The 57,671-nt window shown below is 46.6% G+C and carries 37 protein-coding genes, 2 rRNA genes and 5 pseudogenes (1 of these 44 only partly in view); 16 read left to right on the forward strand and 28 right to left on the reverse strand.

Features of this window, described 5'->3' with window-relative positions; all coding sequences use genetic code 11:
* Positions 1-277 (forward strand): 23S ribosomal RNA (locus ACIDITHRIX25_RS72050) (it extends 2,728 nt beyond the left edge of the window).
* A gap of 56 nt (positions 278-333) precedes the next feature.
* Positions 334-450 (forward strand): 5S ribosomal RNA (gene rrf, locus ACIDITHRIX25_RS72055).
* Between the two features lie 1,604 nt (positions 451-2,054).
* Here the strand turns inward: rrf and ACIDITHRIX25_RS72060 are convergent.
* A complete protein-coding gene (locus ACIDITHRIX25_RS72060; protein WP_201732496.1) occupies positions 2,055-2,540 on the reverse strand; it encodes a MarR family winged helix-turn-helix transcriptional regulator in 486 nt (161 codons plus the stop codon).
* Between the two features lie 178 nt (positions 2,541-2,718).
* On the opposite strand from ACIDITHRIX25_RS72060, the gene ACIDITHRIX25_RS72065 reads away from it, so the two are divergent.
* Positions 2,719-4,467 carry an MFS transporter gene (locus tag ACIDITHRIX25_RS72065; protein ID WP_201732497.1) on the forward strand — a complete coding sequence of 583 codons (1,749 nt, stop codon included), beginning with the start codon at positions 2,719-2,721 and terminating at the stop codon, positions 4,465-4,467.
* 788 nt (positions 4,468-5,255) lie between these two features.
* Here ACIDITHRIX25_RS72065 and ACIDITHRIX25_RS72070 read toward each other — a convergent pair.
* Complete coding sequence (locus tag ACIDITHRIX25_RS72070; protein ID WP_052606987.1) at positions 5,256-5,741, reverse strand: CBS domain-containing protein; 486 nt, start codon at positions 5,739-5,741, stop codon at positions 5,256-5,258.
* A gap of 966 nt (positions 5,742-6,707) precedes the next feature.
* Here ACIDITHRIX25_RS72070 and ACIDITHRIX25_RS72075 point away from each other — a divergent pair.
* From ACIDITHRIX25_RS72075 to ACIDITHRIX25_RS72090, 4 genes are all read left to right on the forward strand, one after another.
* Positions 6,708-7,634, forward strand: coding sequence for an acyl-ACP desaturase (locus ACIDITHRIX25_RS72075; protein WP_283770395.1), 927 nt, complete (start codon positions 6,708-6,710; stop codon positions 7,632-7,634).
* A gap of 720 nt (positions 7,635-8,354) precedes the next feature.
* Complete coding sequence (locus ACIDITHRIX25_RS72080; RefSeq protein WP_052606985.1) at positions 8,355-9,248, forward strand: tyrosine recombinase; 894 nt, start codon at positions 8,355-8,357, stop codon at positions 9,246-9,248.
* A 36-nt stretch (positions 9,249-9,284) separates the two neighbouring features.
* Positions 9,285-9,632 (forward strand): TraR/DksA family transcriptional regulator, encoded by a 348-nt coding sequence (locus ACIDITHRIX25_RS72085; RefSeq protein WP_052606984.1) that lies wholly within the window; start codon positions 9,285-9,287, stop codon positions 9,630-9,632.
* A gap of 87 nt (positions 9,633-9,719) precedes the next feature.
* The gene (locus ACIDITHRIX25_RS72090; RefSeq protein WP_052606983.1) at positions 9,720-10,463 is read left to right on the forward strand and encodes a site-2 protease family protein; all 744 of its coding nucleotides are present in this window, start codon (positions 9,720-9,722) and stop codon (positions 10,461-10,463) included.
* A gap of 377 nt (positions 10,464-10,840) precedes the next feature.
* On the opposite strand, the pseudogene ACIDITHRIX25_RS72095 reads toward ACIDITHRIX25_RS72090, so the two are convergent.
* The 11 genes and pseudogenes from ACIDITHRIX25_RS72095 to ACIDITHRIX25_RS72150 all read right to left on the reverse strand — a co-directional run.
* A pseudogene (locus tag ACIDITHRIX25_RS72095) lies at positions 10,841-11,266 on the reverse strand (ISL3 family transposase); the annotation flags it as partial.
* A gap of 204 nt (positions 11,267-11,470) precedes the next feature.
* Positions 11,471-11,743: a hypothetical protein gene (locus tag ACIDITHRIX25_RS72100; RefSeq protein ID WP_201732500.1), complete on the reverse strand. Its 273-nt coding sequence runs from the start codon at positions 11,741-11,743 to the stop codon at positions 11,471-11,473.
* Positions 11,744-12,199: 456 nt separating this feature from the next.
* Complete coding sequence (locus tag ACIDITHRIX25_RS72105) at positions 12,200-12,463, reverse strand: hypothetical protein (RefSeq protein ID WP_201732501.1); 264 nt, start codon at positions 12,461-12,463, stop codon at positions 12,200-12,202.
* A 448-nt stretch (positions 12,464-12,911) separates the two neighbouring features.
* Positions 12,912-13,289: a hypothetical protein gene (locus ACIDITHRIX25_RS72110; protein ID WP_201731841.1), complete on the reverse strand. Its 378-nt coding sequence runs from the start codon at positions 13,287-13,289 to the stop codon at positions 12,912-12,914.
* A pseudogene (istB, locus tag ACIDITHRIX25_RS000000104160) lies at positions 13,286-14,049 on the reverse strand (IS21-like element helper ATPase IstB). Before istB ends, ACIDITHRIX25_RS72110 begins: the two are co-directional and overlap by 4 nt.
* Positions 14,049-15,206, reverse strand: coding sequence for a Mu transposase domain-containing protein (locus tag ACIDITHRIX25_RS72125; protein ID WP_201731840.1), 1,158 nt, complete (start codon positions 15,204-15,206; stop codon positions 14,049-14,051). The pseudogene istB and the gene ACIDITHRIX25_RS72125 overlap by 1 nt, the downstream one beginning before the upstream one ends.
* Positions 15,133-15,546, reverse strand: a complete 414-nt coding sequence (locus tag ACIDITHRIX25_RS72130; RefSeq protein ID WP_201732502.1) for a hypothetical protein — start codon at positions 15,544-15,546, stop codon at positions 15,133-15,135. Before ACIDITHRIX25_RS72130 ends, ACIDITHRIX25_RS72125 begins: the two co-directional genes overlap by 74 nt.
* 1,089 nt (positions 15,547-16,635) lie before the next feature.
* Positions 16,636-18,801: an IS1634 family transposase gene (locus ACIDITHRIX25_RS72135; RefSeq protein ID WP_201732503.1), complete on the reverse strand. Its 2,166-nt coding sequence runs from the start codon at positions 18,799-18,801 to the stop codon at positions 16,636-16,638.
* Positions 18,759-18,947, reverse strand: a complete 189-nt coding sequence (locus ACIDITHRIX25_RS72140) for an IS1634 family transposase N-terminal domain-related protein (RefSeq protein WP_152625981.1) — start codon at positions 18,945-18,947, stop codon at positions 18,759-18,761. Before ACIDITHRIX25_RS72140 ends, ACIDITHRIX25_RS72135 begins: the two co-directional genes overlap by 43 nt.
* A 605-nt stretch (positions 18,948-19,552) precedes the next feature.
* A pseudogene (locus ACIDITHRIX25_RS72145) lies at positions 19,553-20,763 on the reverse strand (IS4 family transposase).
* An 830-nt stretch (positions 20,764-21,593) separates the two neighbouring features.
* Positions 21,594-22,160 (reverse strand): hypothetical protein, encoded by a 567-nt coding sequence (locus ACIDITHRIX25_RS72150; RefSeq protein WP_052607036.1) that lies wholly within the window; start codon positions 22,158-22,160, stop codon positions 21,594-21,596.
* 1,597 nt (positions 22,161-23,757) lie between these two features.
* On the opposite strand from ACIDITHRIX25_RS72150, the gene ACIDITHRIX25_RS72155 reads away from it, so the two are divergent.
* On the forward strand, positions 23,758-23,973 hold the full coding sequence (locus ACIDITHRIX25_RS72155) for a ferredoxin (RefSeq protein WP_052607038.1): 216 nt from the start codon (positions 23,758-23,760) through the stop codon (positions 23,971-23,973).
* Positions 23,974-23,978: 5 nt separating this feature from the next.
* A complete protein-coding gene (locus tag ACIDITHRIX25_RS72160) occupies positions 23,979-25,178 on the forward strand; it encodes an NAD(P)/FAD-dependent oxidoreductase (protein ID WP_160291914.1) in 1,200 nt (399 codons plus the stop codon).
* A gap of 116 nt (positions 25,179-25,294) precedes the next feature.
* Here ACIDITHRIX25_RS72160 and ACIDITHRIX25_RS72165 read toward each other — a convergent pair whose 3' ends face one another.
* Entirely contained in the window at positions 25,295-26,419 is a 1,125-nt protein-coding gene (locus ACIDITHRIX25_RS72165) for a zinc ribbon domain-containing protein (protein WP_201732504.1), read from the reverse strand.
* Positions 26,420-26,714: 295 nt separating this feature from the next.
* On the opposite strand from ACIDITHRIX25_RS72165, the pseudogene tnpA reads away from it, so the two are divergent.
* Positions 26,715-27,152, forward strand: a pseudogene (gene tnpA, locus ACIDITHRIX25_RS72170) (IS200/IS605 family transposase).
* Positions 27,153-27,518: 366 nt separating this feature from the next.
* Here tnpA and ACIDITHRIX25_RS72175 read toward each other — a convergent pair.
* From ACIDITHRIX25_RS72175 to ACIDITHRIX25_RS72185, 3 genes and pseudogenes are all read right to left on the reverse strand, one after another.
* Positions 27,519-28,746: pseudogene (locus ACIDITHRIX25_RS72175) on the reverse strand (ISAzo13 family transposase).
* Between the two features lie 346 nt (positions 28,747-29,092).
* The gene (locus ACIDITHRIX25_RS72180; RefSeq protein WP_052606626.1) at positions 29,093-30,265 is read right to left on the reverse strand and encodes a MalY/PatB family protein; all 1,173 of its coding nucleotides are present in this window, start codon (positions 30,263-30,265) and stop codon (positions 29,093-29,095) included.
* A gap of 329 nt (positions 30,266-30,594) precedes the next feature.
* The gene (locus tag ACIDITHRIX25_RS72185) at positions 30,595-30,921 is read right to left on the reverse strand and encodes a hypothetical protein (RefSeq protein ID WP_201732506.1); all 327 of its coding nucleotides are present in this window, start codon (positions 30,919-30,921) and stop codon (positions 30,595-30,597) included.
* Between the two features lie 615 nt (positions 30,922-31,536).
* Here ACIDITHRIX25_RS72185 and ACIDITHRIX25_RS72190 point away from each other — a divergent pair.
* Positions 31,537-32,451 (forward strand): hydroxymethylglutaryl-CoA lyase, encoded by a 915-nt coding sequence (locus tag ACIDITHRIX25_RS72190; RefSeq protein ID WP_082058781.1) that lies wholly within the window; start codon positions 31,537-31,539, stop codon positions 32,449-32,451.
* Between the two features lie 286 nt (positions 32,452-32,737).
* On the opposite strand, the gene ACIDITHRIX25_RS72195 is transcribed toward ACIDITHRIX25_RS72190, so the two are convergent.
* Positions 32,738-35,905, reverse strand: a complete 3,168-nt coding sequence (locus ACIDITHRIX25_RS72195; protein ID WP_160291877.1) for an EAL domain-containing protein — start codon at positions 35,903-35,905, stop codon at positions 32,738-32,740.
* A gap of 671 nt (positions 35,906-36,576) precedes the next feature.
* Here ACIDITHRIX25_RS72195 and ACIDITHRIX25_RS72200 point away from each other — a divergent pair.
* Together ACIDITHRIX25_RS72200 and ACIDITHRIX25_RS72205 are read left to right on the forward strand one after the other, a co-directional pair.
* The gene (locus tag ACIDITHRIX25_RS72200) at positions 36,577-37,383 is read left to right on the forward strand and encodes a phosphatase PAP2 family protein (protein ID WP_152626112.1); all 807 of its coding nucleotides are present in this window, start codon (positions 36,577-36,579) and stop codon (positions 37,381-37,383) included.
* A 219-nt stretch (positions 37,384-37,602) separates the two neighbouring features.
* A complete protein-coding gene (locus tag ACIDITHRIX25_RS72205) occupies positions 37,603-37,809 on the forward strand; it encodes a hypothetical protein (protein ID WP_052606620.1) in 207 nt (68 codons plus the stop codon).
* A gap of 461 nt (positions 37,810-38,270) precedes the next feature.
* Here the strand turns inward: ACIDITHRIX25_RS72205 and ACIDITHRIX25_RS72210 are convergent, their stop codons facing one another.
* The 3 genes from ACIDITHRIX25_RS72210 to ACIDITHRIX25_RS72220 all read right to left on the reverse strand — a co-directional run bounded on the left by ACIDITHRIX25_RS72210 (position 38,271) and on the right by ACIDITHRIX25_RS72220 (position 41,986).
* Complete coding sequence (locus tag ACIDITHRIX25_RS72210; RefSeq protein ID WP_152626111.1) at positions 38,271-38,720, reverse strand: hypothetical protein; 450 nt, start codon at positions 38,718-38,720, stop codon at positions 38,271-38,273.
* 234 nt (positions 38,721-38,954) lie between these two features.
* Positions 38,955-39,866: an alpha/beta hydrolase gene (locus tag ACIDITHRIX25_RS72215; RefSeq protein ID WP_052606618.1), complete on the reverse strand. Its 912-nt coding sequence runs from the start codon at positions 39,864-39,866 to the stop codon at positions 38,955-38,957.
* 284 nt (positions 39,867-40,150) lie between these two features.
* A complete protein-coding gene (locus ACIDITHRIX25_RS72220; RefSeq protein WP_201732507.1) occupies positions 40,151-41,986 on the reverse strand; it encodes an APC family permease in 1,836 nt (611 codons plus the stop codon).
* Positions 41,987-43,625: 1,639 nt separating this feature from the next.
* Between ACIDITHRIX25_RS72220 and ACIDITHRIX25_RS72225 the strand changes: the two genes are divergently transcribed.
* Positions 43,626-44,378, forward strand: a complete 753-nt coding sequence (locus tag ACIDITHRIX25_RS72225) for a Type 1 glutamine amidotransferase-like domain-containing protein (RefSeq protein WP_160291876.1) — start codon at positions 43,626-43,628, stop codon at positions 44,376-44,378.
* Between the two features lie 436 nt (positions 44,379-44,814).
* On the opposite strand, the gene ACIDITHRIX25_RS72230 is transcribed toward ACIDITHRIX25_RS72225, so the two are convergent.
* The gene (locus ACIDITHRIX25_RS72230; protein WP_052606616.1) at positions 44,815-45,423 is read right to left on the reverse strand and encodes a DoxX family protein; all 609 of its coding nucleotides are present in this window, start codon (positions 45,421-45,423) and stop codon (positions 44,815-44,817) included.
* Positions 45,424-46,186: 763 nt separating this feature from the next.
* Positions 46,187-48,433, reverse strand: coding sequence for an IS1634 family transposase (locus ACIDITHRIX25_RS72235; RefSeq protein ID WP_201732508.1), 2,247 nt, complete (start codon positions 48,431-48,433; stop codon positions 46,187-46,189).
* A 454-nt stretch (positions 48,434-48,887) separates the two neighbouring features.
* Between ACIDITHRIX25_RS72235 and ACIDITHRIX25_RS72240 the strand changes: the two genes are divergently transcribed.
* The gene (locus ACIDITHRIX25_RS72240; RefSeq protein ID WP_052604237.1) at positions 48,888-49,319 is read left to right on the forward strand and encodes a site-specific integrase; all 432 of its coding nucleotides are present in this window, start codon (positions 48,888-48,890) and stop codon (positions 49,317-49,319) included.
* Between the two features lie 127 nt (positions 49,320-49,446).
* On the opposite strand, the gene ACIDITHRIX25_RS72245 is transcribed toward ACIDITHRIX25_RS72240, so the two are convergent.
* From ACIDITHRIX25_RS72245 to ACIDITHRIX25_RS72255, 3 genes are all read right to left on the reverse strand, one after another.
* On the reverse strand, positions 49,447-49,623 hold the full coding sequence (locus ACIDITHRIX25_RS72245) for a winged helix-turn-helix domain-containing protein (protein ID WP_082058401.1): 177 nt from the start codon (positions 49,621-49,623) through the stop codon (positions 49,447-49,449).
* Between the two features lie 421 nt (positions 49,624-50,044).
* Entirely contained in the window at positions 50,045-50,896 is an 852-nt protein-coding gene (locus ACIDITHRIX25_RS72250; RefSeq protein ID WP_152625805.1) for a hypothetical protein, read from the reverse strand.
* 101 nt (positions 50,897-50,997) lie between these two features.
* On the reverse strand, positions 50,998-54,210 hold the full coding sequence (locus ACIDITHRIX25_RS72255; protein WP_052604235.1) for a DEAD/DEAH box helicase: 3,213 nt from the start codon (positions 54,208-54,210) through the stop codon (positions 50,998-51,000).
* Positions 54,211-55,354: 1,144 nt separating this feature from the next.
* Between ACIDITHRIX25_RS72255 and ACIDITHRIX25_RS72260 the strand changes: the two genes are divergently transcribed.
* Complete coding sequence (locus ACIDITHRIX25_RS72260) at positions 55,355-56,482, forward strand: class D sortase (RefSeq protein WP_201732509.1); 1,128 nt, start codon at positions 55,355-55,357, stop codon at positions 56,480-56,482.
* A 281-nt stretch (positions 56,483-56,763) separates the two neighbouring features.
* Here ACIDITHRIX25_RS72260 and ACIDITHRIX25_RS72265 read toward each other — a convergent pair whose 3' ends face one another.
* Positions 56,764-57,024 (reverse strand): anti-sigma factor family protein, encoded by a 261-nt coding sequence (locus tag ACIDITHRIX25_RS72265; RefSeq protein ID WP_052604233.1) that lies wholly within the window; start codon positions 57,022-57,024, stop codon positions 56,764-56,766.
* On the reverse strand, positions 57,021-57,581 hold the full coding sequence (locus ACIDITHRIX25_RS72270) for a sigma-70 family RNA polymerase sigma factor (RefSeq protein ID WP_201732510.1): 561 nt from the start codon (positions 57,579-57,581) through the stop codon (positions 57,021-57,023). The genes ACIDITHRIX25_RS72265 and ACIDITHRIX25_RS72270 overlap by 4 nt, the downstream gene beginning before the upstream one ends.
* Between the last annotated feature and the right edge of the window lie 90 nt (positions 57,582-57,671).

Genomic DNA, 57,671 nt, shown 5'->3' on the forward strand with positions numbered 1-57,671 from the left:
GCCGCAGGAGACCTGAGGAAGGCTGTCCCTAGTACGAGAGGACCGGGACGGACGTAGCTCTTGTGTGCCAGTTGTCCCGCCAGGGGCATGGCTGGTTAGCAACCTACGGAAGGGATAAGCGCTGAAAGCATATAAGCGCGAAGCTCTTTCCAAGATGAGGTCTCCCACAGGGTTAACCTGGTAAGGCCCGTGGCAGACTACCACGTTGATAGGCCGGAAGTGTAAGTGTGGCAACACATTCAGCTGACCGGTACTAATCGGCCGAGGGCTTGGAGCTAAATATAAAGCTCGTGCTCGCTATAGGTAGCTCGATGATTCGAGCAACCAAGATATTCCGGTGGCCATAGCGGCGGGGAAACACCCGTTCCCATTCCGAACACGGAAGTAAAGACTGCCAGCGCCGATGGTACTTGGGGGGCAACTCCCTGGGAGAGTAGGACGCCGCCGGATATATATTTGATAAATGAGCGAAGCTACATTGGTAGCTTCGCTCATTTTGGTTTAATGCGTTTTTGCAGTGTCACTTTCCGATTTGGCTAGGCGTGTTTCTCCGGTTCGGTTGAATTGCTTTTTGGGTGCATTTAGCGTTTTGGCGGATTTAGCGTGCGGTTTCTCTGTCAAAGGGAACAACGCTGGATAGTCGTTATTGTTTATGGACGAATTGCTTGGTTGGTGAATTGTTTGTTTTTTTGCATTACTAGCCCAGAGGAACCATAAGAGTGCGTCATTATCCACTTGGGTTACATATTTTGGCAGTTTATGGTTGCTATGCAATTGAGCCTTTGGAGCTAGGGTAAATCCCTGCATTTGCGCGATTTCTATCCACTGCTGTCGTTTTTGGGTGCTTTGGCTTGGGAGTGATTTCAGTCCTTTAGGCTTTGGCTTGGCTTTTGGTCACTGTAAGGTTCGATGCTTTCTTTTATCATTGTTCTGTCTTTGCGACTTACTGGATATGCTTTAGTCGTTTAATTTAGATGGTTCGTGTTTTCGACCTTGCTTTTAGTCGAAGCTTTCCGAGATCCATCTCCTGAGGGTGGTCGAGATGATTAGTCACTGTTTTTTCTTTTTCCCAAGGTTGGTGAAGAGGTGCGTTCTTCGGTTGATTCTGTTTATTTTTTGGCGATCAGATTTTAGGATCTTTGGTACTTCGATGGTGGAGGATGGAGAGGTTTGAGGATTGGTTTAGTCCATGTGATTGTTTTACCATTTAAGGATTGGCTAAGTCTGGTTCTATTTTTTAGTTGACCATTTACCTACTATCTCTAATCCTTCTTTTTTCGGAGTACAAAGCCAAAATTGGGTTGGGATACGCCGTGCAGTTGTCTCCTGGGAGATAACTTCGTAATTGAATTTTTATCCGTTTTGGATTTTAATCTCCGTACTTAATGCCGAACACGGCATAGCAAACCCATTCGCAGTCAAAAAATACCACCCGAAAGAGTCGATTTATGAATTGCGCAATTTCTCCTAGAAAGTCGATCGATCCCACGGTGCATAAGCCAGAGAAGCTGGCTCATGCTAGCTTGACTCGGTTGTCCTGGAGGCTAGTTGTTTTAGATTGTCAATATAAACGTAAGTAGGTTTAGTTTTGTGGGTCAATTTGGATTCGCTTAGATGGGTAGGAACTATCCAATTGGCAAGCTCAAACGGAACTCCTAACAACTGAATCTAACCTAAATTCAGAGATCCCTAATTATCTCTGAATTGCTACTGGATCTCTCATGGTGCGTTTTGATAATTGAAAGTTGAGTGGGCCAGTAACCTAAATGTGCTGGGACCATTTTTGGTTTAGCGTTTTCGTCACGATAGATGTGTGGAGGTGGGATTGACCCAATGGTAGGTGCATCTGATAGTGGTTCGTTGCCGCTTAGATCTTTCGTTTGGTTAACGCTAATGCGTCGGCGTTAATTCGATGAGGGGGCGAGATAATCAAGTACCAGAGATAATTTGGCTAGCGATCCTGTATTTCGGATCAAAGGTGAGAATACGGCGCGCTATGGCGGTGTTAGATCGTGCTGATGAGTTTTAACACCACCGTCCCATGTCGGTTAGCTTTACTCAAAAGGACATGAAGGCGAACCTTCGAAATCCTGGATTGTTTTAATTAGTTCAAGCAGTGCTGGAATGGCGGATATGATGGCAGCCTTGGCATCTAGATTGATGTCGTCAAGTCCCCTAACCAAGAGCGACAAGCGGTGGTCTCTAAGAGTGGAGATAGTCTCCTCTCCATATGGAGTTAGACAGAGGGTGCCTACTCTTCGGTCATTATCTGAGGTGGCTCGATTGAGGATGCCCAGTTTCATCAATCGTTTGATTAAGGTGGAGGCTGTATTTGGAGCAATAGAGAGTGCATTGGCCATTACGCCTACTCTCACATTGGGGTGATCATAGACATATCGAAGTAACTCATATTCAGGTGATGAGAAGACGCCATCTGTGTATAACTCTCTTTGGCTTCGACGAAGGGTACGCCGAAGTTGGCCAATGGCCTGTGCTAATTCCACCGCAACTTCGTTAGTGTCACCATTTGCTTCGCTCATCGACTATAGTTTATTCTGTAACAGAAATAAATCTCCTGAAGGTCTCAAAATTCTGCGTTAGGTAATTGGTTTCGTTCGATCGGTCTCGATATCGCTTGTATCTCCTTTTTCGGCGGAGTTAGGGACGCGACAGGTGGGTAGTCAATTGCCCTTCATATGCATTTTGGAAAGGTCGCCAATGGCCGCTTTACTAGCGTCAACTAACGGTAAATCTGTATCGCAGAATGATCGATATAAATGGATTGCTCTCTCCAATACTACTCTAGGCGTATTGATGGCGACGATAGATTCATCGATCACCCTTATTGCGCTTCCAGATATCTTTCGAGGAATCGGCCTCAACCCACTTGGACCGGGTAATAGCTTTTATCTGCTTTGGATGATTCTTGGGTTTTTGATCGTAACAAGCGTCTTGGTGGTGAGTCTTGGCCGTTTGGGTGACATCTACGGTCGAGTTAAGATGTATAACCTGGGCTTTGTTATCTATACGGTTGGCTCTTTGCTATTGACCATAGACCCCTATAAGGGAAGGTCAGGAGCCCTCTTTTTGATCGTTATGCGTTTGGTGCAAGGGTTAGGTTCGGCCTTCTTGGTGGCTAATGCTTCGGCGATTTTGGCCGATGCGTTCCCGGCAAACCAAAGAGGTACGGCTCTTGGAATCAACCAGGTCGCTGGTATTTCGGGTTCCTTTATCGGCTTGATTTTAGGAGGTTTACTAGCTCCTATCGATTGGAGATTGATCTTTCTAATTTCAGTCCCGATTGGACTTTTTGGGACCATTTGGGCATATCTAAAGCTAGAGGAACGGGGTATCAGAAAGCCAGCTAAGATCGACTGGCTTGGCAACGTTACATTCGCTATTGGATTGATATTAATTATGGTTGGTATTACCTACGGCATCCAACCGCACGGTACGAGCGCCACTGGATGGACATCCCCATTGGTTCTTGGAGAATTGATCAGCGGCATTGCATTCTTTGCGATCTTTGGATTTATTGAAACCAAGAGCGCCTATCCAATGTTTCGAATTTCCTTGTTCAAAATTCGGGCCTTTAGCTTTGGTACGATATCTACATTCTTAGTCTCGATTTCTCGCGGCGGCTTAATGTTTATGCTAATTATTTGGTTGCAGGGGATCTGGCTTCCCCTCCATGGTTATAGTTTTTCCGCCACTCCATTGTGGGCGGGAATATATATGCTCCCTCTAACTCTGGGCTTTCTAATTGCGGGGCCCATGTCAGGCTACCTGTCAGACCGATATGGTCCTAGAATCTTCGCAACGATTGGTCCGATCGGAACAGCGTTAGCCTTTGTGGGGTTTCTAGAACTCTCTGTCGACTTCTCGTATTGGACATTCGGCCTTATCTTGTTTGTCTCGGGCCTCTCTCAAGGGGTGTTTGCGGCGCCGAATCGTGCTGCGGTTATGAATAGCCTTCCGGCTGAAAACCGAGGAGTTGGTGGTGCGATGAATTCGACCTTTCAAAACTCTGCGCAGGTGTTTTCTATCGGAATTTTCTTCTCTCTCATGATCGCAGGGCTATCAATCTCTTTGCCTGGTGCGCTAGTTAGTGGATTGGGTTCTCAGGGAGTAGCACACGCTACAGCTGTAACGCTGTCTCATGTGCCTCCTGTTTCCGTGCTCTTTGCCGCACTCTTAGGGTATAATCCGATAGCTAAGCTTCTGGGTCCCCACAATATGTCATTGCTTTCACATCATGCCGCGACCGTTTTGACTGGTCGAACATTCTTCCCGAAGTTAATCTCAGCTCCTTTTGCATCAGGGCTGCGTGAAGCTTTCATCTTTGCTATCGTAGCTTGCATCATAGCTGCCGTTATTTCGGCTGGTCGGGGTCGAGGTGACAACATTGCGCTCAAGTCGGAACTAAATGATGACTGGCCGATTGAGATAAATGTCGAAGGGATCTAAGGGCTCTTGGGAGCTAAAGTAGTTTGTGCTGTTGCCAATAGGAAGATAATTAAAAGAGTCGCCAACTCTAAATGATTGGTCGACGTTACCGAACTTGATTAAGTGCTATTTAGTATCAGTAATTACATCTAGATGGTGCTAGCTTTTGGCTAAAGTGATCTTTTTGTAGGTGTTGTTGTTTAGGCTGGTGGGCTTGGGGTCGTAATGATTGATTTAATAGTTAATTTAATCTCAACTACTTATTGTGATAGTGATAGTTATGTGGATAAGCCAAGAGTTATTGATTGTTCATTTGATTGTAGATTATGGTAAGGTTTTTTTCAAGAGATCTTTTTATAATTAAAGTAAATTTAGCTATTCAAAGTCCATAAGCCTATGGTAAATGGTGCGTAGTTGGTCTTTGATGTCGTTTTTATGCCGATAATCTACCCCCTAGCTAAATTTGGGCCTTGTTCCTATTTCGCAGCAGAGCTATCGACAATGTAAAGCTTTGCTTGAAGATCATACATTGCTATACATTGCTTGAGATTTAGTTCGCGCGATCTTATTAGCGCCATTAGTGTTGATAATTTTATTAACTAAACATAGGGTGTTAGCGGCAGCTATATTATTAGATTAGTTTGCGTACCAGATCTCAAATATGTTAGCCTCAGGCGCTCCTAGCTTTACGCTAAATCAAATGGAATTAGGTCTTGTTTTGGTGACTTATTTAGCTGGTAATTACGCCAACTCTGAAACGACGAGGTGTCGCTTGGGCTTAGACGCATTTGCATTGCCGAATGGGGCCATCATTCACCAAAGAGAAACTTCAAGATGTCAGATCTAGTGACAACGGCTACAACTTTGGGGCCATCGGTAACAGCTAGGGTACGCAACTTGAGATCGTGCATAATTGTCGCTGCGGTCTCTATAGTGTCATTGACCTTTACCGAGGCTGTCTTCGTGGTCTCCATTGCATCGGCGACCTTGGATGCGTATGCGGCGCGGAGCTGCGTCTCGTAATGCTTGACAGCAGGTGGCCACGCGCCAAATTCAGCGAATATCCCAAATACCGTGGGAAGGTGTAGTCGAACACCCTCGACTAATAGATCATCATCGCTAAAGATTCCAATGAGCGCTGCTTTGTCATCAAGTACTGGCAGTACTGAGACGTTGTTTTTGATTAATTTGGCTGCCGCCTCTTGGATTGACTCCTGTGGCTCGACATATATCAGGCTGGTTGACATTATTGAGGAAACTGCGGTATTCGATGGATCACGTTTAGTGGTTGCCATAGCTATGATCTCCTTTTACTTTATCAAGGTCACATTAGATATTGTGGCATTTATATCTACAATCTACTCCTATTCGAGATGATATTCCATTTTCCTTTAGGAATGGCTACCAAAGGTTACTTTAGTGCTAATGATCTCGCATCCCGCAAAATATGATAGCGAGGGTAGGTACTTTTTGAAGATCGCTGGTTCCAATGCTGATTTGGTTATTCACTGCACTCATCGCTTTTGCTTTGCGGCGACAAATGCTTACCGAAGGTGAGGATGACTAGTTTCTTTGGAGATGAACTAAGCAACCGACAGACCATGCCTAAGGAGTTCAATGTCTTGAATCAAAGTAGTCGTATGTGCCCTAAATCATCCAGCCTGCTTCGGTGTCAGTAGGAGATAGATCTGCAGTTTCCTTGGAGGTCCTTCGACTATGGTTTTCAATTTGCTTCATATTAGCTAGTTATGGTTGGGATTCTCTGGCCATGTAGGCAAAGTTTGCTATCGAACCTCTATTGGATACTGGTTTTCAATTGGGATAAATGTTTTGCCTTTGGTCCAATAACGTTGTTATTTGTCCAGTTATATGCGGATAGGCAAGCGTATTTATGGTCGATTACTTTTGACAGACTTATGAGTTTTTAGGGAATAGGTACCTTGGAAGCTGTATCCATTGGTGTGGGATTGTCTGGAACAAGGAGGCGCGCCGAGCTTTTTATGGGTTAGGGGCAATTGTGTGTAAAGATCCTTATTGGCTGGTGGTGAATTATTTATTTCGATGGTCCTCCAAATCGATCCATCGGCAGCGCTAGTCAGTTCGCTATCGGTGGTTTTTTCAATGAAGGGTACGTGGGTTAATTTTCCATCTAACGATATCGGATCATTCCAGCAATTTAATGTAACCCTGGTGTGAATATAATCATAAGACTTTATTGATTAATAGGATTGTAATTCGCCCATGTACGGTAGTTTGGGATAATGAATTTCGAGGGTTTTTTAAAGGAACTTGAGCCGACCGTAGGGTCGCTTATGACAAAGCATCTCGGAATGTCCAAGGAGTGGTTTCCTCATGAATTGGTACCATGGTCTAGAGGTCGTGACTTTGTGGCTGGGGAGGAGTGGGACAGTTCTTCTTCGACCATTAGTCCGGGAACAAGAAGTGCACTCTTTGTCAACTTACTTACAGAGGACAACCTTCCGTATTATTTCAATGCCTTGCTTGCGGCTTTCGGAAGTGATGATAGCTGGGGAGCCTGGGCTCGTCGATGGACAGCCGAGGAGCACCGTCACTCCATCGTAATTCGTGACTATTTGACGGTCACTCGTTTGATTGATCCAATTACCCTGGAACGTAGTCGAATGAACCAAGTGTCGAATGGTATCGTACCGGAACCTGTCTCTCCTGTCGACACAATTGCATACGTTACTCTTCAAGAGCTCGCAACTAGGGTGGCCCACCGAAATACGGGTAAGTTAATCGGAGACGAAGTTGGCTTTGCTATTATGGCTCGCGTTGCTAGCGATGAGAATCTCCATCATCTTTTCTATCGTGACTTGACCCTGGCTGCTCTGGAGCGAAATCCCAGCGAGACGCTTGAGGCGATCGAACGGCAAGTCCGAAGTTTTTCCATGCCTGGAACTGGAATAGATGGGTTTACGGAGCACTCTAAGAATATCGCAAAAGAGGGTATTTACGACTTTAGCCTTCATTACGACCAAATCATAGTTCCAGTTGTCCTTAGGAATTGGCGAATTTGTGAACTGAGCGGCCTTACACCGGAGGCGGATGCTGCTCGGGAGCGACTAATGAAGTTTATCGCCCGCCTTGAGGTGGCAGCTCGACGAACCAGAGCACGCAGAGACGATATTGAGGGTGCGGCTCAATCTAATATGGACCGATCATAGGGCGCTCGTCGACAATATAGACACAGGCCTGGTCTATGTGTCATAACCTGTGATATCACTTTAGATTTAAGGCGATTTGTTGCGAATTCGTTTAATTTGTGGTCGCTTTAGTCCGGAATTAAGAGAAGGTCAGTTATCTCGAGGTCTAAAGCATAAGCGGCGCCCCTTACTACTTGGGTTTTCATATCCTTTGAACTTCCTCGACGATACAATTTACGACCTAGCCCAAGTAGGTTGTGCTTTTGACGCCTTTGTAATGCGATTCTAAACTATGTTCGGGAGGTTTTGCACTTTGGGTGATCACCCACTCGGGACAGGGCTACTTCTGCTTGTGAGGGGAGTTGGTGGTGGTCGTAGCACTCCTAGCTAGTTTGATGGATCCATAAGTACTTATGGATCCATCAAACTAGCTCCAAATAATTAGCGATAAAGAAATAGCTCCAATTGATAGATAGCTTCAGGTTTATCCTTTTTTATCGGTCCAATATTGATTGATCTGGTGTGGTTTTTCCGATCCAAATGCATTGGCTAAAATACATTGTATTGAATGGTTTTTTACCTTGGGCATTAGGGAGTCCTTCGGTTGACTTTATTCGCTAGGCTAGTGACTAAGTATTGTGCACCTAGATTTTTGGGTATTTGATAGCTTTATCTTCTAGTTAAAATTGGATATCAGAAGATTGTGGTTCTATTTTTGTGCTGTAGTTTTGGGGGCCGTCTGTGACGGAATCCACAAGTTATATTGAGGGATATTTGGAGGAGTTGCGCCTTGTCTTTGGGAGGGCTAATGCAACTATAGACGCATATTATCAGGATCTAGGGAATCTGAGTGCGGTTCTAGAAAATCTTGGCTCTAACCTTTTGAGCGCGGACTCTAGAGTAATCGGTATCGCCATTGACCAACTTGGCAGCCGTTTAGCAACCACTTCCTTGGTGAGGCTTATCTCAGTCGCTAGGGGTTTTTATCGGTATCTCCTAAACATCGGAGCGATCAATCTCTCTCCGCTTGAGGGGTTGGAGGTTCCAAAGGCTCCGCTATATTTCCCAGAGGTATTGGAAATCCACGAAGTGGAAGCGCTCCTAGATGTAATTAATCTTGGTACAGATTATGGAGTTCGGGATCGAGCAATGTTGGAACTGGCCTATGGCTCAGGACTTAGGGCTTCAGAGGTAATAGGAGCCAACGTTGATGATCTGGATTTGGAAGAGGCACTTGCTCGAGTTCGCGGCAAGGGAGATAAGTTCCGCATTGTTCCTCTAACTCCCCTTAGCGTGTCCATGTTGAGGAGGTACATCTACGAAGGAGCTCGTTCGAACTTGGAGGGCCATTCTCGCTCCTCGGCTCTCTTTTACTCCTCTAGGTCCAAGCGGATTTCGCGTCAAGCGCTATGGCAGATAGTGAAGAAATATGCACTTTTAGCGGGCATTCGAACTTCGATTCATCCTCACACCCTACGCCATAGCTGCGCGACTCACATGGTAGCAGGAGGAGCCGATATTAGAAGTGTGCAAGAACTACTTGGTCACTCTTCGATTACCACAACTCAGATCTATACCCATATAACTCCAACTAGGTTGCTGGAGGTCTATCGAGCTTCGCATCCGCGAGCGTAGTTTATCTATCGGGGGAAAGATCTCTATAATCTTAGCATGGAAGAAATTAAGGCTGAAAATAAGTCAATCAAGGAGTTTCTAAACCAAGAGCGTGAGATATTGACGGCCAAGGTACAAGAACTTGGCAAAGACGCAACGGTTAATGGTGGCTATGATCCTAACTTTGCCGACTCGTCAGTTGTGATTGCTGAACGGGTTGAGGCCGAGGGACAATTGGCTAATTTAGAGGTTGCCCTTGCCGAGGTGGAGGTTGCACTCACCAAGTTGGATTCGAATAACTATGGCATCTGTGAGAGTTGCCATAGAGAGATTGCCACCGAACGGCTAGAGGCCATCCCTACCACTCGGTATTGCCGTGATTGCGCATCAAACCATAAGGCCTAGCTTCAATTACAAGGGCGAAAGTTGTAGTTACCACAATTCGCATATCATTGATAGGTAACAAATATGTGTAGACGTGGAGCTAATTAGTTGAACCGTAAAGTTCTAATATATGCCGGTATCGCCCTTGTGGCATTTATTGCTCTCTCAAAAGGAATCTTGAATGTCTACTTAGGTATAAATTTTCTTGCGGCGATCATCGCTCTTGTCTTGCACGAGATTTCGCATGGATTGGTGGCTCTTTATTATGGCGATCATACTGCAGCTAAAGCGGGTCGCCTCCGTCTAAACCCACTGGCTCACATTGATCCATTTGGTACATTGATACTACCGGGTATGTTGATGCTTTTAGGGCTTACCCCGATTGGATACGCCAAGCCGGTGCCCGTAAACGCCGCTAATTTGCGCAATCCAAGACGTTCATCCTTGGTGGTCTCTTTAGCGGGCCCAGTTACGAATTTGATTCTCTCGATATTAGCCGGGATCATTCTTAGAATCTTTGTCTTTTCGAACTCCTATGGCAGTACGACTCCGATTCTGGGTGGGTCCATAAATACCACTAGCTTAATTGGCTATTTCTGGGTTTATTTCGGCATAATAAACGCTATTTACTTTATATTCAACATTCTTCCTATACCGCCTCTTGATGGTTCGGCTATTCTTCGTCGCGTTATAGGTGAGTATAAGTTTGCTGCAATTACGGCTAATCTAAAGTTTTTGATACCGATTCTACTTTTGGTAGTCTTTATTTTCCCAGGGGCGCTGAGCTCGATATTTGCGCCAATCGTACGATTATGGCTCGACGTTTTTCTTCCTTCGACCGCTTACCTATGATTTTAGAGCCATATCTCCATTTCGATGGAGGTCGACGATAGCGGGGTTGCAAATTTTGGTGAGTGTGGATTGTTCGATCTTAGATGAAGGCACTAAGGGCCATTTGAACCTCTTGGAACGTAGCGGCCCAACTCTTTGATGGGCGTCAAAGTCGTTTTTTGGTACGTATCTCTTTGCCTTTTCCCTTATAATTGAGTTGGTCGAGTTTTTCCCATTGGCGATCTTAAAAGGGCTCTCCTAAAATAGATGTGGATCAAGCAACCCTTTCGTAGGGGAGCTTGAGATCAATCGGACCGCATGAAAGCATCACCAAAGCAAGTGTTGATTTTGCAGAGTGAAGACCATAGCATCTAGCAATGGCGGATCTAATTTATTGTTTAGACCCTCAAGCCTTCCGTTGGAGACACCCTTTTCAAGCTAGGGGGCTCAATAGCAGCCATAATTCCATCTTTATGGGTTCGAATTGTCTTTGACAATCTGACAAAGCTAGGTATCCGTGATCGTGAAGCACGAGCACACCAGGAATCCAAGAACTCAGCTACTTCGTCATTGGATAATCCACTACCGAATATCCCTCTTAGGGATTCTTTCATCTCTAAGGGCTTTAGAAGTATTGCAGCGGTTGACTTTATTTGACGTAGAGTCTCATTTTGGCGTTGAGTCAAATCACCAGGATTCTTTAGTAATGCCCATCTTGCACTCACAAACCTACGGGCGTAATCTGGAGTAGGAAGTTTTCTCAGTTGGCGCCATAGGTCGCATCTTACCTCCTCCAGGGCCTCAGTGCCCAATTTAACGACATGAAAAGGATCGAGGTTGCGACCTAAGTATCTGGTGTGCGATCAGCGAAAGCTTTAGCAAAAGCTGGTCCCATGTCCATTGTTGCTACTTGTGTGAGAGCTTGGAACGTTGCGAACCAAGCTCACATAAGAACCCATCTAGACTCTTAGCGCTTTTTCCTTCTGCTCCATAGACGATCTTTCCAGTTTCATGATCTGTTACGGGCTCTAAATAACTTGGGTTATGTACTTATGGTGTTTACGATAGGCAATCTCATCTACCTCTATTATTGAGAGCTTCTCTAGTCGCTTTGGATCGATCTCTTTGGCTACTACTCTCTCACAGATCGTACCAACTGTTTTCTGAGCAATCCGGGTGAGCTTCGTAACTGTTGTTTTATCCATCTTTGCGGTTGAGCCGGCAACTAGATGTTCAAAGTCTCTCGTGAAGCGTGTTACTGGCCATTGAGAACTGCAAGTTGGTGGACACGAAGAATGCATACAAGTGGCCATCACTTTTGCACATTTTACCACAGCTCGCGTTTATCTGAGGCCGCTTTTTTTACTATTACAGTAGCTATTTCATTCGGTCCTTCTATGGGCATTTCTTGTCGAGGAGGTGAAATAATGTAACCTTTGGTCGCAAAGGTCTATTAACTACTCCAACTTGCATCCAAGAGCAGTTAATTGTCGATTAGATGAAAGTGCTCTATCGAGGCGCAGTGTGATTTTTAGATAGGGTTGAGATTTCGTTGAGGGCGACTTGGAAAAGATCTCTTTATTATTCTTTTTTATGGGTAGTAGCTACAGGTTGTTGAGCCTGTGGGCGAAGATCGTTGGATTATGCGTAAACGCGAAGCGTTTTCCACATTTCAACTTTCGTTTGCGTAGCAATCGTCCACAACTCAATAACCCCCATTACGTTCCTGGATAGGTGGAGGTTCTAGATTCTAGATTCTAGAGATCTAGCGAGTATTGACGGCACCGCAAGTTACCCAACCCAACCAAGAGGCCCCATCGTGAACCCCAATGGCCCGTTACGCGACGATAGAGCGACGATAGACCATCACCCAACCCAACCAAGAGGCCCCATCGTGAACCCCAATGGCCCGTTGCGCGACGATAGACCATCACCCAACCCAACCAAGAGGCCCCATCGTGAACCCCAATGGCCCGTTGCGCGACGATAGAGCGACGATAGGTTTGCTTGCAATCGAACAAATTGGCCCCATCAGCTCTTGGGCATGAAGTTGACATGGCGAATCAGTTGACATGGCGAATCAATGAGATCGTGGAACATTCGCGACAAGGGTTGGATCCCGTGGGCTTTGTCTATATGGTGACGATTCGCTATCCTTGTTGGTTCTCTTTGGTCAAGAGCTAAGACATATCGTCATTAGTTCTCTAAAGTGTGGGGTCTAAAGCGTGAGATCCATGTGTGGTCATTTGATTCATGAGGAACGGAGATTTCTCCGAGTCTGGTGACAGTAGGGCACCAGCAGCTATCAATCGAGAAACCGAATGGATGTATCAATCGTCCTGATAGTCGCCGATATAGATAGAGCACTACACGGATAGAGTCCTATATAGATAGAGCCCAACCAAGGACTATGTTAGGCCTTGGTTGGGCTCTTATTTGATTATTACTGGGTTTCTAAGAGTGTTATCTCTATATCTCTCCCATGAGTTCGCCTACTGCGAGAGGCTCGTCGCAGTGAGGGCACAGCCCGCCAATGCCAACGCGAGTCATGAAGACTCCACAATCGCTACAGCGTTGTATGCCGAGTTCGTGCACTCCACAAGAAGGACACTCATAGATACTGATATTTCGACGAGGTTTACTTATTCCAACTATGGCATTGCTCACCAATCCTTGATGGCGTCTTCGATAGGCTCTATGTTTACAAGTTGCCGAACAATAGATGCGTCGACCGATTGAGACAAATTGACCTCCACAGATAGGACAGGACTTCTTTAGAGAGGGATCATCTAACGCCTCTCTATCGTTGTGATAGGAGGGATCATCTAACGCTGGTCTCTGGCTCATAGTGGCACCACACCTTTACCCGAAAGAGCTTGGCTAAGGCGAATAGAGTCTCCTTTGGTTTCTATGAGATGGCCATGATGAGCCAGACGATCAACAAGTGCTGCAGCGAGAGATCTAGGCGTGATGATCTCGTCGAAGGACGCTATAGGGTAATTCGAGGTCACAATCATTGAAGTCTTCTCATAACAAGCATCGACCGCCCGATAGAGAGACTCTGATTCCATAGAGTTCATAGGAAGTATTCCTAGGTCGTCAATGACAATCAAATCCATTCTCATCAATTTGAGCATCATCTTCGCCAAGGTGTCAGTGGCCTTAGCTATATCCATATAACGACACAGAGTTTCAGGGGTGTACCAAGCTACCCTGAAACCTGCTTCGATTCCAGCACTTGCAAGTGCCTCCGCCAGAAAGCTCTTACCCGTTCCAGGAGGACCAAGAACCAGTAAGTTCTCTTTAGTCTTACCCACTCCAAGTTGGACAATCCCATAATGGTTCTATTTGGAATCGATGATATGGATGAGTCAAACCCCTCTAGGGTTCGATTGGAGGGGAGATTCGCTGCTATGCGGCGAATCTCTAACGTAGAAGCATTTCTGCCTTTTAGCTCGATTTCCAATAGCAGCCGGATCATCTCCATGGGATCCCATCGCTGTGCTCGGGCCGAAAGAGCTAAATCATAGTAGCTCCGCCTAATATGAGGAAGCCTAAGACGCTTGGTCATAGCTTCGATCTCGTCTTGGATTATATTATCGGCCATTATGACACCGCCGCAAGTTTGGACCAGGCGTCAGTAGATGCACCATAGGGACCCTGTGGTGAGCTAGATGCACCATTAGAACTCTGTGGTTTGGAACTCTGTGGTGAAGTGGCCTTAGTTCCACTACGAGCTGACCTTTTGTGAATTACCAAGAGATCAGCTATTACCGAGTGATTGAAGGCTCCAAGACGAAGTGACTCCTCAATTATTGAAGAGGAGACTTCATTATTGGCGTAGCCCACTAGATCTGCTATCGAGGTTTCAATACCGCTGGCTCCACTATTACAAGCCCTAATGAGCCATTGGCTAGCATCAGGTGTAATTGAAAGAAACTTAGCCTGAGTTTCATTGGTCGGAATCGGCATCCTCACAAGTGGGCCATTGGGATGATCTGGTTCCTTATGAGAATCGTCAATGACATAGCTGAAAGCTTCTCCTCTTGCATGGCGAGCTATTTCGTTAACATATCCACCAGCTTCTTCCTGGGCTACGATGACCACTTCTTCCCCAACGCTGCGAACATAGACTACTTCGCGACGATATTTCGCTGGTACCGAGTAACCACAGTGGTTGAACCTAACGATGGGCATCTTTGGCTCTACCTTGCGCATCACTCCATAAGCACCGAGATAAGGCACTTTAGGAAGGCTATGAAATGTCATAGCCTCAGATTGAAGTACCACTGATGGGATCTTGCCTGAGGTTGAGTGGACAACGGAGTTGATAGAAGTGGTATAGGCGGCACATGCAGCTTCAAGTTCAGCGATGTTCCTGTAGTTTTGAACGAGGTTGGTGTCTTTTGGGCAGATATCTTCTTTTGCCACCCTAACTGCAGCTTCTACTCCACCTTTTGATGCTGGATCATAGACAACGCAAGTTTGGATACTAAAGCCATACGCACTAGCGAAGGAGACCATCTTGGGGTTAATGACAGCCACCCCTGCGATATGCTTCACCGCGGCAGTCTTAGCGTTGTCGGTGAGTACATAAGCCGGAATACCCCCTATGTACCTAAAGCAGTAATCTAAGGCCATAATCACATTGGGCAGTGACTGATCCGGGATCCATTTAACGATCCTCACCTTAGAGAAAGGGAGATAGAAGTGAAAGAGTGTGGTCTTTTTCCCATCGATCACAGGACCATGAAGAAAAGTCATACTGTGCCCATTTCCCCATCTCGGCAATCCAAGGCCAAAAGATTCTTTGCGTAGATTTCCTCCAGGCGACCTTGGCTGTAGCTACAGCTCTTCTAGTGCTTCGAATTGAACCGTTATAACCTAGCGCCACCAGCCTGACATGGATCGCCTTAGCCCGGACCTTAGCCTTAGACTTGTCAACGGCTTCCTCAATTACGCCAGCGAACTTATCGGTGGCCTTAGGACGCCTCTCATATTGACCCTGTCGTATCAGTTGTCCGGCATTTCTTGCTTGAACATACTTCTTTAGGGGTATTAGGAGAACAGCCAACGAACTGCGCTGCTCCGTTATACGATCCAAAAAGATCGTAAGCCTCAATAATTTCCATGGATTCTTTGCTATCCTTCACTTTGGGCCCTTTCTCGGCATTAGGAACTGGATAAATCCATAATGCCCCAAGATAAGGGCCTTCATTCTTCTTTTTTCTCAAAAAGTGATAGCCAGACCGCCTTTGCATGCCCACTCTCGGGTCCAGGAGACCCGAGAGTGGGCCGTCACGCTAGGCGGTCATCCTGTATGCAATTTTCGTGGCTATATTCATTCATGCCAAATGGCCATATTCATGCATTTTCAAATGGCCGTTGACAAAGCGAGATTTACGATACCGGTCACCCAAATGGCACTGACTCAGTGATTACTCCATGATTGGGGCATTTCGGTCTCCGTAGGGCACAAGAGATCCAAGTACGACGTATTCCCATGTCAAGATGTCTCCAGCGAGAGTTGATAAGTTCTGATGTCGTAGCGGTAGTTTGTTTTGAATTTACGGCTTATTCAACAACACGGTGGACATGCGAGCTTGGATCGTGCAAGTTTGACATCTACAACAATTTCATCTCCGTCGGGTAGGCGCGGCCCATTGCTGAGCCGTGCCCCCCCCTAAGAACCCAGTTGGTAACTTTCATCGCACTAGGCTCAAGCCTTATGAAGGCCCCTTTCGGAACCCGGTTTTACAACCTTTACGATGCGGGCTTGCAGCCTCTTGACGTTACTATTGAGTTCCGACCAATCGATCTTTTCCCAATGCGTTTCGTCAGTAGGGCCACACGTGGCGTTAGCCATGTTCGTTTGCCTTCCTAGCCTATGAGGTTCTACGAACCATCTCGTAACTCTGCCTATTTCACAACTGCGACCAAGGAGAAGTCTGCTTGGCTTCGCACCAGGTAATGTCTCAACAGGTAATGTCTCAAGGTGTATCCGTCTCTTTACAAGAGCGTGTTTCGCTTTGCCTCCAATTGAATATTCCACCAATCGGTATTCCCGCATCCCCATCGGCCTTCCTTAGCTTTGGCTTGCCCAATTGCTTGGGCTGGGATACGGGCTGACCCATCTTTCCGAAAATCAACCTATTCTCCCAGCTAGTTGAGTATGTGGTTTTAGGTTGGGACACTACAAATGCGTCGCAATCGTCTTTATCCGTTTAAGGGGATCACTAACTCCTAAGAGACGGTAGATCTCTTTGTGAACCGGCTCAGAAACACCACTAGTGCGGATGTGATAGACGACGCCTTTATCTGATGTAAGAACTATGGTGGCTCGGCGGTGACTGTTGAGTTGCTCTTTAATGGTTGACCATCTTCTCTTATCGTTATTTTGCCTCAAGGTCAGCTCAATAGCACTAAGGAGGTGATAGGCAAGTACTGAGATGAAAAGGTGAGCAGCAGTTCGGCTAGCTAGTTGATGATAGACCGGTCGAAGTCCAAGATCACTCTTGAGGGATCTAAAGGCATCTTCTACTTTAGTGAGAGTCGTATAGATATTCCAGATCTCACCTGCATCTAGCTCGCTATGGCTGGTGTCTATGACGTAGGCTCCTTGGAGATTATCATCTTTGGCTTTAGTGGGTTTTTCTGTAATAGTGAGATTGATTACTTTGTCAAAGCGTCTCTTTTTGATGATCTTGCCATGGTCTTGATGATATTCAAGGGATATCTCGTATTTGGAAGCAATACTTGGGTACTTGGCCTTGATGCGTCCGATACGCTCTGAGACAACTGTGGTCTTAGATATAGAACCCTTTGTGATTGAGGTACTCAACGAAGTGATATCTACTAAGAATCTCTCATTAGCTTGACTAGAGATCGCTGATTCCTTCTTGGATCTCCCCAAAGAACGACACAACACCACGGTTGTGGTGTTGTTGTTGGTGGAAGAGGAGGAGATGGAGGAGGAGATGGAGGTGGAGGTGGCGTTAGTATCAGTGTCGGTGCTGTCGCTGATATTGTTGCCGGTATTCTTGCTGGTGGCACCATTACGGATATAGTCGTCAGTGTCGGTGCTACTGTCGCTCTTGATGATTTTGGTGTCGTTGCTGCTGTCGCTCCTGGTGAAATTGGCGATCTTGCCGTTGCTGCTGCCGTTGCTGCTGCTGCCGTTGCCAATGTCGGTGGTATCGCCGTTACTGCTGTCACTTCTATTGTCGCCGGCATTCTTGCCGGTGGCACCATTACTGTTATAGTCGTCAGTGCCGGTGTCTTCTTCTAGCGTTTGCACTTGTCCTTGTACTTGTGTTTTCACTTGTCCTTGTACTTGTGTTCTCACTCGCCCGTGTGGCTTTTGTGGTTCCACTTGTAGCTTTTTCACCAGTACTGGGGATCCTTGGGCATCGTAGATCTCGGTGAAGCCTTCCATCTCCATGAAATGGCTTCGATAGAGGCTCTTTTTGTTAGCTCTCTCAATTACTACGTAGTTGAGATTGCGCTTAATAAGAAGTTCTAGGTTTGCCTTGGTAGCAATTCCCCTATCCATCACAATGGTAGGAACAACATCCCCAAAGAGAGATCCATCCGATAGAGACTCCAAGGCATCAAGTACGCTAATGAGAGTTCTAGGCTCAGAGGTATTGCCCTCATGTATCTCTGAGTAGATGGGTAGTCCCCTGTGATCAACAAGTAGTGCCAGAGAAACTAATGTGCAATCAAAACGCTTCTCTTTGGAATGTCCATGTTTAGCTAGGGAGTTCCCCTTAGTAGAACCTTCGAAGTAGGTGTTGGTTAGATCAAAGAGAAAGAGCCTGGTATTCGTCCTAAAGAGATCAGAGCTAGCTCTATAGAGTGCTGGCTCTATGACGCCTTTAGCGTCATAGAGCTTATCTGCAATTGCATAGACCTTATCCTTGTGAAACTTAGAGAGATCGATACCACATATCTCAGGTAATGAAGAGTTGGAGTTGATATACGAATACGTCTTTCGATCAGATCCAGGATGAATAAGACGAGCTATTATCGTTGCCTTGGCAATGCCAAGAGATTCACCCGATAGACCTGCACTCTCTAGGATCTTATCGAAGCTAAGAGCTTCATAGAACGAGTTTCCTATGAGTTCTGGACCGATACTTCTACTATTGATAGTCTTAGCACTAGAGAGATCTACCATCTCAAGGTCAGCCTCAGTAGCTCTTGTTTCTTTAGCGGCTGCAACTTCGGAACGAATTGCATACTTAGTGATTGCTAGATCGACGTATCTGGCAATAATAGGATCTGATTCAAAGAGTGAGGTTACTCCAGAGAGTCCTAGGTAATAGCATTGGCAATTGCATTGGCCAGAGCTGGCCACAATGACTTATCCAGGTCCAGTTCGGTCAAGGTCATTACTATACGTTGACGGGGACCTTTTTCACAGCGGTAGGACTCAACGAGTTGGTACTTACTGTAGCTAACGCCGGTCTTTTTATTAACTGTTGGAGTTTCACGGATAAACACAACAAGACAATAGCACCATGTCAGAGCTAATGCAAGTCATAATCAAAACTACTCAAAAATTAGGACACTACATTCGCGACCCAAAAAGACCTAATACCCATCTACCAGGGCATCTATAAATCACACAAGCCGAAAATCGCCCAAAATCCCCTCAAAAGGGACCAATTGGGGCGATTTTTCGGGAAATCTGCGAAAGAAGGGCTGAGAAATGTTCCACTGAAATAACATACGTTGGGGTTAGGGCCTGCCTTTTCACCGGTGGGAGTTATTGTCAGCGCGCATCCAATCTTAAAAGATGCGACCGTCGCAGGTAGCTTTTGGTCCAAGCTCATCAGCAACTTTGGCTTGTTTGTAATAACGATCTTTAACCAGCACTTCACAAATGTTGCTCATACCCAACTAGCCCCAATACCGTTCAGCTAGGTGGTCGGATTGTCGCGCGTGGCGGACCGCTGTGTTGGGGCCAGTCGGCATGATGGGAACGCTTCACTTGCCATTTAGGCATCTTGCGCTTGATTACCCGGGGATTGGATCTTCTGCGGCGAAGTGGATTCAGCCTCCGAAGAAGTGCAGTGATTGCCCACGTCCAGAGATGTGCGTTACCCTCAGGGTCGTGAGGGGGAAAAGGCGCCCTGTTGGGCCAAAGATCGGCGTGCTATACGCAGCGCTGTGATAAAAGATATCCTCTCGGGCTCCTTGTTTGCGTGAGCTGCGGCTTCGTACATCATGGTGCGAATCGCGTAGTGACAGCAAAGGTGTCCCCAGATCTCTTGTTCTACAAGTTCGGGAGACTTGGAACGCAACACCATCCGCGGACCGCGCTGGTGGGTTTTTAGCTCGTCAAAGACAGAGCCGATCTCCCAGCGCTTCGCATAGGCCAGAGCGAGTTCGGTTGCGCTGGCGACCGTCTGATCAAGAATGGTGGTAAGCAAGCGATAGGACTCGGGGTTCTTACGTCCATCGTCGATGCTGTAGTCGATTACCCTCACCACTGCCGGCTGCGCTCTTCGTCCTTGGTTATCCGATGGCCTTACCTCGGCCAACCATGATCCGTCGGCGAGGGTCTCTAAGTAGCGGGGTTTCAGGGAGGATCCCACTCGCCAGGCAAGATCCGCTCCGGAGCAGCCGCCTGGGTCTAGAGGTGAAACCCGTAGAAGCAACTATCGGCAAGTACGAGCATTCCCGGGCTAAGCCGACTGACAAGCTCTCTGGAGAGCTCTATCTCCCCAATGGAATAAGAACCAACGACAGCTTCGAAGACTGCGTGGCTTCCACGCTCGGCAAGAGCCACTATCCGAGCTTGGGGAAAGGCAGCCCGCTCACCTCTGCTCACATGAGCTCGGCCGAAATACTGGGAGTTCTCCTGGGTATCGGCGACCTCGATACAGGTACCATCGATGGCGACTATCCGCCGATTTGCCAAGAAGGCACCCTTGGCATCATTGGGCGCCAGTGGAACAGCTACCTTCGAAAAGAGTTCGCGAAGGGGCTGGGCGCCAAGGCGAGCCTGGGCTTGGAAGATCGCGGACTTCGATGGCGCTTGCCAGGTCTCATCCCATCCGGTCGCCCAAGAAAGACCGTCGGTCAGCTAGGCCATCACCTCTTCATAAGAGCCATCGGAATAAAGCGCCATCCCGATGGCGAAGTAGGCCATAACCCGAGCTGGCAAAGTTCGTTTGCGCTGCTCGGTACGGCCTGCAGCAGCGATCACCTTATCAACGAGATCGGCGGGAAAGACCCGGGTCAATACTCCGACCGATACTAAATCCGACAACCGGCGGTCTGTAACCGGCTTTACCCATCCAGCACGTGGGATAAGCACGTATTACACGCTTGTAACGCTAACTGAACGGTATTGCAGCTAGCCCTCGCCCCTTAGGGCCTTGTTGCTGGCAGTGTCGGCTTCACCTCACGGTTTGGCCTATGAGATTTCCCGCGGGTACTTTTCCGACAGCTCCACACCAGAGAATTACTCCTCTCGCATGTGTCGGTGGGCTTGTCAGCTGAATGACAGGTTCCTCCTTTCGGAACAGTTAAATTCGGTGACTTCATGTCGCACTGAGATAAAAAATCGTTGACAATGACACCTTTAACGTCAAGCAACTGCTTGACTAGAGAGTTAGCGTGCACGGTTAGATCTCCTAAATCTGTGTGTTAGTAACTTCAAATTTAGAGGTCACAAACCGTGCACGTTTCATTCAATGCTTTTAAAGACCCAAAAGTTCTTATCGTACAGGCGTTACTTATCGGTTATGGGGTCTTGGCGACCCACATGAGGGTTAGGAGAGCCCTTAAAAGTTCATCTCTATCGTGCACCTTTTGGATCTCATGATTGGCTTGCAGTGTCATTCAGTGAGTCAAAGCTCTGGGCCAAAGAACTCCGTGAGAGGAAGGGTTAAAGAGCATCCCTGTGTAGGTCAGCCGATTAAGAGCCATCTACGTTTAGGTTGGTGTCGCTTAAGTTGAAGTTGGGAGTTCAAAAGCCCTAGAAGATGCAAGTTGATGGGCTTTTGCAAAGGCGTTATATGGACAGCTTCGATATTCATATAACGTTCAATCACTCTTTATAGTCAGCCAGACCAAGCAAGAAGACTCATTGGTCCGATTTGGGATTATCGCTTGGGTGTGTTGAGTCTACTTGAGCACTTAGATAGCCTGCGATGCTGGGTAGGCACTGGTGGCTCCACCTTGAGCATAGCTGGGTCCACCAAGACCACCGAAGCCAGGGCCACCAGCGGGACGTGGGTTATTGACGAAGTTGGTGATAGCTGTATTTAGATGAGACAGGATCTGAGTGGCTTGAGTAGAGGTTATCTTTCCAGCGGTTACAGCGGAGTTGATATTTGCTGTAGCACTAGTTACCAACTCTGAGATCAAGGTAGATGGAGAGATATTAGCTGCCGTTGCTACTGCGGCTAGGGTCTTTCCAGCTTGCAAGTCTGCTTTGAGAGCAGATGTAGTTGTCTTTAGGTCACTAGCTGCAGTTTTCAAGAGATGATCTCCAGCAACAGCTCTCATAAGACCACCATGGTGTCCACCACTTGGGCTCGTCGTTGTGAATGAAGAGAGAGCCGCAGGTATCGATGTAGATGGGGTTGTGCTCGCAGATGATACCGCTGGGGTTCCAAGTGTTGCACCTGCTAGCCATCCACCGCTTATCGCCAAAACTGTAAGACCACTTGCTATCTTTGCGTTTAGTTTAATTTTTCTCATTTGAACTTCCTCTGAGAACTAATCCCCATTAATTTTTGTCTTTGGCGGTTACGAGATATTATTAGTCACGTAGAGTAATATTAACTTTTTCCGTGAACCCATTAGTGACTTCATTTAAAATCCTACGTGTTTCTATTGTCTTTTCGAGTTGGGGTTCAGAGCTATAATATTCCAGCTATAAGCAGTTATAGTTCCCAGGTCATTGCTTATGCTACAACGGATTATCCATTGAAAAGTGTTATCTTTCGATAGTTCTTATTTTAGTAAGTTATTGGATCCGAGACAGAGTGGTGGCTACATCTAATAAAATATCTCGAGGGTGAATTTGGGCTTTATCTTTAAAAAACGAGAGCAGTTTTGAGCCATCGTTCGAATCGATACAAACTATTCCGTTCCTAAAATCTCGATCATCGACTTGAATATTTCTAGCTCGCTCAATTAGTCACCAACTTATTAGGGGAGTTTTAAGATTGGGATTTATCATTTAAAGATCCCAGATACGAGAATGCGTTGTGTCTATCTTTCAGTCAAACCATAATAAGGATTTATTGGAACTACTTTAGTGACCCATTTTTTTTACTGGAGGTTGTCGTTGGGAGCTTACTTAGGATGATGCATCTGAAAAGGCAGTGGTAGCCTAGGTTACTTAATGCGCAAGTGGGAGTAAGACTGGTTCACTGGAACTTTCTAAGGTGGCACTATTAGCCATCAGATCAATCTATTGGTCTAAGTCGATATTCCTGTGCTTGAGTAGCATGGATTCTAATAAGTCTTCGTGAATTGGAACTGGATAGATTCTCTTGGTTCTATGGACTGGCTGCATAGGAGCGATGAATTATAGGAAAATTCTCATTTATATTTAATCTTAACTGGTTTAATGCCGTCTTTATTTTAGGTAATGATAATTAATTTAATTTGCGAGCGAATTTTGCCAGCCGGGAGCTTCTCTCCTAATTCGCTGACAGATCTTTATGGTGGTTTTGAGGTTTATACAAAATCAATTAGATGCGATTTCTCGAATATGATTAGGGACGTCAATGATGGATGCGATTATTGATCTGAGATGGCTACCGTTATCGGGCGTAAAATTTATGAGTGTTAAGTGTATAAGTCCTTGATAATTATTAGAAGTGCTTATACACGTGCGATCTTTGTGTGAGTCCTCTACGTACAGCAATTACGGGCGATAGCGCGTGGGTGATGGCATTGTGGGTTGCGGTTCAGTCCAAGGTGGTAAAAGTTAGAAATAGCTAGCAAGTAGGAAAGTTGTCCTAAGTGGTGAAGTGCTTAGCCCATCGCCCAAGATGAGGCATTGGCTAAATAAGTCAACCATCTTTTAGGATTGTGGAGCCTTGGTTTCTGGTTTGACGGTATTGCCATTGGGCCATATTGGAAAAGGTGGGTCATTGCCACAAGCCATAGTCCTCAGGAGGCAATTTTGAGCAAATTACTATTGATTTACCAGGTTATGTCGATAATTTTCATAAGAGAAGTTGACGATTCAAAGTCATATGCATCTTGGCACCTTAGTTTTTGAATTAGTTAGAGAAGATTGCCCTTCTTGGGTGGATCTATAAAGATAGGGAGAATAAGAATAATGAAGGTAACAGTCGATCTTGATAAGTGTTCGGATCATGGTCAGTGTGTCTTTGCGGCTCCAGATGTCTTTGCCCTTAATTCGAGAGGCGAATTGACCTTTAGGGACGTCGCGAAAGGTACTTATGTCTCAGGTGAGCTCGATGAGGATCTTCGCGACTCGATCGAAGAGGCGATAGATGTATGCCCAATGCAAGCAATCGAGATAGAGGATTGACGTCATTGGAAAGATCAAGGGTCGTCGTTGTCGGAGCTTCGCTTGCTGGGCTTCGCTCGGTGGATTCAATTTTGCGGGCTGGATATTCGGGTGAGGTGATCTTGATCGGTGACGAAAGGCATCCACCTTACAATCGGCCCCCACTCTCGAAAGAGGCACTTTCATCGTCAGAAGGGTTTGATGCGATCAAACTTCGTTCTTCGACCAAGCCGGATTCATACAAGATGATTTTGGGCGTTGGGGCACGAGCGTTGCAATTAGAGGAAAAGACGGTAATCCTTGAGGATGATACTCTCATAGAGTTTGATGGTCTTGTAGTTGCTACAGGTTTGCGCAGTCGTGCTCTGGCGATTCCAAAACCCAAGAATGGCATATTTTCCCTTCGGAGTTTTGACGATTTGGAAGCTATAAAAGGTGCTTTGATCCGAGCTGGAATGCGAATAGCAATTATTGGTGCAGGATTTATTGGTGCTGAATTGGCTGGTACCCTTACTAATTTGGGCCATATGGTAACTATAGTCGCACCCGAAGAGGTGTTGATGCAAAGGCCGTTGGGCAACGTTTTGGGAGGAGCTATAGGACGTCATCATCGAGAAAGAGGAGTGGAGCTTTGTCTTGGTCGCCTCCCGCTAGAGATCGAGAGTGGATCCGATGGTTTTACCCTTTATTGCGATGACGGTACTATTATTAGGGCGGATCTGGTTATAGAAGCGATCGGTTCGATACCAAATGTGGAATGGATGCAGCAGAATGGCCTTGATTTGGGTAACGGTGTTCTCTGTGATGAGACCTTACGCTTTGGCCATGGTGGAGCGAACTTTGCGGTTGGAGATGTGGCTCGCTTTCCAAATTTAGCTTTCGATGAGGTTCCACGTCGAATCGAACATTGGGGAATTGCGGTGGACTCCGGTCGCTATCTCGGTAAGGCAATGGTAAGCCTTTTGACATCGGGAACCATTCCAACGTCATTTAAACCGATGCCGGCATTTTGGTCCGATCAGTTTGATCTTAGGATTCAGTCTTTTGGAATTCCCGGATTAGTCGTGGACCCTAGTCAAATTCGGATTCTGGAAGGTGATATCGATACCGAAGTAGCAATGGGCTACTTCCAAGAAGAGACCATGGTTGGCGTAGTTTTGATCGGATTGGGACAGAGCCATATGAAATACAGAGACGAAGTTGAGAAGTCTCTAAAGTCACGTTAAGAGGTCGTCAGTGGTAATCTCCGCCAACTTCTTGGAGTAATTAGTGAACCTCCCCGCCCTTACGGACGGGGCTTCTGGCTCCGCCGTTTGGTTGGGGTTACCAAGCATCGCTCCCGTCACGCCACCACGACCAACTGGTCTGGTACCGATGAATCGGTACTGGTGGATGAGTTTGCTAGCTTCGGCTTGCTAATCTGAGTTGCCTCAGACAAGGCCCGGTTCTGGGCACTACTTCGGGCTCTGGCCTTGCGGCACTGCACCTTGGGGTGTGCTTCACGTTGATCAAGTGACCAGCGCTCGACAGCCCGGAGATACGTGACTCGGACTTTTATGTCCGGTCCAATTGGAGTGTATTCCCCGCATAACGCCTTCTGGAGGATATTGATCGCTCCTACAGCGTCTCGATGACAAGTAAAACCACAAATAGGGTTCTTGCATCGGTAGGGCCGACCTGATGGTCGATTGCGTGTCAAGCACGCTGGACAGGTCTTGGTTGAACCTGATTCGTTCAGGAAATCTAGGTCTAATCCGGTCTTGTCTTTGAGGTAGCGTTCCTGTCGACCCCTTGACCACTGGGAGAGTTGTTGACGACCGTGGCGGCCCATGCGCCGCTTGGACTTGGTCTCCTTCTCAATACCCCTCACGTCACCAACTATAACTCTGGCGGTGTTGTGGCTAATGACGTGATTGGCCGCCTTGTTGGAAACCTGATGATCAAAGTCACGAAGCGATAGCTTTGCTTTGGAGTTGATCTTCTTCTTCGCAGTTACCAGCCTTTTATGCTTCTTAGATCCATTCTTGCACTTGCTGATCTTGTGCTGTAGTTGACCGACGGCCTTGTTTCTTTGTCGTTTGATAGCTGGAGCTTCGCGTCCATTGATAATCGTTACGTCTATGGTCTTGTCATCTACCCAAGTAGCTAGCGCCATAGAGTTGATGATTCCTTCGTCGATGGCACTCAAAGCATCACCCACCGAGACTTCTCGGAGAGTCTCATAAGGGATATGCAGACTGAATCGTCTTTTATCTCGATCCCAGCACAGTTGAATCTCACCCCATAGCCCAGGGTCAACCTCTTCGCCAGTTGCAGAATCTAAAACGGTGGGAATAGAAAGATCTATACGCGGACGGCCCCTACCTAGTGACAGGTGGAGTTGACCTTTGGAGATACGCCAGCCAGAGTTCTTCGAGAACGATAGAGGCCGGTAGTTCTTCTTACGCCAAGGAGATCGGATCTTCATACCCTGCATGCGGTTTACCCTAGCTGTGGTTATGGCCTCTGAGAGATCGTGAGCGATTGTCTAAAGTGGTATGGGCGTGTAATGGACGGTCTTGGCGAGGTATCGAGTTGAGAAACCCTTGAATGTCGTACTTATTAGGAGAGCGCTTGGCTTTCCATTCGCCATGGACCCAATTGACCGCTTGGTTCCATAACAATGCTGCCCCATGGCACGAGTCATGGGCTAGACGATAAGAGGCCCCTGTCAGAGTGACGGACACGATAGCTGTTGTATACTCTGCGCTTTTACTAGCCATTTGATAACTAATATAGCATTATCTACTAAGGACTATATTTCACTACATGACGATGATTGGCGCAATGGAAGGCATGTGGTATATCAATTACATGCACACATCGTCTTGGTACCTAAATATCGACGTAATGTCATAACCGAGAGAGTTAGTGACGAGATCAGATCTGCGATTCTTGAGGTGTGTACTCGTTTCGATTCCACCCTTGATGCTTTTGAGACAGACGGCGATCATGCCCACCTACTGATCACCAACGCAGCTACTGATCACCTACCCACCTACTGATCACCTACCCACCTACTGATCACCAACGCAGCTAAAGTTGCCCTGTCGAGACTGGTGATGTCCATGAAGACACTTATCGCCATGAGAGTAAGGGCAAAGAACTGGCCGGAAGTCCGAGAGGCTTTGTGGGGGGAGCACTTTTGGTCGCCCTCCTAGTCGATAGTGTCTTGTGGTGGAGCCCCATTAGAGGAAGTGAAGAAGTACATAGAAAACCAGAAACTCCCAAGAGGTAAATCAGGTAGACCGAGAAAGAATTAGGTCGCTTGACCCCTCCCTCACGGAAACCGATTGCGCTCCCGTTGGTTCAAATGAAGTTGGCGGAGCCAATAGTAGAAAGACGGGTGTGAACCATTTCGAATATCATTTCAGGCGAAGACACCTTACTTCATGGAGGCTTGTAGCGATTTCACAAGGGATTTCCAAAGGGAATCGATACCGCGTGCTTGAACACCACGCTTTATCTGGTAAGCGAATCTTCGAACTCTGCAATTAAACGCAAGGCCCCGTAACGAAATAATCTTGTCAAGGTGATTGGTCCTGCGGAGAGATGGTGTAATTCCTTTCACCATGAAACTCAGCCCGATCGATATTTATCTGACGCAGCTCTTCGTCACTGACCTTTACCCCAAGAGGGTAACTGTTGGCGTCAAGTTCAGCGTTGATTTTGAGTCCGGTCGTTGTTTTCGCGTTAGCAATTGAGTTGATGATTACCTCATGCGAGACAAGAGGTCTTGCTCGCCAGTTCATTGTGATGTATGAGAACATCTTATGTTCAATCTTGTTCCACTTTGAAGTTCCAGGTGGTAGATGACAAAACGAAATTGGTATACCAATTTCGTTTGAGAGCTTTTAAAGTTCCAGTTTCCAAAGGCGAATCCTGCTTTCGTTGCTACCTCCGCCGTCAGCTGTGATCATGACTTTGGTGGTAGCTGGATATGCCAGAGATCCCATCTTCCGCCACCACCGAAGAATAGACTCTGTTGCAAAGCTTGCGGTATCGTGGTCTATCCCGACGCTCACCCAGCCTTTATTGCGACCGATGTCATAGACACCGTAAGGATTGGTCCTGCCAAGGGATGGATCGATAAAATCATTTACCAGGACTTCTTCAGCTTCACCCTTTGGTCTCCATGTTTTACCGCTGTTAGCAAATACACCAGTTAGTTCTTTCTTCTTGGCGTCTACCGATATGACAGGTTCACCTTCATCTAAAAGAGTTTTTGCACAAGACGCTATGAATTCAAACTGTGCATTACGATCAGCGTGTTGGGGACCTTCTAGATTCTTACGATTTGATTGCAGGCTGTAGTTGCGTTCGTGCAATAGGTTGGCCACTATAGAATGGCTTGTCTGGTGGCCCTGAGCCCTGAACTCATCTGCTAGTGGTCTGGTGGCCTTGGTGGTTCATCGAAGCGGCGATTGGGGATCACCGATAGTTGTTGACTCAAGGAGTGGTTCTAGATCGCCTGGCAGCGTATCATCAACTAGAACTGTTCTTTTGCGACCGCCACCTGGTCGTCTAATACGGTCGTCTTGCTTTCCCTTGGAAAGATCCAGCCCCGCAAGCTCCTTGAGTCCTGTATAGATCAGCCGGACGTGAAATATTCGTTGCTCGTGATACTAAAGAGACCCCACCATAACCGAGCACCTGAGCCTCCGCTGCCAAATACAGCCGACGCTGACGTTCGTTCAAGATACCCGAGATCAGTTGGTAACGCTTAGATATTGACGGTTCTTCGCCTACGCCCATACGATAGCGGACAAATTACAAGCATGTAATCATTATTTAATTACAAGTCTCAAGTCGATCTAATGCGACATTTTTAACAATTGCGGAGGGTTCGCCGTCTTTAGAACAGTTTTTGAAGATGACAAAATACGACGAGAGCGTTGTTATGGCAATATGGAGACCCCTTGGATTATCTCTAGCGCATGTGCTTCACTAGATCTATGGCTTTCAGGTGTGACTTCATGTCCAGCTATGAGATCTTCATCACGCTAAATAAGTTGGCCAAAGGAGTTGGCTTATGACACCTAACCTTTACGCTGCCTTCCGTCTCACTTTGGCTAGGGTTGTAGTGGGCTCATCATTTGACTTACTTGGTAATTGCCTCACCAATAGCCTCAAGGGCTCTTAGTAGGTTTTGACTTGAGGTCGCGAAATTTAAACGCGCAAAGGTCGATGACTCTGGTCCGAAATCAGAGCCTGAGCTTAGGGCCACCTTTGCTTTTTGTAGGATGATACTGGCTGGATCATCTCCTAAGCTAGAATTTTCGAAGTTGAGCCAGGCCAGATATGTTCCCTCAGGCATTGAGTAGCCAATGGGTAGATCGTGATGGTTTATAAAATCGCTGATCGTTTGACGATTCTTTTCTAACTGCCCCATAACTTCGTCTTGCCAGGCGTCGCATTCGCGCCAAGCCACTGTGGTTCCAACCATTCCTAAATTAGAGATGGCTCCCCGCATATGAAATGAGATCTTCTCAAAGCGGCTCTTGAGTGCCATAGATGAAAAGCCTGCAACTGCGCATCGCAAGCCAGCAAGGTTGAAGGCTTTCGACGCCGAAGTCAGTGTTATCAATGAGACGTCATAGTCGTCGACAAATTTAGCAATTGGGAGGTGTGAACGCCTAGGGTAGGTGATTTCTCCGTGGATCTCATCTGCCACAATTAATAAATTATGGCGACTAGCGATCTCCAAGGTGGCCCTGATCTCTACTTCAGTCATAACTCGACCGCTTGGATTATGAGGGTTACAAAGCAGGAGAATTTTAGCTTTTGGATCCGAAGCAATTTCGTCTAGCTGTTCGAAGTTGAACTGCATAGTGTCATTGGATTCAACTAGGGGGTTGAAGGCGACTTGGCGATCCAACTCTTTAGTAGCATGCATGAATGGAGGGTAGATGGGACTTTGGATGATTACGCTGTCGCCAGCTTCGCTAAAGAGGGAGATAGCGAAGTAAATCGATTGCACTACGTCAGTGGTGAGCAGTGCTAACGATGGGTCGACCTCGCATGAGAATTGATCGAGGTAACGACCCTGAAATGCCCCAATTGTGTCGTCGTATACCTCTTGTCTGGAATAGCCCAAGCCAAATCCACCAGCCGCCTTTGAGATTGCATCCACTACAGGCTGAGCGGATCCGAAATCCATATCGGCGATCCACATTGGGATAACGTCATCTTCGTATCGATTCCATTTGGTTCCATATGGATTACGTAATAGTTGTAACAACCGCTCTGAGGATGCGTTAAAGGTGTCGGACATGGCGTAGCTTCTCATTCTTTCGATTTGACTTTGTAGTCATAACGATAGATGGACTTCATATCTAGACCTCTTCGGGGTCTGATATTCCATCTAGTTTCTGGCAGAAACAACTCTAGCGTCTGGCCGAAACAACCTTAGCTTATGAACGACACTGTATCTAGCTGGATTCTGGAGGCTTTGGTCGTTTTTTTTGTTAACTATGGCCCAAAGATGATTTGAATGCAGACCAATTGCCAAAATAGTCGATAATATTAAATCTTTCCAGCTCAAATCGGCCAAACTACCAAAATGGAACATGGCGAAAGAGCCATGCACTCATGCCTTAGTATTTAGAGTTCAATCTTAGCTGCCGACTCGTTGTTATCATTTGGCAGAGATGAAATGATATCTGCCAAATTGGTAAACTGAGAGGTGGACTCGTCGATCTCGCTATTTTTTGGATCTAGTAGAAGCCTTGGTAGTTTCGGGGGTTCAGAGAATAAATTATCGCTCTTTGGAGGTGGAATGTCATCCTCACAAGACGCCTTCGGGGAATCTAATTGTCGCGCTGCCCTTCGTCTCTGGCAAGCCAATTTAATTAGAAGGCTAAGGCCGATGATCAGGAGTAAGAGTTCTAAGGCAATCTGAAATCCTATAAATGGTACTACGGCAGTCACGCGGGTCCTCTTCGTCTTTAGAAAATGTGGAGGTACTCCAATTCCATTATTTGATAGAACCTTTAAACAAACAAGTGATTGTTTATAAATTTGCCCCGGTCAAAGCCAGTTCCCTCTTAATCGTCGCTTTTTTGTTTCATTAATTTACATACTAAATCTATATATTACAGAAATGTTAGATTGTATTTTGCAAATTGCTGCAATATTTAAGGGTCAGGGGTGCTACCAGGCTTTGACATAATCGCATGGATTTAAATGGCGGTGTTGCGTGCTAATTTTTACATTTAGACGTTTGGTTTGTATTTCAATGGGTGAAATAGAGTTTGTATTTTGTTTCCCGATTAGATGCAGAGCGACTTACTCTTTATAGTGCCGTGGCTTAGATTTGACTCGACGCTGGCTTCGATATCACTTGTTAGCGCCCCCACTAGGGCTGCTACGCACAGATTGTTGGATTGTGGCTACGGTTGCGTTTTATGGTAAATCACATTGGCCATGGCGCCTGGTGGTGATAGATTAAGAAGTCTTGGTCGATATCTATACACCGGAGTCGTTTCAGGCTCGAGTCGGTAGTTTTGTATTTGATCTTTTGGAATTCTGTTAGAAGGTGGCTTTGTGAGTAGTTTGTTACCAAGAAGCGTTGAGATAGTCGAAGTGTCCCCTCGGGATGGACTGCAGAATGAGGCTGTAAATTTTAATAACAGCGAAAAACTCTTTCTGATCGAGTCCGCCATTGATGCAGGGCTAAACCGCATTGAGGTTGCCAGTTTTGTAAATCCTAAGCGAGTACCTCAGATGGCTGATGGAGACGAGGTTCTTCGCAGTCTCTCCGAGCGTGCCATGCAAGGTGCTATTGGGCTCGTCCTAAATGAGCGCGGTCTCGATCGTGCACTGATGACGAGGGTCCGAGAGATCAATTATGTGGTGGTTGTGACTGAGACTTTCTCGCAGAAAAATCAAGGTATGTCTGTCGCTGAGAACCTCGAGGCGCTTTATAGGATAGCCCCTCGAGCAGCGGCGAATGGACTTTCATTGACGGTTTCTCTCTCGGCGGCTTTTGGATGTCCTTATGAGGGCGAAGTTAGCATCGATAGATTTTCTAGCGTATTGTCGGCCATTGCGGAACTAGAGATTGACGAGGTGGCTATCGCCGATACCATCGGTGTAGCAGTTCCACCGATGGTTGAAGAGCGAGTGGCGCTCGCCAAAGAGTTGCTACCTAGTGACCTAAAGATTAGGTGTCACTTCCATAACACCAGAAATACTGGGTTGGCTAGTGCCTATGCTGCGGTTATAGCGGGTGTGGATGCATTGGATTCATCGCTTGGGGGAATTGGTGGTTGCCCCTTTGCACCTCGAGCAACTGGTAATATCCCGACAGAAGATCTGTGCTTTATGCTTGAGCGTTCCGGAATCTCTACTGGGGTAGACCTTGGAGCTGCTATTGAAATCTCGGAGTGGTTATCACAGAAGATGGGTCGCCCAGTGCCTGCACTACTGGGTCGTGCTGGAATCTTTCCGCCTCAATAGCTATTTCGCAAAGGGTGGAACTCATTGGCGGCGAGTGGGATGCCGTTAGATGATTTTAGGTTGTTGTAGAGGTACCAGAAGGGGCAGCACTTGGTCTTTGGCTTTGCTCGTTGATATCTTACAGGAGAGCTATCTAGTGCTAGTGCCGGGTTCTAGTGCCGGGTTCGTCTAGGTTGGCAGTTTATTTTATCCTGAATGCGTTAAAGCCTATAGGGTTCGTTGGAGTAGGTCATCGACTGGTAGTTAAATCATTTTCATGCCGAGACTTCAAGTTTGCAATGGACTCTTATGGTTTAAGGTCTTTGTGAAAGGTCATGCCACAATCTGAGTATGTATTTTGATCTAGCCACGTCAAGAGATCATTTAGGGGCATTGGATAGCCAAGGAGAAATCCTTGGATCTCATCGCAACCTAGGTTATCTAACGATTTGAGAGTTTCCTTATCTTCCACGCCTTCAGCTACGACTGAAAAAGAGAGTGCGTGACCTAGTTCGATGACGCCCTTTACGATAGAGAAGTCCTTTTCGCTGGTTGTGATATTCTCGATATAGCTTTTATCTATCTTGATAGCCGATGCCGCGACATTTCGGAGATGATTTAGGGATGAGAAGCCCGTTCCAAAGTCGTCAATTGAAAAGCGAAAGTTCTGTTCGGATAGACGCCTAAAGACACGCAGGGCATTGTCAGGATCGGCAAGCGACATCGTCTCGGTGAACTCCAATTCTAGAAAGGGAAAGGGTACGTTTCCTGCGCGCAACATCGTCTCTATTGTCTCAGCGATAGTTTCATCGGTAAAGAGCGATGGAGAGAGGTTTACTGCTATTGGAAGGCAGTATCCAAGTGCGCAAAGGGTTTGGATTTGATATATTGATTTTTCCAGGACCGTCTCGGTCAACGTCCTAATCTGACCGGTTTGCTCTGCCAGCCTGATGAATTGATCTGGTGCAACAAAGCCTCGTACACGGTGTTTCCATCTAGCTAGAGCCTCAAAGCCGGTAATCTTGCTAGTTTTGATGGCCATCTTAGGTTGTAAATAGACTTCAATCTCGCCGTTGTCGATCGCTTCAGTCAAATCAGACAGAAGCATCAAAGTCTCCGTGGTGGGATCGTTTGGCTTTGGTACGTAGAACTTGACACGAACTTGGGAGCTTTTTGCGTCATACATTGCCATGTCAACTTGACTTAGAGTCTTTTTCTGATCGGGAATGGAGCCACAGGGAACAATCGTCGCACCTATGGAAGCTGAAATTAAAAGGCGAACGCTTGAGAACTGCATAGGATAGGTAATGTCATCGAGGATGCCGTCGAGGATTGCCTGAGCATCTTTTTGTAGAGTCTCACGAGCTAGTGAGACGAAGATTCCGAACTCATCTCCCCCAATCCTTGCAATCGTGCAGCCGTCTACCACACATGTCCTAAGTACATCTGCGATCTTAAAGACGACCTTGTCTCCAACTTCATGGCCTAGTGCTTCATTAATCTGTCTGAATCGGTCGACATCTAGTGTTGCGACCAAGAGGCCCCCAGAAGAAGAGTTGTAGTTTTCTTCTAGGGCAATAGCTAATGCTTCCCTGTATGAATCACGATTCCAAAGGCCGGTTAGGCGGTCGAGGCGTGCTTGATTTAAATGGGCATGTTCTAATTCAGTGCGCTGAATCGTAGTGTTCAAGCTAGTCATAACGCCGTTGAGGAATTCCAAATTATCTTGCCGTACGGTAACGTCGTTCCGAGGAACTATTATTATTGCTCCCAGGATCTGATTTCGTCCCATGACCGGCAAGACGGCTACCTCGATGAACTGCTGTGATATCGCGCTAATTTCAAAGCCACCAAGCATTTCAGCCCCCCGTAGCAGGGCGACTTTTACCGCATCTAATGACTGTGCGACAGCGGTATTTCGACGGACATTTACTCGAATGGTAAATGGCTCTGCGTCTTGGTGAGTAGCTCCCACTAATATGCCAGAGTCTTCAAGTATTGGTGCGAAAAGGACGAAACGCGCGCCGCAGGCGTTTTTCAGCACCGCTATTGCCTCATCAATAGCGGATTGACTATCCTGAGCGATCATAAGACGTTGCCCTAGCTCTAATAGAGCTTGGGAGGTGGCAGCCTTTAGGGCTAGACGTGTCTTGGCTTGGAACATCTCTGTCGTATCAATGGCGATCGCCATCAACTGTTCGATGGATCCATCCCGGCCTGATTGTGCCTGGATATGGAGATCGATCTGTGTCTCGTGGATTTGGACAGATCCGTCAAATGACGCTTTGTTTTCCAGTAGGCGAACTACTTCATTTGCACCGTCAGATTGAGACTCCAATGCCAATGTGTTACCTTTGGCTATTTTAAAGAATGAAAATTCAGGGCGCGCTGAGGCCAACCCCCCTGCGTTCATAGTAACAACGCCATCTGAGTCGGTTGCCAACAGTGCTACTGGTGCATTTGCTAATAGCTTTTCCATGTTCAGACCAAAGTTTTGCTGTAACTCTTGTTCTAAATGGGCTTCGTGTATGTCTTCGATTTGGAGGAGCAGATATTTGGAATCTTCGGGGTTCGGTACTGAGAGTTGGACTCGTACCCAACGTTTGGATCCGTCCTTATGCACTAATCTCAGATTGTTGGTCGTGGTAGAGGAGGGCTGGTTCATGATTTCGTACCATTGGGCCATTGCAAGAGACCGTTCGCTCTCCTCGATGAACAGGGCTGCTCGAATACCGATTAATTCCTGCTGGTTTCGGCCAAGAATCTGACAGATGGAATCATTTGCAACAACGACCTTCCCGTCTTGATCGAGTAGGCAGATTCCCATCGGGGAATGTGTTATTGCCATGGCTAGGGTTCGTTCTTTGGAGGTGATTAAATCATTTTCGACTCCTGCCTTAGTCTCCTCGACGAAACTATTCCATTTGAGTGAGATGATTTTTGCAATTCGTTCGAGAATCTCCACCTTGGATTCGTCAAAATAGCCGACTATTGGCGAATATACAGCTAACGTGCCACGGTTATTCCGGTCAACCATGATCGGTAGCGTTACCAAAGATGCCAAGTTATTTTGTTGCGCTTCCCGTCGCCATGCACGCATCTTCATGTCAGATGCTACATCGTTGACGACTGTGGTCACTTGATTACGAATCGACCGTGCAGATGGTCCTCGTCCTTTTGTACCTTGTGTGATGTCAGTCTTAATCGAATCTATGTATCCTAGGTCTCTACCAGCTCGCGCTCTTGGTAGAACCGAGACATTATCCTCGCCTAATGTTCCGATCCAGATAAGGTTGAATTCTCCACTTAGCACCATTGAATCGCAGACCGACTGAAATAGCTCACCAATGGTAGAGGAGTTGATCACCTCGATTGTTACCTGCGAGAGTGCCTCGTAGAGGTGTAGAAGGGAATTTATTCTGCCGGCTAGCAAGTCCTCACCTTTTGAATCGGGAAAATAATTAGAGTCGTTCATAACGCCCATCGCGTCACGAGACGTCCGTCCAAACTCTTTGTGTTCTTTAGGGTCATTTGGGCTATTTCTCCAGGATCACAGGCGACCGTTGTTCTGTACAATTCTTATCTCAACTTAGAGCTCCTAGATGGAGTCGTTAATTCTATGTGATCTTTTATCGGACAGAAGTCTTGCGAACTTCACATATACGATTTCGCTTTGCTCGAATTGGTCTGATTGGAGATCGAAATCGAGCTACCTTTAGTGGCCGAATTTTCGGTAGAACAATCGCAGCCTTGGATTCACCCGGACAGGATAGAACGTTTCTGGAATTTTCAAATATTTTAGTTCAGGATGGGTGTGCTGCTTTGACTGTGCCTTATTAGCAAATTATTTTTAGTAGGTATCCAGAGGGGCTCGGGTGAAATTATCTTTATCAACATGACTTTACCGAAGGCGGCTATGCCAAGCGTGTTGTGCAACTTCAACTAATTGCCCTATTTGGGTGGCGACACATCCTAAGGGGTCCAATTGGACCGAACCATCGGGTGATAATGGTGGAGGTGAGCGCGGAATCTTCTCATTTATTGCTACTTTTGCTGGTAGAACGTAAAAGATTTATCACGTGAGCTTTGAATCGCTATAGGGTGGCTAGCCTTTTTTCTGTCCTAAGTCCAGTTAACGGGAGATACATGGCTGAATCGCGATTTTCAAAGTTGGCTCCAAGAAAAGTAGTGAATGGTAAGACAATCCGCTTTTGGAATCAGCTCATTTTGATCTTGGTTATTTACTTTGGCTACGAATTGACATCATCGCTGGCCTCTGGGGCTACATCGGTGGCTCGAACCAATGCGATTCGTGAAGTAAACATTGAAAAGTTTTTTGGCTTCTTCTTTGAAAGCTCTTTCCAAAAGTACTTTTTAGACCACGCCATTTGGCTTATCAAGTTAGCAGATATCTATTATACTACCGTCCACTTCTTGCTCCCGGTTTTGGTACTCGTTTTGCTATTTTGGCGTTATCCACACCGTTACATCCTATGGCGAAACACCATGGCTCTTCTAAATGGATTTGCCCTCATTGTCTTTATCGTCTTGCCTGTCATGCCACCGCGCCTTCTTCCTCGTAGCTATCATTTTGTCGATACGCAAGCTGTAATTGGCGGTGCTGGTACGCTAGACGCGACTTTGATGAAAGACGCAGGTAACCTTTACGCCGCAATGCCGAGCTTGCATATGGCCTGGGCGTTGTGGTGCACCTTCGCAATCGTTTGCGTGGTAAGAAAGAGGTGGCTGAAGGTTCTTTTACTTCTCCATCCAATTATTACTATATTCGTAGTAATTGTCACTGCAAATCACTTTTGGATCGATTTGGTCGGTGGCTTTATCGATTTTTACATCTCCTATTTCATCGCTGGAGGAAGAAAACTTGAGTTTTGGAACGAGAGAGGTAGATTTAGTGATTTGCAATCGCTGACCACGCGAGGGGCATCAAAATAGTCAACGCGGCCTACATGCGCCAAACATCTCCTGATCCAATCTGTCGGTATGTCTCTTTGGACAACCGATACGGTTATGTGTTTGGCTGTTACAATCCCTCCTGGGATTGTAACAGCCAGGGTGATGCAGATCACGTAGCCTCCATGAACATCAAGTCAAAGTTCCAAGATCGCCAGATCAACCGGTTCACTCCCTATCGGTAAGTGAGAAAGAGCCTCGATGAGAGGTTCCTACGCTAAATGGAAAGCCGAAAGCGTCCCAATGGGTGCCAAGGCTACCGCTTCGGTGAGGACTCCAAGCAAACCACGACGATGCAGTTTGGACGTGGAAGATGGACAATCACCGACTCGCCTTGGTTCTGTCTCTATGGATAGAAAGAAAGACACAAAGGCGGCTGGAGGAAGAAAGCAAAAGAGGTGCATATAAATGTATATGTATCTTGGAGCGGAATCTCTTTTGTGCCTAGAGGATCTCCAGCAATAAGAAGGATACTTGTGGCGATGTGAAGCTTATCTATAACTGTCGAGTCCGGCTGTTTCAGACCAAGTTCCATGGCGGTGACTGAGCTGTTTATCTGTCCAATTTAGGTCTTTGATCGCCAAGAGCCGATTCTTGGCGATTGATTTACTACTGTTAGCCTACTGAAGCCAGATCGTGAGAGATTAGCTATCTTTGTGCTGGGGTTCGGTGACAAAGGCAAGATCAAACCCTTTGACTTTTAAGCTATTTTTCCATTGAGGTTGGCTCTACCATTTCGATGGTGCTAAATCGTCGGGGAGTTAATCTTTCAGAAAAGGTTACCACTCGATGCTTTCGATGTTGCTTAGCGATGTTTATAATCGCTTGGCAAGAGGTCTCTATATTGAGATGGGCAGAGGAAACTCTAGCTAGCTCCCACTTTGGGTGTGGACAAACTTTTGAACTGGTAGCCACCTAACACCAGATTTGTGCTGTGCTGCAATGGCATGGATAGTGTTACAACTTCCCCTGTATTCTACGTAATGAACCTGTCCACTGTTTAGCGTTTGTGGTACCAGGATGGAACAGACGTAGGTTGTAACTTGAGTGGGGACGTTAGCCGTAGTAGGTGTGGATTGTTGCGCTGTCTGTAGCGCCAGGGCCGCTGCTGCATGTGAAGAAGGAACCCATTTAGATGAGGTCGGGAGCGGTTGATGGTGAATTGATCCTAGCCAAAATATCGTGACAATTACACCAATTCCGAAGATGATCATATCGATTGTTCCGGCAAGCATAGGAACAAGATCTTTCTTAGAAAAGAATTTCTCCGTTGAAGCGTCGTCAACCTTTTCAGTGTCATCGATTGTCTGTACCATCATGTTACCCCTAGATCTACCTTAGATACAAGATCTAACGTTTAATGATAGATGAATTATTGCCGCCGTAGGGTAATTCCCGAAATTGCCTTCCATCTATAGGTCGACATGGCCCCAAGATGAATGCTAGCAACGGTAACGTGCTTATTTGTTTACGACCTTAGACCACCATCTTGCCTCCGCTCTAGAAATGCTAGATTAAATTGCGTCGGTTTAGCTATTCCAAGTCGCCTTCACCTAGGTTGAGAGACCGAAATTTAAAAAAGATGCAATAGCGTTCCATGTAGCTTTGGCTTCTGGTATGGGAAATAGGGGCCATACATGCCAAAGGTGTTCTCCAATGATCAACTTGCACCTTATGCCTATGCGTGCGAGGTTGTCATAGAGACGAAGCGAATCGTCAAATAGAATCTCATCACTTCCAACGAAGATAATCGTCTCTGAGCAATCATCTAGGTTGCCAAAGAGCGGAGAAGCCAAGGGGTGACTTGGGTCATTTTCTCCTAGATAGAGTTTTGCGGTAAGTGAGATGCCGTCACTATTTAGCCATGGGTCAATCTTGGAATTAGTCATTACCGAAGAACCTGAACCGGTCAAGTCGGTCCAAGGGCTCAAAAGAAAGATGCGACGGGGGAGCGCTAGTCCGAGCTTCTTTAATTCCTGAACCAATGCAAGAGCTAGGCCCCCACCGGCACTATCGCCACCTAGGACAATATTGCGGGCTTCGACGCCTGATTCTAAAAGACCCCTGTAAGATTTTACCGCATCTATCACTGCAGCTGGAAAGGTATTTTCAGGGGCGAGTCGATAATCGATTACGACGGCGGAGCACTGCGCTCTTTTGGTGATTTGGGAGATGAAGTAACGGTGCGTCGCCGGGGAACCACCAATGTAGGCGCCTCCATGGAGATAGTATAAGACCATCTCACTGTGTCTTTTTTTGGGGACTACCCATTCACATTCAACGCCGCCATAGTATCTGGTTTCAGTTTCAATCTCTAGAATCCTAGAAATTACGGCTTTTCGAAGAGCGCTCTCACCTTTTGGCCTCTTAGGGAGTTTGGTCAGATCAAGTGGTCTCTTTCGGTTTTGTTGTTTTTTTATAAGTAAAACTTGACGTGCTACGTGGGCTCTAAAAGAGGTATCCATCTATACTTTCACCATCTAGATCAGAGTGTATCTTTGTGAATATCTACTCCATATCACAATAATATCCATCGATAATTATTTGAAATTGTATTGAATTATCTGAGATTTCAAGATCAAAGCGAGATCGAGGGGTTTTGCTCGATAATGGTTCCATGCTCCACGTGCCCTGGATCCTTAAACACAATTGAATGTGTATAATTCCTAACGGAAAGAGCAGACCCAGAGCTCAAAGATAAGTTAGAAATCCATGTAAAACATCGGAACTTGCTATCGTCCTGGATCATCTAACGCTCCGTCCGGTCAAGGCGATATTTTGCTCTGGCGACTATTAGGTCGCTCCGCTTGCTCAATGAGGCGGACAGCAGCAGGTCAGTTTGATTATGTAGAATTCGGTAACGACCTTTATCAGGAATGATCACGGGGATGAGCACTACTATCTGATTGTCTATAGAGTTGCGAAGCTGATCGATATAGTCGACAATCGGTTTGACAATGGATGAGTAGTCGCTCTCAATTATCTCTAGCTGGATTCCAGGATTCCATTTCATCCATTCTTTGGCGAGATCGTCCTTTTTCGTAGGAGTCAATTTTTGAGATTCATCAAGAGTCGGGTCGGTGTTGTATACATAAAGGGCGATCGCCTTTTGCCCAAGAGATAACGCTTCACCAATTGCGTACTGGGTTAGTTTTGAGATTTGAGAAATAGGTATTATTACGGTTGTTTCTTGTGATTTCGGCTTCGAAGGAATCGTGCCTAATTGCAGCGATGTGCTTACTCTTAGATAGTAGTTTTTGATGCGTAAAAAAAGAAGAATGATAAGTGGAACTGCTATCACTACGAGCCATGCACCGTTGAGGAACTTTGTGAGGAGGAATATCAAGGTGGAGACTCCGGTCACGGTCGCCCCGAATCCATTGATTGCAGCTTTGCGTTTCCATCGACTCGGCTTTGTTCGTTTCCAGTGAACCACGAGACCTATCTGCGAAAGGGTGAATCCTGTGAAAACACCAATTGCAAACATGGGAATCAGATTATTTGTGTTGCCATTGACTCCGATAAGCAGCAATGCTGAGAAAAACGAGAGGGTCCAGATTCCTGTGGAGAAAACTTGGCGTTCTCCTTTGAGAGCAAATCTGTGTGGTAAGAAGTTGTCCTGAGCCAGAAGACTTGCTAGTATCGGCAGTCCTCCGAATGAAGTGTTTGCGGCGAGACCCAGCACCAAGGTGATAATTATTGAGAGTGCTAAAAAAGCGAAATTGCGACCCATCGTAATAGCCATGATTTGGCTTAATGCTGTCTGGGTGGCGTTTGGTGCAACGTGAAAGCGATTCGCGAGTACGGCAAGACCAATTAGCATGCTACCCAAGATCAGGCCAAGAAGCATTTCGGTTTTTTTAGCCCTTGGCACTCGGGGCTCCTTGTAAAGCGGTACTCCATTTGCTATCGCTTCGACGCCAGTAAGCGCGCTGCAGCCGGCTGAAAAGGCTTTGAGAATTAATAAAATGCCCAGAGTCTGTGTGGTCTTCGATGTGATGTGAAATGTCAAGTCTTTGGCCGAAAGCGCCAGGGGATGGATTAGCCCCAGTACGATGACGGCATAGATGCCGATAATGAAAAGTGCAGTCGGAAGTAAGAAGACCCTAGCTGTTTCGCCAAGTCCCCTCAGGTTCATTAAGGTAAGAATTGCGAGAAAAGCGAGACATGGGGGAACTGTTTGGGGTGCAAGTTGCGGAAAGGCTGAGGTGAGCGCCCCCACGCCAGCCGCAATTGAGACTGCCACTGTCAGCGTATAGTCAACTATTAACGCAGCTGCTGCGACGAGACTGATGTTTTTGCCCAAGTTGGCTTTTGAGACCGCGTATGCTCCTCCGCCGGTAGGGTATGCTTCGATCACCTGCCGGTAGGATGTGACCAGGATAGCGAGCAGAATTACGATTACAATCGTAATTGGTAGCATGGCGTTCAATGCAGTTGCCCCACCAACCACCAGGACACTTAGGAGAGCTTCTGGACCATAGGCTACCGAAGTGAGCGCATCTAGCGATAGAGCCGAGAGGCCCTCAATCGGATTGATCCGTTCTTTTGCCGACTCGGATGTGCGCAGTGGTCGACCGATCAACAATCTCCAGAGGTTGAGAGGACTTTTTTCCGATCTGGTCGTGGTAAATCTTAATTCCCGTTGAGCTGGTTCATCCTGTACAGTGGTGGAATTAGAGGCGCTGTTTCCTGTCCGCCATTTGTTTCGATGAACCATTGCCACCTAATGCTAGTCCGGCGAATGAATATCTGATATCTCGATATCGTCGAGTTGCGAAATTACCAACGCCCGACAAGTTGCTTGGGATTGATGAATACCCATCGACATATCACCAAGATCTACTACTTGTGTTTTTTGGGAAGCTTCTCTTTGCTAAAAGAACAGTTCTTTAGGTTTGGGCTGGTTGGAAGGCTTTCAATTGATTAATCCCCTCCTAATTTGAGGTTTGTATCTATGATACAGATGGAGAAAATCATTTTGAAGCCAAAAAAGCATATCCAGAACAAGGTGCCGAGGAAGGTCGCCGAAGGGTACAAGACGTTCAACGAAGAGTTTCTTGACCATGATGCAATCGTAAGGGGTTAAAGGCCATCAAGCGCTGCAAACCAGCGCCATGAAAAATGTATGAAGACGATCATCGCAGCATTATGAGGTCTGCTAGTGGATAGTAAGTCCATCTTTTAAGTCCCGCTCTCCTGAAATCGGCATAACCCTTATGTCTATCCGATCGATCTCCATTGCGCCGCAACACAATTGACTTCCCGAGCTGAATCTTTGAATATGAGCCCAAGGAGATGAACTTGAAAACGGCGACCTATCAGGCAGCACCTAAGAAGCACGAGTGCTGTTAGGAATCAATGACTATGACTTGAAACTATTTTTGAACTCAATGCTCTCTTGGGTGCCATGTGCGCTGAATGCTAACCATAGTTTGACCTTTTGAGCTTCCTGGCCAAGTAATGCAAATTCAGAGATGAGGAAAGAAGCCTCTAGCTCCGTGGTTCTTTCGATATTAATTTACTAGAAAGGATATCAAATCGGCACAAGCTGCGTTGGTAGCGAGCCAGGGTGATGAGCGTTGAGCTGAAAGGCGGAGATACCTCCATTTGATAAGTGCTACGAACATGAGCAAAAGTCAACGATGCTATGACGAATAGAACCCCTTATGCAGAATATCACAACCCAGGAAGAATCAATGCTATGGGTTTGCCTGGCTGGTTGCCTCGTTACTGGCTAGACGGTGTCTCTTGTTAAAGTTGGCATGAGCGCAGTAGCGGCGGGGTAGGGGCCCAGTAGTGGCGCAGCAATGGCAGGGGTAGCGGTTTTCCTATCGAACTTGCGAATCAGTCGTGCATTTTCTCCCTAAGGGAATCCCCGAAACGAAATAAACCGAGGCCAAAAGCTAATGGTACGAGTACCGGATGCTACGCAGCGGGGAGGAGTGAGCTGTAGCGGCGACGTTGGTCTTATAATGAAACTTTGAGCAAAGGCGTAAGGATGTTGCTGGCAGCACAGGCGAACCGACTGTAGCGGACTAGCCAATTCAGCAGCCAAAAGCAGTGATCACATGAGGACGTTGGTCGATTTTCTCTCAGGACTGATAGCGCATGGACCTATATCGCTTTAGGGAAATCTTTTCTTTGAAATGGGCTAACTTTATAGTAGACCTCTTATGGGTCTAGCTTTGTTTTTATAGTCGCAAATGAAGGGTAGTGGAACTTTGCAAGATGACAACTCTTCGATGAGTCCTGGTCCAATAGCCCTAATCGGTTCTGGTGAATATCTGGAATCGATGGCATTGATTGAGGCATCACTACTCGATGGACGTAAACCGAATTTTATTCAGATTCCTACTGCAGCTTCCGCAGAAGGGCCCGAACGCCTTGCATATTGGATCGAACTCGGCAGGGCACAAGCAAGGAGGCTTGGGGTCCAGGATGTCGCTGTGCCAATTGGCAATCGTATGCAGGCGGATAACGGTGAATTCGACGGGGTACTAGCTGAAGCCGGGTTGATCTATTTCTCAGGCGGCAATCCTAGCCTCCTCGTTGAAACTTTGTCGGGAACGAGATTTTTGCACCTAGCAATTGAATCATGGCTAGGCGGAAGTGCCTTGGCGGGATGTAGCGCGGGAGCAATGGCCTTAGCTGGTTGGATCCCTAAGCTCCGACCTACTCATAAGGAGCGTCACGGGTTTGGAGTTATTCCTGATCTAGCCGTGATCCCCCATTTTGATCGTTTAGTCGGACGCTTACCTCAAGGATTGGTGAATTTTGGATTGGAAACATCTAATGGAATCGACATAGTTGGAGTCGACGAAGAGACTGCTCTGATCTGGGAGGATGGATCTTGGAGGGTTGAAGGTGTCCGCAGTGCCTGGTTGATTCGCGATGGGGAGCGATACCGTCTCGGTCGTGGCCAAGATTTGGCGACTTGGAAGCTACCGATGCCAAGGTTGACCTTGAATCCTTGAGGTAATTGTTTGGTATCTAGGCGGAAGGAATCCAATGTTCATAGATCACGGCGTGACCATATTATTAGAAGTATAGCAATCGGACATTGCTTTTGTCCTTGAAGATCAATGATGAAAAGCGAGCACTTCTCGGGAAGTGGTCGAAATCAATGGATAAATAGTTAATTGAGCCTCAACGGTTCTGAAACTAACTATAGCTGTGATTTGCGGGTTTAGAGATTTCACATGCTTGGAGGTGGTGTATAACCAGTCATGAAGGATCTAGTAGGTTTTGGTAAGCTCGCCGTGTGATCTCTTGGCCCAGATGATGTGAGAATTCCGTTTTTTCGCTTTGTGACCCTCCTATTTGATAATGAACACAAAAAACCCCTTTGAATGGGGTCAAAGGGGTTTTTTGTGACTGGGCTAATTCTTTTCAAACTGCCTTTTTAGGAAGTTACTTTTGAGTTGCTGCTTCTTTTGTTTGAGGGGTCGAAATAATTTTTGCGACATCTACGTCATATTGATTGGTTCGTCGTTCAAGTAGGTAAGGAAGTACGTATCGGTCAGCTCCAAGATTTCCAGCATTTTGCCATGCGAAGATCAGGAAGACTCCGATGAGCAGGTAAATAGGATTTACACCGATGGTTCCGGACAGGAGATACATGATGTTCAGGCCGACTCCAAAGAAGGCTGCAACTCCGGTAAAGAGGCCAATAATAAGGCCAAGGCCGATTGCGAGCTCTCCCAAGGTTACCAACTTGGCGATGATCGCATGGTTAGGTCCCACGAAGTTGGTCATGAAGGAGACCCACCACCCATAAACGACAGATGCGTGTGCACCAGTGGAATGGGCTTGAGCTGATGTCGCGAATCCGGCTACGCCTTTACCTCCATTCCAGAAGCTAGAATATTCTGCACCGAACATCTTTTGCCAACCGGCATCCAGCCACTTATAACCGAGCCAAAGTCTCGCGACTAGCCAAATATAGCTGGCTCCCTTGCTTTGATATAGCCACCTAAAAGGTCGTAAAGTTGAAACATTTACTAGTTGAATTTTCTTCATCTAAAACACCTACCCTGATATTAACCTCGATAGGTATGAGATCATTTATCTCTTGCTCTCTATCAGAGGCTTTAATTAGTAATCTAATAAATTGCTTATCTTTAGACAAGGGCCCTTTGCACCTATCTGGTGTGACCCAGGTCTCGAAATGGCCCTAATGCCTTGTAGATCTCTTGACGCATGTGGGGTGCGAGTTTAAAGCTACGTATCGACTCCTGTTTGTAACGCCACATTTTCGATTGGGCAGTTAAGTTATATCTATGGAATGCTCAATCCCACCAGAGATATTGCTTATCTAAATAGACTAATAAATCTAATTATTATGAGCAGGCAAAATTGTGAATTGCTAAGATCGGTCGGTAATAATTCCTCATTGATATCGATTAGTTTATTTATATTCTTAATTTCAGTTTTGATATAATAAGTCAACCTCGGAATAAATTATTGGAATTTGTATCGATTAGAATGTCATTAGGCAAGGCCTTTGACTAGATAGAACCGCAATAAGTATGGCTTGGTCCTTATTGTCGCAATAGTCTGAGTTTGCATCATTGATCGGGCTTTAGGGGTTTTCTTTTTCTGGAGCCCCTAAAGGTTTCTAATGGATCTATCTCAAACCGACCAAAAACAGATAGGTTTGTCTCTTTTAGAATTATGGTCGCCCAAGGTTGCCTTGATTCTTCGGGCCAGCAACACTAACCCATCTTTCCGAAAATCAACCTATTCTCCCAGCTAGTTGAGTATGTGGTCTTACGTTGGGACACTACAAATGCGTCGCAATGGTCTTTATCCGTTTAAGGGGATCACTAACTCCTAAGAGACGGTAGATCTCTTTGTGAACCGGCTCAGAAACACCACTAGTGCGGATGTGATAGACAACGCCTTTATCTGATGTAAGAACTATGGTGGCTCGGCGGTGACTGTTGAGTTGCTCTTTAATGGTTGACCATCTTCTCTTATCGTTATTTTGCCTCAAGGTCAGCTCAATGGCACTAAGGAGGTGATAGGCAAGTACTGAGATGAAGAGGTGAGCAGCAGTTCGGCTAGCTAGTTGATGATAGACCGGTCGAAGTCCAAGATCACTCTTGAGGGATCTAAAGGCATCTTCTACTTTAGTGAGAGTCGTATAGATATTCCAGATCTCACCTGCATCTAGCTCGCTATGGCTGGTGTCTATGACGTAGGCTCCTTGGAGATTATCATCTTTGGCTTTAGTGGGTTTTTCTGTAATAGTGAGATTGATTACTTTGTCAAAGCGTCTCTTTTTGATGATCTTGCCATGGTCTTGATGATATTCAAGGGATATCTCGTATTTGGAAGCAATACTTGGGTACTTGGCCTTGATGCGTCCGATACGCTCTGAGACAACTGTGGTCTTAGATATAGAACCCTTTGTGATTGAGGTATTCAACGAAGTGATATCTACTAAGAATCTCTCGTTAGCTTGACTAGAGATCGCTGATTCCTTCTTGGATCTCCCCAAAGAACGACACAACACCACGGTTGTGGTGTTGTTGTTGGAGGAAGAGGAGGAGATGGAGGTGGAAGAGGAGGAGATGGAGGTGGAGATGGAGGTGGAAGAGGAGGAGATGGAGGTGGAGGTGGCGTTAGTATCAGTGTCGGTGGTGTTGCTGTTGGTGATTTTGGTGTCATCGGTGCCGGTATTCTTGCCGGTGACACCATTACGGATATAGTCGTCAGTGCCGGTGCTGCTGTCGCTCTTGATGATTTTGGTGTCGTTGCTGCTGTCGCTGTTGCTGATACTGTTGCTAGTGTTGCCGGAGGTGGTGTAACTGTTATTGTCGTCAGTGCCGGTGTCTTCTTCTAGCGTTTGCACTTGTCCCTGTACTTGTGTTCTCACTCGCCCGTGTGGCTTTTGTGGTTCCACTTGTAGCTTTTTCACCAGTACTGGGGATCCTTGGGCATCGTAGATCTCGGTGAAGCCTTCCATCTCCATGAAATGGCTTCGATAGAGGCTCTTTTTGTTAGCTCTCTCAATTACTACGTAGTTGAGATTGCGCTTAATAAGAAGTTCTAGGTTTGCCTTGGTAGCAATTCCCCTATCCATCACAATGGTAGGAACAACATCCCCAAAGAGAGATCCATCCGATAGAGACTCCAAGGCATCAAGTACGCTAATGAGAGTTCTAGGCTCAGAGGTATTGCCCTCATGTATCTCTGAGTAGATGGGTAGTCCCCTGTGATCAACAAGTAGTGCCAGAGAAACTAATGTGCAATCAAAACGCTTCTCTTTGGAATGTCCATGTTTAGCTAGGGAGTTCCCCTTAGTAGAACCTTCGAAGTAGGTGTTAGTTAGATCAAAGAGAAAGAGCCTGGTATTCGTCCTAAAGAGATCAGAGCTAGCTCTATAGAGTGCTGGCTCTATGACGCCTTTAGCGTCATAGAGCTTATCTGCAATTGCATAGACCTTATCCTTGTGAAACTTAGAGAGATCGATACCACATATCTCAGGTAGTGAAGAGTTGGAGTTGATATACGAATAGGTCTTTCGATCAGATCCAGGATGAATAAGACGAGCTATTATCGTTGCCTTGGCAATGCCAAGAGATTCACCCGATAGACCTGCACTCTCTAGGATCTTATCGAAGCTAAGAGCTTCATAGAACGAGTTTCCTATGAGTTCTGGACCGATACTTCTACTATTGATAGTCTTAGCACTAGAGAGATCTACCATCTCAAGGTCAGCCTCAGTAGCTCTTGTTTCTTTAGCGGTTGCAACTTCGGAACGAATTGCATACTTAGTGATTGCCAGATCTGCGTATCTGGCAATAATAGGATCTGATTCAAAGAGTGAGGTTACTCCAGAGAGTCTCTGGGCTATAGCATTGGCCAGAGCTGGCCACAATGACTTATCCAGGTCCAGTTCGGTCAAGGTCATTACTATACGTTGACGGGGACCTTTTTCACAGCGGTAGGACTCAACGAGTTGGTACTTACTGTAGCTAACGCCGGTCTTTTTATTAACTGTTGGAGTTTCACGGATAAACACAACAAGACAATAGCACCATGTCAGAGCTAATGCAAGTCATAATCAAAACTACTCAAAAATTAGGACACTACATTCGCGACCCAAAAAGACCTAATACCCATCTACCAGGGCATCTATAAATCGCCCAAGTCGAAAATCGCCCAAAATCCCCTCAAAAGGGACCAATTAGGGCGATTTTTCGGGAAATCTGCGAAAGATGGGCTAAGCGATATAGACCCTGATGTCTAGCTATCACCTGGATCTCACCTGCTGCTTTTCCGGTTGTCGTTTGTCTTTTTTATCCCGAAGTTTTAGTTATCCCGAATTAATTGCCCAAGTCCTGGTCAGGGTCTCAAGAGTAGGCAAATCTTCGGGATAACCAAAAGATCAAACCCCAAGTGCATTTACCCAAATCACAACATCATCCATACTTATGACACCGACAACAACGCCGGTTCGAGCTATGGAGAACCAGATGGAGAAACAGCTTTCACTTGAGGATTTGATCGTTCGTAGAAGAGAAGCGATTGCTCCCCTTAACCACAGCAAGTCAACGCTGTGGCAATATAACTACGGCTGGGAAGAACTGCGCTTTTATTTTATTGCCCATGGCTACGACTCATTTTTGATTGACCTGGCAGGTCGTTATGTTGATGAGGCCAGGGTAACCGACAAACAAGATGCGCCAAAGATATGGAAATTCAAGCTATTTCGTCATACCCGGGCAGTGCACTTGTACCAAGGAGGTATGCCGCTCTCGTGCATCAAGGACTTTCTCGGCCATGTATGTGTCAATGCTACCGACAGCTACGGCGCTGTTGACTTGAAGATGATGAAACAAGCACTTCTAAAAAAAGTTTGTAAACGGCGATGCCCCTCGAGAGATCCCACTGTGGTAAGACGATGAAATGCTGTTGATGCAGGTATCTGGGTTGAAATACGCGAACTTGGTTATTCCGAAGGTTTGCCTACTCTTGAGACCCTGAACAGGACTTTGGCAATTGATTCGAGATAACTAAAACCTCGGGATAATCTCATGGTCCTTGGTTAATAACGCCTGCTTTGGCGAGCCTATCGAGCTGTCGACTTACGCTTTGGTGTGATATACCAAGCGATGTTGCTATCTCTCTATTGCTGTAACTACCCTTGGTTACAAGAGCCAATAATTTACGGATATCCTTCATATCCACCTTCCATTTCTTTGAAGCCATTTATGTTGATTCCTCCTTTGGTGTCCGCTTTTTTAAGACGCCAAAGCAAGTTAATCAGATAAAGAATCAGGTGGTCCAAAGATTCCGGCGAGGTGGTCCAAAGATAAACGAAAAGTCAGTGGTCTTTGAATGCTCCACAAACACTGCCTAATTATCTGATTCTTGCTAGGAGCTAGGGACGTTTGTTCTTTGCGCTTACCGTCTCACCCAAAGATTTCCCGGCTTTGTTTATGGCTTTACTGGGCCCACCCTCTATCGACTAACGCATAGGTTCGACGACTTAAGACTTTGGTTTTTTTACGCGCATTCTCACCTTATGCTACTTGGCTATTGGATAGAGCGTTAGATCGACAGCCGATAATAACTATCTCTTTATCGATAAAACGGGGATAGTTGTATCCAGCTTTCGCGTTTGGGGTCATTAAAAGTCGGGCTCTTCGTTTCCGTTCAGGTGGTATTTAACCAGCTCATACATCTCGTCAAAGAATGAATTGAGGGAGCCGAGGGTGCCGTTAATTCTATTTTTAGGTATGAGGCTTATCGGATCGAGGATTTCTTTGCTAAGTTCGCCGAGGTGTTCAGCCAATGCGATTGGACTCTTCCCGTACCTTTTCACAGTGGTAAATCTAACTACATCATGGAAGTCTGGCCAACCAAATGTGTCTGTGATGTTGTCTGGGTCGTTAGAAAGAGAGTCCCTTTCATCACCATCTCTCAGCTGCGAAACAAGAGCGTGTAGCTCATTTGGCTCGATTCCAAGAAAAGTTAGCGCGAGATCGAGATCGTTCTCTATCTTGTCAGCGATCGCATTTGCCAAAGCAATCTGATGTTTGCAGGTTGCGTCCCAGTCATAGCAGTTACAAACTCCCTCCATGGCGAGATGGTCGAGGAAGAGTTTAGTTCCATCACTCAATGTGATTCCCATTAGCGCCTCATTAAGACGTCCTTCACGAAAGTCTACGTAGCAAGCTGCGTCGCTAGCGATTGCGTTCGCTAGAACTTCAGCATGAGCGGAGAAGCTTTCGTCTACTCCGACGGCGACCTTGTACCTTTCTGAATTGGACCCTCGTACATGACCCAATGCAGCACCATCTTCGATCGTCAATCGCTTGGATACGGCGCCTTTGCGCCAATAGGATCGTCCTCGAGCGGCCCGATCTTTTCCAGAACTTCGCTCTAGATTATCTAGAATTATCTGGAGCCACCAACTTCGTTTGGCGTTACTTCTCGAGGGGGCTTCTGGAGTTCGACGCACATTTGCAAGGACGGCCATCTGCTCCTCGAGGTTCAAGGAATGAAAGTTTTTGGAATAGAGGATCTGTGATATCAGGTTTAAAGGCGACGAAACCAATTCAACTGCACCTGTTTCTTTGTCTAATCTTGTTCGGATGGAGTGAGGCTGAGGAGGTCCATTAGCGCGGTGTCATCTAGTTCGGTGATCCAGGTCTCTCCAGTTGAGATCAGACTATCCGCCAGAGCCTTCTTCGATTCGATTATGGCATCAATTCGCTCCTCGAGAGTACCTTCGCAGATCAACTTTCTAACCACGACGTCTTTACGTTGTCCTATTCGGAATGCTCTGTCTGTGGCCTGTGACTCTACTGCTGAATTCCACCATCTATCGTAGTGAATCACATGGTTGGCCGCTGTTAAATTTAAGCCAGTACCACCTGCTTTTAGAGAAAGTAAAAAGATTGATGGCCCGCCTGGGGTGGCAAATTCACTTACCATCGAATCACGTTGTGGCATTGTTGACCCGCCATGTAGATATAAGACTCTTTGTCGAAATCGTTCTTGGAGGTGTTCGTGTAGGAGATTGCCAAATGTCGTGAATTGAGTAAAGATGATTACCTTTTCATCACCTTCTAAAATCTCCTCTAGCAGCTCCTCTAGCCTTTGCATTTTGGCCGAATTACCTCTAAGCGAGGTGGCTTCTTTTACCAGGGTCGGGTGGTTACAGATCTGCTTCAACCTGGTGATCGAAGCCAGAATCGCTCCGCGTCTCTGCATCTGACTCGCTGATTCCAACGACTCTTGTAGTCTTAAAACTGCATTCTTATAGAGTGCTTCCTGTTCTTGAGAGAGGCCGCAGTACTCCTTGATCTCGATCTTGTCTGGGAGGTCAGCAATAATGGATTTATCTGTCTTTAGCCGCCTAAGGAGGAAGGGAGCTATAGCCTTGCCAAGGTGGGTTGCAACCGTCTGGTTGTTCTCCCTTTCAATGGGAATCGAAAACTTAGTTCTAAAACCAGTTCTAGAGCCAAGAAGGCCTGGGTTTATGAAGTTCATAATCGCCCAGAGTTCGCCGGTGTGGTTCTCTACCGGCGTGCCTGTTAGTGCAATCCTGCGGCTAGAGATAAGAGAATTCGCAGCAACTGTCATGGCTGCGGAGGGATTTTTGATATTCTGGGCTTCATCAACGACGACGCGGTGCCATTTGAGCGCAGATAGCGTTGAGATATCTCTAGCCAATAGGGAGTAACTCGTTATGACGACGTCGTGTTTTTTTACACTCTCGGTGAATTCGACTCCATCTGACCGATTGGATCCATGATGAACCATTACCGAGAGGGCGGGGTAAAAGCGTGCGAGCTCTCTCTTCCAGTTTCCAACGACCGAAACCGGAGCAATTATTAGAGTTGCATGAGTCTCGGTGATCTCTGTGGAAGGAGAATCAGAGGAAGATGTCGATGATGGGGACTCTGAAATTTCAAAGGTTGCCGCCGATAGTAAATCTTGATGTTCCTGGGCTAAGAGCGCTATTATCTGTGCGGTCTTTCCAAGGCCCATATCGTCAGCTAAGCAGGCGCCTAGGCCTATTGCCTCTAAGGAAGCTAGCCAATCCACCCCGCGCCTTTGATAGTCTCGAAGGGGGAGTGTGAAGCCTTTGGGTTCTACGAAAGACTCCAGTGCTCGCTTGCGTCCCTTGGCCATAGCATCGATAAGTGTTTGGGGGTCTGGTCGCTCGATAGAGATGAGATCATCGTCATCTATATCGCCGATTGTCTCAGAGAGGATTGATGCGAGTGTTCGCTTGGATTGTTGCTCGTGGCGTGTTAGATACGACAGAGCCCGGGTCAATCCACGCCTGTCTACGAAGAACCAATCGTCATCGACTTTGGCTATCGGACTTTGACTTGCTAGCAGCGACTCTATCTCCTCCCGCGAGAGCTCCCTTTCGCCAATGCTAACTTTGGCGGTGAAGGTAAAGAGCGCTTCAAGGCCCATCTTGGGATTCTTGGACTTTACAGGCGCGCTAGAAATATGCACCTTGGGCTTTATCGCATCGCGGAGCGTGCGAGGTAGCAGGAGTGCAACGCCCTCTTTTTCTGCGAGGATGGCGGCGGTTCCGCGCACGAATGTAATTACATCGTTGCTTGGAATTAAGATCCGACCACCTTTACCAAGTTGGGCAGCCTGCTCAATCAAAGGATCATAGGTGGCAATGCGAGTGAGGGACTTCAGATAGATTAGCTCAGCTTCATCCGGGGTGATTTTGAGTTCGTCGAGAACCGATTCAAGGTCATTCGGCGAGCTTGGATCCAGGAAGGTTCCTAGCGCATTACGTTGAGAGAGGCCAAATGCAACCTCCCATAGGTCCTCTGTTGGGTCGGCGTCTTCGTCACTTGTTTCGGCTTCGTAATATCCAGGTGGAGAGATCCTTAGGGCTAGTCGTAATGGAGCGAGCTCGCCTTTTACTCGTTCTCGCCACTCATCTAATATCTCGGGGAGTCGACCTTGAAGGGTGAAGTTAGATACAATAGGCGAAAGTGGATTATCGGCTAGTTTGGCCAAGAAGTGATCTAGTGGTTTGGAACCTGTGGCGTGGTAGTACGAGAACCAAATCGGATCGCTAATTGCCTCGCGAATCTCTTGATCCAGCATGATGTCGATGGCGATACGAAGCAATTTGGGTGGTAGCGCTGCACTTTGATCCCTTGTAGATAGGACTTTTGCGAATAGTTCGCCGGTTCCCTCTTCGAGAATGTGGCGAACGAACTGAACATCTTGGCGTCCCAAAATACTCTTCCATCGACCGTTAGCGGCACCCGGGTTGCCAATTATCGGCGAAGCGTAAGGAATAAATTGCTGTCGCTTTACCAACGAGAGGGCAAATTCAGCGATTATGGCAAGGGTTTGGGTAGATGGTGACTGCATGAAACGAAGGGTCTCATCTGAACCACTGACAGAAACTTCCAACTCGCCTAGCTTGTCTAGGACCGTGAGAATCTGATTTGCGCCAAGCAGAGGCATTGTTCCCAAGATAGGAATCGAGAAATTCGATAGCCCGGACTTTTTAGGAAAGTCCGAAGGTATCTCTATCCAATTATTTGGCGATGGTTTTGGGACTCCTTTTGCGCAAATGGGTAGTCGCAGGCTATCTTCGGCCAGAAAGATTTCGACTCCACTAAAACAGCCCTCTATTGCTGTTCTGAGTCCCGATCGGGTCTTGGTTGGCCACCAAGAGAAAGGGTGCCGTGCGCTTTGAGTATTGATAGCGCTTGTTTCGGACCATCGGGTCTGTTCGAACCAAAAGACGATCCGTCCATTTGGCTCAATAAAACTTTGGATGAAAAAAGACAGCATTGCTCCTGTCGTATGGGATGATCGCACTTAGTTATGGCGTCAATCATCTCGTTGATTCACTAGACCCATCTAGTTTAGCCAAGATTGAAGGCGTTGAAACTATCAACTAGTGATCGGTTCAATCTTGTATATAGTGAGTTTTGGCAGGGCTAATGATTGGATTACCTCACTTTAGCTAACCGATCCATTAGCTTGCTTGCGTGGTTTGTGTCCGCGCTCATAAGCTGAAGGTAGTGAATGTTGGGCCAGAGCTATCGCGATGCACTAGAGGTTTTTGCGCCTTGTAACCTTGCAAGACGACTCTTTCGGCGATCCATCTTGGACACTACCATTCAGCAACCAAATCTAGCATAAACGTTACTATTGGCTTTACGAGGATGTCTTGGAGGTGCTGGAGCTATTTGGTTGCCACTCGATCGTAAATACCCCGCTTATCAGACTTTGGAAAATGAGCGAATCAAGCGCCATACCAAGGACAAGCTCGGGCGAACCCCCAATCGTTAGTGACTTGAGGCATCGTTACGTGATGAAATTTACCTTACTTATCGATAGGATTTAAGATTTTCCTCAACGATCTACTACTTCGAGAAAGCAAAGGTAGACGCCCAATTCGTCTACTTTTATTCTGCTTAATTGAAGTATCTTCTATAGTGCGCCTTATCTAGAGATTCAAATAAGAAATATGATTGGCGCCAGGTAAGCGTCACCACGTGAAGCTTGACAGATGGGTGGAATTCTTGTCGGAGATGCTCATCCCGTTCGGATGCAACTCTGGCTACCTGTTGGGATTGCTAACTTCTCAACAGGTAGATATGCATTCGATTGTTCTATTGTGGATTGCTAACTTGGATTCGATATCGGACCAGGTGCTACCAACAACCCTGGAACTTTTTTCTTTTTGGGGTAGACGCCGACAAATACAGAGTGAGCCGCCAATAGTAATTTAGGGCAGTGCCTCGAACCTTGATTTAGCTTAGAGTGGTACAGGAGTCTTGTACTTGCTTGAAATTGCTGGTAGATTCAGAGTTGGGAATGGTAAAAAATTCGATGAAATTCAATTCAAACTAGCTGGTAGTTAGGTCGATTTAACTATAGGACTTAAAACGAATAATTTGCGCGGCAAAAAAGTAGGACAGATCACTATATGTTTGTAAAAAAGGGCAAGCACTTTCGTCAGCCGCTTCATATGATGCCTAAGCCTTCGCGTCAGCCGCTTCATGGGATGCCTAGGCGTCCCAGAGGTAAGATTCGTGTATCCATTGGTTTTAGCCTTTTAGCCGTCGCGGCGATTGGTGTGGGTTATCCCTTGTGGTGGAATAATCGTTCTTCGAGCGGAGCTGCTGCACTTTTAAAAAACACCTCGAAACAACTAATTGCAACCGCATATCGTCAAAGGCTGGGACAGGATTGCATAGCTTCACCAGGACCCGGTGTTCTGCAAGTTGCCAAGATCTCGCTAACTGCTCCCGTTCAACAAGGGCTAGGTAACTCGGTTTTGGATATCTCGATTGGTCATGACCCTCTAACGCCATGGCCGGGACCCACGACGACAGCCCTATTTGCGGCTCATGATGTAAGCTTCTTTTCACATCTTTCTCAGCTCAAACCCGGCGACACTATTACCTACACCGTGCCCTGTGCCACCTATACCTTCGCTGTAACGGGTGCAGTGGTTACAAAACCGGGTGCTTCGGTACCGATATCCAAAGGCGGCGGAGTGGTTCTCGATACCTGTTGGCCGCCCAATGCCCTTTGGTATACCCCGGACAGATACGTAGTAACAGCGCGATACGTTGGAACCAAGCCTCAAGGCTCCATTGATACCAGCTCAACTGTTCCATCTCTACCAACTGTAAAGATTGGCTTTGCCATTCCCCAAGGTCTCAACCCTGCGTTACTCATTCTCGGAAATAACACTCAGATGATGGGTGAGATGCAATTTAGCGGAACCCCATCAAGCTACTTTGAGCAGTCGAATGCGCCCCTTGTGATTGAGGCAACAGCGTTACAGGGGTGGTTTGGTGTCATTCACGCATTGGAGGCCTCTTCTCAAAGTTGGTGGCGATCGCTCGCGCCTTCAGTTACCTATCCAACTTCGTTATCTGGGGTGAACTTGTCGTCTACCTCGGCGCTCTCAATTACAGAAGACATCGATGGTACAACTGCGACGGGCGTAACCCTCTCGGGGGGACTGAATCATCGGCTAGTTTCGGTAACTGAATCGATATCTAACAATGAACTCTCTATCACGAATGTGACGTTTGGCGCCTGATTCTTTGTCGATCCAATAGTTTTTGAGCGATAAGTAGTTCTTTTACGTCGGTTGCATTGTTGGTTTCTTTGATGACAACCCATTTCAAGGTTGGCATCGTTTGCGATGACCTTGAAGTTTCACTTTCGCCATAATGGCCATAGCGAAGATGTCTCAGGATGGTTTGTAACCAAGCTCGTGGTTGCAAACAAGCGCTAAACTATTTCGAACCTTGACCCTTTGCTCTTTCGAAAGAGACTAAAGTGCCTGCCAAGACAAGGCTGTCTAGTGGTTCTTGGTCTTCATGGTTGGTTACGTAGTTGCTCACCGCGTAGTTTCAATTCGTTGAGCAGTACTGAATCTATTTCAGGAGCGCTTTGTCTCAAAGCTTTTTTTATGTCGCTGTAGACGGTCGCCTCAAGGCCACAACGACGACAAACCTCTAGATGAGCCTTTGTCTTTCGGCGGGATGGTTCAGGCAAAGTTCCATCTAAATATTGCTGCAGTCTTCGTATGTTGTGCATACATTCGATCCGCTTTGCGGTTTCGATAAATGGATTCATCGCAACCCTCTCTTTGGTGCAAGGCCAGCATCGCTAAGGTGTTGGCGAATTGACGATCGACCTCTGTGTAGGCGGCTCATTACCGTCCCTTGCGGAATGCCAAGGGCTTCCGCGGCTTCTCCGTAAGATAGGCCAACCACATCTATAAGTTCAATGACGAGGCGTTGAGCTGGCACCAAAGCGTTTAGGCCGGTTAGAACTTCCTCTCCAAATTGGCTCGCGAGAAATGCATCCTCGGCGGAGCCCCCGGAATGGGAGGGATTCTTCGAATTCTCAAATGCCTCAAGCTCCTCTTTTGTGATAAGCGAAGGCCGTCGCTTGCGGTAACGCTTAATTTGAGTATTTCGCATAATAGTAAAGAGCCAAGCGCGAGGGTATAAGCCATCAAAGTTGCCAAGGCCCTTGTAGGCATTTAACAAAGTCTCTTGGACAAGGTCGCTTGCGTCGCTGTGATTTCGAGTAATGGATAATGCGACGCGCGTTAGTACTTCGATTTCTGGCACGACATATCTATCGAATGAAATATTTAGCTGATCATGATCACTCGCGTTTGCCACGTTTGAGGAACCCTCTTTGAAGTTGAGCTATTCCAAAATAATTAAAGATTGCCTTTTGAGGAGTTGGCTCGCAGCTCCATTTGATTTTGA

The sequence above is a fragment of the Acidithrix sp. C25 genome (genome assembly GCF_904848545.2).

What these genes read in the sequence shown, in the direction of transcription:
- ACIDITHRIX25_RS72060 (WP_201732496.1), bottom strand. Translation starts at nt 2,540, where the DNA reads ATGAGCGAAGCAAATGGTGACACTAACGAAGTTGCGGTGGAATTAGCA.
- ACIDITHRIX25_RS72065 (WP_201732497.1), top strand. Translation starts at nt 2,719, where the DNA reads ATGGCCGCTTTACTAGCGTCAACTAACGGTAAATCTGTATCGCAGAAT.
- ACIDITHRIX25_RS72070 (WP_052606987.1), bottom strand. Translation starts at nt 5,741, where the DNA reads ATGGCAACCACTAAACGTGATCCATCGAATACCGCAGTTTCCTCAATA.
- ACIDITHRIX25_RS72075 (WP_283770395.1), top strand. Translation starts at nt 6,708, where the DNA reads ATGAATTTCGAGGGTTTTTTAAAGGAACTTGAGCCGACCGTAGGGTCG.
- ACIDITHRIX25_RS72085 (WP_052606984.1), top strand. Translation starts at nt 9,285, where the DNA reads ATGGAAGAAATTAAGGCTGAAAATAAGTCAATCAAGGAGTTTCTAAAC.
- ACIDITHRIX25_RS72100 (WP_201732500.1), bottom strand. Translation starts at nt 11,743, where the DNA reads ATGCATTCTTCGTGTCCACCAACTTGCAGTTCTCAATGGCCAGTAACA.
- ACIDITHRIX25_RS72110 (WP_201731841.1), bottom strand. Translation starts at nt 13,289, where the DNA reads ATGAGCCAGAGACCAGCGTTAGATGATCCCTCCTATCACAACGATAGA.
- ACIDITHRIX25_RS72125 (WP_201731840.1), bottom strand. Translation starts at nt 15,206, where the DNA reads ATGACTTTTCTTCATGGTCCTGTGATCGATGGGAAAAAGACCACACTC.
- ACIDITHRIX25_RS72150 (WP_052607036.1), bottom strand. Translation starts at nt 22,160, where the DNA reads ATGAGAAAAATTAAACTAAACGCAAAGATAGCAAGTGGTCTTACAGTT.
- ACIDITHRIX25_RS72155 (WP_052607038.1), top strand. Translation starts at nt 23,758, where the DNA reads ATGAAGGTAACAGTCGATCTTGATAAGTGTTCGGATCATGGTCAGTGT.
- ACIDITHRIX25_RS72165 (WP_201732504.1), bottom strand. Translation starts at nt 26,419, where the DNA reads ATGAAGATCCGATCTCCTTGGCGTAAGAAGAACTACCGGCCTCTATCG.
- ACIDITHRIX25_RS72180 (WP_052606626.1), bottom strand. Translation starts at nt 30,265, where the DNA reads ATGTCCGACACCTTTAACGCATCCTCAGAGCGGTTGTTACAACTATTA.
- ACIDITHRIX25_RS72195 (WP_160291877.1), bottom strand. Translation starts at nt 35,905, where the DNA reads ATGAACGACTCTAATTATTTTCCCGATTCAAAAGGTGAGGACTTGCTA.
- ACIDITHRIX25_RS72200 (WP_152626112.1), top strand. Translation starts at nt 36,577, where the DNA reads ATGGCTGAATCGCGATTTTCAAAGTTGGCTCCAAGAAAAGTAGTGAAT.
- ACIDITHRIX25_RS72205 (WP_052606620.1), top strand. Translation starts at nt 37,603, where the DNA reads ATGAGAGGTTCCTACGCTAAATGGAAAGCCGAAAGCGTCCCAATGGGT.
- ACIDITHRIX25_RS72210 (WP_152626111.1), bottom strand. Translation starts at nt 38,720, where the DNA reads ATGATGGTACAGACAATCGATGACACTGAAAAGGTTGACGACGCTTCA.
- ACIDITHRIX25_RS72215 (WP_052606618.1), bottom strand. Translation starts at nt 39,866, where the DNA reads ATGGATACCTCTTTTAGAGCCCACGTAGCACGTCAAGTTTTACTTATA.
- ACIDITHRIX25_RS72230 (WP_052606616.1), bottom strand. Translation starts at nt 45,423, where the DNA reads ATGAAGAAAATTCAACTAGTAAATGTTTCAACTTTACGACCTTTTAGG.
- ACIDITHRIX25_RS72240 (WP_052604237.1), top strand. Translation starts at nt 48,888, where the DNA reads ATGGAGAAACAGCTTTCACTTGAGGATTTGATCGTTCGTAGAAGAGAA.
- ACIDITHRIX25_RS72245 (WP_082058401.1), bottom strand. Translation starts at nt 49,623, where the DNA reads ATGGCTTCAAAGAAATGGAAGGTGGATATGAAGGATATCCGTAAATTA.
- ACIDITHRIX25_RS72250 (WP_152625805.1), bottom strand. Translation starts at nt 50,896, where the DNA reads ATGGCCGTCCTTGCAAATGTGCGTCGAACTCCAGAAGCCCCCTCGAGA.
- ACIDITHRIX25_RS72255 (WP_052604235.1), bottom strand. Translation starts at nt 54,210, where the DNA reads ATGCTGTCTTTTTTCATCCAAAGTTTTATTGAGCCAAATGGACGGATC.
- ACIDITHRIX25_RS72260 (WP_201732509.1), top strand. Translation starts at nt 55,355, where the DNA reads ATGTTTGTAAAAAAGGGCAAGCACTTTCGTCAGCCGCTTCATATGATG.
- ACIDITHRIX25_RS72265 (WP_052604233.1), bottom strand. Translation starts at nt 57,024, where the DNA reads ATGAATCCATTTATCGAAACCGCAAAGCGGATCGAATGTATGCACAAC.